53 protein-coding genes and 2 riboswitches (1 of these 55 running past the window's edge) are annotated in these 57,275 nt (G+C 71.8%); of the genes, 17 read left to right on the plus strand and 36 right to left on the minus strand.

Going from position 1 to position 57,275, the window contains the following annotated elements; genetic code table 11:
• The 5 genes from ffh to BJ981_RS00025 all read right to left on the minus strand — a co-directional run.
• On the minus strand, window positions 1–1,505 hold a 1,505-nt coding region (ffh, locus tag BJ981_RS00005), incomplete at its 3' end, for a signal recognition particle protein (protein ID WP_184607694.1).
• 119 nt (window positions 1,506–1,624) lie between these two features.
• A complete protein-coding gene (locus BJ981_RS00010) occupies window positions 1,625–2,218 on the minus strand; it encodes a GTP-binding protein (protein ID WP_184887332.1) in 594 nt (197 codons plus the stop codon).
• Window positions 2,199–2,582, minus strand: a complete 384-nt coding sequence (locus BJ981_RS00015; protein WP_184607696.1) for a DUF742 domain-containing protein — start codon at window positions 2,580–2,582, stop codon at window positions 2,199–2,201. Before BJ981_RS00015 ends, BJ981_RS00010 begins: the two co-directional genes overlap by 20 nt.
• Before the next feature lie 5 nt (window positions 2,583–2,587).
• A complete protein-coding gene (locus BJ981_RS00020) occupies window positions 2,588–3,010 on the minus strand; it encodes a roadblock/LC7 domain-containing protein (RefSeq protein WP_114028908.1) in 423 nt (140 codons plus the stop codon).
• Window positions 3,007–6,108: a nitrate- and nitrite sensing domain-containing protein gene (locus BJ981_RS00025; protein ID WP_184607697.1), complete on the minus strand. Its 3,102-nt coding sequence runs from the start codon at window positions 6,106–6,108 to the stop codon at window positions 3,007–3,009. The genes BJ981_RS00020 and BJ981_RS00025 overlap by 4 nt, the downstream gene beginning before the upstream one ends.
• A gap of 544 nt (window positions 6,109–6,652) precedes the next feature.
• Between BJ981_RS00025 and BJ981_RS00030 the strand changes: the two genes are divergently transcribed.
• From BJ981_RS00030 to BJ981_RS00050, 5 genes are read left to right on the plus strand one after another with little or no spacing between them, the layout of a single operon-like run.
• Entirely contained in the window at window positions 6,653–7,528 is an 876-nt protein-coding gene (locus tag BJ981_RS00030) for an ABC transporter substrate-binding protein (RefSeq protein ID WP_184615387.1), read from the plus strand.
• Complete coding sequence (locus BJ981_RS00035) at window positions 7,525–8,298, plus strand: ABC transporter permease (protein WP_184607698.1); 774 nt, start codon at window positions 7,525–7,527, stop codon at window positions 8,296–8,298. The genes BJ981_RS00030 and BJ981_RS00035 overlap by 4 nt, the downstream gene beginning before the upstream one ends.
• The gene (locus BJ981_RS00040; RefSeq protein ID WP_184607699.1) at window positions 8,295–9,119 is read left to right on the plus strand and encodes an ABC transporter permease; all 825 of its coding nucleotides are present in this window, start codon (window positions 8,295–8,297) and stop codon (window positions 9,117–9,119) included. Before BJ981_RS00035 ends, BJ981_RS00040 begins: the two co-directional genes overlap by 4 nt.
• Before the next feature lie 9 nt (window positions 9,120–9,128).
• Window positions 9,129–9,911: an ABC transporter ATP-binding protein gene (locus BJ981_RS00045; protein ID WP_184607700.1), complete on the plus strand. Its 783-nt coding sequence runs from the start codon at window positions 9,129–9,131 to the stop codon at window positions 9,909–9,911.
• Between the two features lie 52 nt (window positions 9,912–9,963).
• Window positions 9,964–10,971 (plus strand): methyltransferase, encoded by a 1,008-nt coding sequence (locus BJ981_RS00050; RefSeq protein WP_184607701.1) that lies wholly within the window; start codon window positions 9,964–9,966, stop codon window positions 10,969–10,971.
• Between the two features lie 34 nt (window positions 10,972–11,005).
• Here the strand turns inward: BJ981_RS00050 and BJ981_RS00055 are convergent, their stop codons facing one another.
• The 6 genes from BJ981_RS00055 to BJ981_RS00080 all read right to left on the minus strand — a co-directional run bounded on the left by BJ981_RS00055 (window position 11,006) and on the right by BJ981_RS00080 (window position 18,615).
• Window positions 11,006–11,572: a GTP-binding protein gene (locus BJ981_RS00055; RefSeq protein WP_184607702.1), complete on the minus strand. Its 567-nt coding sequence runs from the start codon at window positions 11,570–11,572 to the stop codon at window positions 11,006–11,008.
• A gap of 10 nt (window positions 11,573–11,582) precedes the next feature.
• A complete protein-coding gene (locus BJ981_RS00060; protein WP_184607703.1) occupies window positions 11,583–12,050 on the minus strand; it encodes a DUF742 domain-containing protein in 468 nt (155 codons plus the stop codon).
• Window positions 12,051–12,073: 23 nt separating this feature from the next.
• On the minus strand, window positions 12,074–12,496 hold the full coding sequence (locus BJ981_RS00065) for a roadblock/LC7 domain-containing protein (RefSeq protein WP_184607704.1): 423 nt from the start codon (window positions 12,494–12,496) through the stop codon (window positions 12,074–12,076).
• A complete protein-coding gene (locus BJ981_RS00070; RefSeq protein ID WP_184607705.1) occupies window positions 12,493–15,600 on the minus strand; it encodes a sensor histidine kinase in 3,108 nt (1,035 codons plus the stop codon). Before BJ981_RS00070 ends, BJ981_RS00065 begins: the two co-directional genes overlap by 4 nt.
• Window positions 15,601–15,928: 328 nt before the next feature.
• Window positions 15,929–17,341, minus strand: coding sequence for an aminobutyraldehyde dehydrogenase (locus BJ981_RS00075; protein ID WP_184607706.1), 1,413 nt, complete (start codon window positions 17,339–17,341; stop codon window positions 15,929–15,931).
• Window positions 17,338–18,615, minus strand: coding sequence for a glycosyltransferase (locus BJ981_RS00080; protein ID WP_184607707.1), 1,278 nt, complete (start codon window positions 18,613–18,615; stop codon window positions 17,338–17,340). Before BJ981_RS00080 ends, BJ981_RS00075 begins: the two co-directional genes overlap by 4 nt.
• A gap of 132 nt (window positions 18,616–18,747) precedes the next feature.
• Here BJ981_RS00080 and BJ981_RS00085 point away from each other — a divergent pair, with 132 nt between their 5' ends.
• Window positions 18,748–19,359 (plus strand): TetR/AcrR family transcriptional regulator, encoded by a 612-nt coding sequence (locus BJ981_RS00085; protein ID WP_184607708.1) that lies wholly within the window; start codon window positions 18,748–18,750, stop codon window positions 19,357–19,359.
• A 32-nt stretch (window positions 19,360–19,391) separates the two neighbouring features.
• On the opposite strand, the gene BJ981_RS00090 is transcribed toward BJ981_RS00085, so the two are convergent.
• The 4 genes from BJ981_RS00090 to BJ981_RS00105 are packed head-to-tail and all read right to left on the minus strand — an operon-like array spanning window position 19,392 to window position 23,330.
• Window positions 19,392–20,465, minus strand: coding sequence for an ABC transporter ATP-binding protein (locus tag BJ981_RS00090; protein WP_184607709.1), 1,074 nt, complete (start codon window positions 20,463–20,465; stop codon window positions 19,392–19,394).
• Window positions 20,462–21,235, minus strand: coding sequence for an ABC transporter permease (locus BJ981_RS00095; protein WP_184607710.1), 774 nt, complete (start codon window positions 21,233–21,235; stop codon window positions 20,462–20,464). The genes BJ981_RS00090 and BJ981_RS00095 overlap by 4 nt, the downstream gene beginning before the upstream one ends.
• On the minus strand, window positions 21,228–22,160 hold the full coding sequence (locus BJ981_RS00100; RefSeq protein ID WP_239139183.1) for an ABC transporter permease: 933 nt from the start codon (window positions 22,158–22,160) through the stop codon (window positions 21,228–21,230). Before BJ981_RS00100 ends, BJ981_RS00095 begins: the two co-directional genes overlap by 8 nt.
• 30 nt (window positions 22,161–22,190) lie before the next feature.
• On the minus strand, window positions 22,191–23,330 hold the full coding sequence (locus tag BJ981_RS00105; RefSeq protein ID WP_184607711.1) for a polyamine ABC transporter substrate-binding protein: 1,140 nt from the start codon (window positions 23,328–23,330) through the stop codon (window positions 22,191–22,193).
• Window positions 23,331–23,671: 341 nt separating this feature from the next.
• Between BJ981_RS00105 and BJ981_RS00110 the strand changes: the two genes are divergently transcribed.
• Window positions 23,672–24,613, plus strand: coding sequence for an aminoglycoside phosphotransferase (locus tag BJ981_RS00110; RefSeq protein ID WP_184607712.1), 942 nt, complete (start codon window positions 23,672–23,674; stop codon window positions 24,611–24,613).
• Window positions 24,610–25,566, plus strand: a complete 957-nt coding sequence (locus BJ981_RS00115; RefSeq protein ID WP_184607713.1) for an SIS domain-containing protein — start codon at window positions 24,610–24,612, stop codon at window positions 25,564–25,566. The genes BJ981_RS00110 and BJ981_RS00115 overlap by 4 nt, the downstream gene beginning before the upstream one ends.
• 44 nt (window positions 25,567–25,610) lie before the next feature.
• On the opposite strand, the gene BJ981_RS00120 is transcribed toward BJ981_RS00115, so the two are convergent.
• The 11 genes from BJ981_RS00120 to BJ981_RS00170 all read right to left on the minus strand — a co-directional run bounded on the left by BJ981_RS00120 (window position 25,611) and on the right by BJ981_RS00170 (window position 39,173).
• A complete protein-coding gene (locus BJ981_RS00120) occupies window positions 25,611–26,201 on the minus strand; it encodes a GTP-binding protein (RefSeq protein WP_184607714.1) in 591 nt (196 codons plus the stop codon).
• On the minus strand, window positions 26,182–26,541 hold the full coding sequence (locus tag BJ981_RS00125) for a DUF742 domain-containing protein (RefSeq protein ID WP_184607715.1): 360 nt from the start codon (window positions 26,539–26,541) through the stop codon (window positions 26,182–26,184). Before BJ981_RS00125 ends, BJ981_RS00120 begins: the two co-directional genes overlap by 20 nt.
• Complete coding sequence (locus BJ981_RS00130) at window positions 26,541–26,963, minus strand: roadblock/LC7 domain-containing protein (RefSeq protein ID WP_184607716.1); 423 nt, start codon at window positions 26,961–26,963, stop codon at window positions 26,541–26,543. The genes BJ981_RS00125 and BJ981_RS00130 overlap by 1 nt, the downstream gene beginning before the upstream one ends.
• Window positions 26,960–30,349 (minus strand): sensor histidine kinase, encoded by a 3,390-nt coding sequence (locus BJ981_RS38930; RefSeq protein WP_184607717.1) that lies wholly within the window; start codon window positions 30,347–30,349, stop codon window positions 26,960–26,962. The genes BJ981_RS00130 and BJ981_RS38930 overlap by 4 nt, the downstream gene beginning before the upstream one ends.
• 173 nt (window positions 30,350–30,522) lie before the next feature.
• Window positions 30,523–32,859, minus strand: coding sequence for a [protein-PII] uridylyltransferase (locus BJ981_RS00140; RefSeq protein ID WP_184607718.1), 2,337 nt, complete (start codon window positions 32,857–32,859; stop codon window positions 30,523–30,525).
• Window positions 32,860–32,866: 7 nt separating this feature from the next.
• Window positions 32,867–33,205 carry a P-II family nitrogen regulator gene (locus BJ981_RS00145; protein WP_184607719.1) on the minus strand — a complete coding sequence of 113 codons (339 nt, stop codon included), beginning with the start codon at window positions 33,203–33,205 and terminating at the stop codon, window positions 32,867–32,869.
• Window positions 33,202–34,527, minus strand: coding sequence for an ammonium transporter (locus tag BJ981_RS00150; RefSeq protein ID WP_184607720.1), 1,326 nt, complete (start codon window positions 34,525–34,527; stop codon window positions 33,202–33,204). Before BJ981_RS00150 ends, BJ981_RS00145 begins: the two co-directional genes overlap by 4 nt.
• A 340-nt stretch (window positions 34,528–34,867) precedes the next feature.
• Window positions 34,868–35,803, minus strand: coding sequence for a sigma-70 family RNA polymerase sigma factor (locus BJ981_RS00155; RefSeq protein ID WP_239139182.1), 936 nt, complete (start codon window positions 35,801–35,803; stop codon window positions 34,868–34,870).
• Between the two features lie 259 nt (window positions 35,804–36,062).
• Window positions 36,063–37,412 (minus strand): formimidoylglutamate deiminase, encoded by a 1,350-nt coding sequence (locus tag BJ981_RS00160; protein WP_184607722.1) that lies wholly within the window; start codon window positions 37,410–37,412, stop codon window positions 36,063–36,065.
• A 62-nt stretch (window positions 37,413–37,474) separates the two neighbouring features.
• Window positions 37,475–38,170 (minus strand): SDR family oxidoreductase, encoded by a 696-nt coding sequence (locus tag BJ981_RS00165; protein ID WP_184607723.1) that lies wholly within the window; start codon window positions 38,168–38,170, stop codon window positions 37,475–37,477.
• A gap of 121 nt (window positions 38,171–38,291) precedes the next feature.
• A complete protein-coding gene (locus tag BJ981_RS00170) occupies window positions 38,292–39,173 on the minus strand; it encodes a MurR/RpiR family transcriptional regulator (protein ID WP_275422295.1) in 882 nt (293 codons plus the stop codon).
• Between the two features lie 345 nt (window positions 39,174–39,518).
• Here BJ981_RS00170 and BJ981_RS00175 point away from each other — a divergent pair, with 345 nt between their 5' ends.
• Window positions 39,519–40,175 (plus strand): alpha/beta hydrolase, encoded by a 657-nt coding sequence (locus BJ981_RS00175; protein ID WP_184607724.1) that lies wholly within the window; start codon window positions 39,519–39,521, stop codon window positions 40,173–40,175.
• A 99-nt stretch (window positions 40,176–40,274) separates the two neighbouring features.
• On the opposite strand, the gene BJ981_RS00180 is transcribed toward BJ981_RS00175, so the two are convergent.
• Genes BJ981_RS00180 through BJ981_RS00190 form a run of 3 tightly spaced genes read right to left on the minus strand, consistent with a single transcriptional unit; the run spans window position 40,275 to window position 42,105 of the window.
• The gene (locus BJ981_RS00180) at window positions 40,275–40,466 is read right to left on the minus strand and encodes a CsbD family protein (protein ID WP_184607725.1); all 192 of its coding nucleotides are present in this window, start codon (window positions 40,464–40,466) and stop codon (window positions 40,275–40,277) included.
• Between the two features lie 16 nt (window positions 40,467–40,482).
• Window positions 40,483–41,355: a hypothetical protein gene (locus tag BJ981_RS00185; protein ID WP_260324594.1), complete on the minus strand. Its 873-nt coding sequence runs from the start codon at window positions 41,353–41,355 to the stop codon at window positions 40,483–40,485.
• A gap of 27 nt (window positions 41,356–41,382) precedes the next feature.
• The gene (locus BJ981_RS00190; RefSeq protein WP_184607726.1) at window positions 41,383–42,105 is read right to left on the minus strand and encodes a FadR/GntR family transcriptional regulator; all 723 of its coding nucleotides are present in this window, start codon (window positions 42,103–42,105) and stop codon (window positions 41,383–41,385) included.
• Window positions 42,106–42,250: 145 nt separating this feature from the next.
• Between BJ981_RS00190 and BJ981_RS00195 the strand changes: the two genes are divergently transcribed.
• From BJ981_RS00195 to BJ981_RS00225, 7 genes are all read left to right on the plus strand, one after another.
• Complete coding sequence (locus BJ981_RS00195; protein WP_184615393.1) at window positions 42,251–43,594, plus strand: glutamine synthetase family protein; 1,344 nt, start codon at window positions 42,251–42,253, stop codon at window positions 43,592–43,594.
• 2 nt (window positions 43,595–43,596) lie between these two features.
• Window positions 43,597–44,940 carry an aldehyde dehydrogenase family protein gene (locus BJ981_RS00200; protein ID WP_184607727.1) on the plus strand — a complete coding sequence of 448 codons (1,344 nt, stop codon included), beginning with the start codon at window positions 43,597–43,599 and terminating at the stop codon, window positions 44,938–44,940.
• Window positions 44,941–44,984: 44 nt separating this feature from the next.
• Entirely contained in the window at window positions 44,985–45,749 is a 765-nt protein-coding gene (locus tag BJ981_RS00205) for a 3-oxoacyl-ACP reductase (protein ID WP_184607728.1), read from the plus strand.
• Window positions 45,750–45,758: 9 nt separating this feature from the next.
• Window positions 45,759–46,454, plus strand: a complete 696-nt coding sequence (locus BJ981_RS00210) for a gamma-glutamyl-gamma-aminobutyrate hydrolase family protein (RefSeq protein ID WP_184607729.1) — start codon at window positions 45,759–45,761, stop codon at window positions 46,452–46,454.
• A gap of 74 nt (window positions 46,455–46,528) precedes the next feature.
• Window positions 46,529–46,626, plus strand: a riboswitch (glycine riboswitch).
• A riboswitch (glycine riboswitch) is annotated at window positions 46,627–46,727 on the plus strand.
• Between the two features lie 33 nt (window positions 46,728–46,760).
• Entirely contained in the window at window positions 46,761–47,852 is a 1,092-nt protein-coding gene (gcvT, locus tag BJ981_RS00215; RefSeq protein ID WP_184607730.1) for a glycine cleavage system aminomethyltransferase GcvT, read from the plus strand.
• On the plus strand, window positions 47,849–48,238 hold the full coding sequence (gene gcvH / locus BJ981_RS00220) for a glycine cleavage system protein GcvH (protein WP_184607731.1): 390 nt from the start codon (window positions 47,849–47,851) through the stop codon (window positions 48,236–48,238). Before gcvT ends, gcvH begins: the two co-directional genes overlap by 4 nt.
• A gap of 112 nt (window positions 48,239–48,350) precedes the next feature.
• Complete coding sequence (locus BJ981_RS00225) at window positions 48,351–49,727, plus strand: L-serine ammonia-lyase (protein ID WP_184607732.1); 1,377 nt, start codon at window positions 48,351–48,353, stop codon at window positions 49,725–49,727.
• Between the two features lie 38 nt (window positions 49,728–49,765).
• Here the strand turns inward: BJ981_RS00225 and BJ981_RS00230 are convergent, their stop codons facing one another.
• Window positions 49,766–51,124, minus strand: a complete 1,359-nt coding sequence (locus tag BJ981_RS00230) for an MFS transporter (RefSeq protein ID WP_184607733.1) — start codon at window positions 51,122–51,124, stop codon at window positions 49,766–49,768.
• Between the two features lie 215 nt (window positions 51,125–51,339).
• Here BJ981_RS00230 and BJ981_RS00235 point away from each other — a divergent pair, with 215 nt between their 5' ends.
• Window positions 51,340–52,203 carry a LysR family transcriptional regulator gene (locus tag BJ981_RS00235; RefSeq protein ID WP_260324595.1) on the plus strand — a complete coding sequence of 288 codons (864 nt, stop codon included), beginning with the start codon at window positions 51,340–51,342 and terminating at the stop codon, window positions 52,201–52,203.
• Between the two features lie 53 nt (window positions 52,204–52,256).
• On the opposite strand, the gene BJ981_RS00240 is transcribed toward BJ981_RS00235, so the two are convergent.
• From BJ981_RS00240 to BJ981_RS00265, 6 genes are all read right to left on the minus strand, one after another.
• Complete coding sequence (locus BJ981_RS00240; RefSeq protein WP_184607735.1) at window positions 52,257–52,460, minus strand: DUF397 domain-containing protein; 204 nt, start codon at window positions 52,458–52,460, stop codon at window positions 52,257–52,259.
• Between the two features lie 39 nt (window positions 52,461–52,499).
• Window positions 52,500–52,703, minus strand: coding sequence for a DUF397 domain-containing protein (locus BJ981_RS00245; protein ID WP_184607736.1), 204 nt, complete (start codon window positions 52,701–52,703; stop codon window positions 52,500–52,502).
• Window positions 52,693–53,517 carry a helix-turn-helix domain-containing protein gene (locus BJ981_RS00250; protein ID WP_184607737.1) on the minus strand — a complete coding sequence of 275 codons (825 nt, stop codon included), beginning with the start codon at window positions 53,515–53,517 and terminating at the stop codon, window positions 52,693–52,695. The genes BJ981_RS00245 and BJ981_RS00250 overlap by 11 nt, the downstream gene beginning before the upstream one ends.
• A gap of 947 nt (window positions 53,518–54,464) precedes the next feature.
• Window positions 54,465–55,979 (minus strand): alpha/beta hydrolase, encoded by a 1,515-nt coding sequence (locus BJ981_RS00255; protein ID WP_184607738.1) that lies wholly within the window; start codon window positions 55,977–55,979, stop codon window positions 54,465–54,467.
• A gap of 25 nt (window positions 55,980–56,004) precedes the next feature.
• Entirely contained in the window at window positions 56,005–56,724 is a 720-nt protein-coding gene (locus BJ981_RS00260) for an SRPBCC domain-containing protein (RefSeq protein ID WP_184607739.1), read from the minus strand.
• A gap of 13 nt (window positions 56,725–56,737) precedes the next feature.
• Window positions 56,738–57,275, minus strand: partial view of an MFS transporter gene (locus BJ981_RS00265; protein WP_184607740.1) — the 3' end only. The gene runs 758 nt beyond the window's last position; the window shows 538 of its 1,296 coding nt (coding positions 759–1,296); its start codon lies beyond the right edge, outside the window; the stop codon is at window positions 56,738–56,740.

Genomic DNA, 57,275 nt, shown 5'->3' on the forward strand with positions numbered 1-57,275 from the left:
CCGGGAGGCAGTTTGCCGCCGCCCAGACCGCCCAGGCCGCCGAGGCCGGGCGGAAGCTGGGGAGGCGCGTCGGAGCCGCCGTTCGCGGCGCCCGCCTTGCCGAGCGCGGCCTTGCGCGGGTCGCCGCTGACGCGACGCCCCTTCTTGGCCTTCTTCTGCGCGGCCTTGCCCTTGCGTCCGCCGGGCATGCCCGGGATGCCCATGCCGCCGGCGACCTGCTTCATCATCTTCTGGGCGTCGAAGAAGCGGGTGACCAGGCTGGCGACCTCGGTGACGGTGACGCCGGAGCCGCGCGCGATGCGGGCCCGGCGGGAGCCGTTGATGATCTTGGGGTCCTGGCGCTCGCCGGGGGTCATCGAGCGGATGATGGCGGCGACGCGGTCGAGGTCGCGCTCGTCGACCTGGTTGAGCTGGTCGCGCATCTGCCCCATGCCGGGCATCATGCCGAGCAGGTTCTTGAGCGGGCCCATCTTGCGGACCATCATCATCTGCTCGAGGAAGTCGTCGAGCGTGAAGCCGTCGCCGGAGACGAGCTTGCCGGCCATCTTGGCGGCTTCCTGCTCGTCGAAGGTGCGCTGCGCCTGCTCGATCAGGGTGAGGATGTCACCCATGTCGAGGATGCGGCTCGCCATGCGGTCGGGGTGGAAGGCGTCGAAGTCTTCCAGCTTCTCGCCCGTGGAGGCGAACATGATCGGGCGGCCGGTGATGTGCCGCACCGACAGCGCGGCGCCGCCGCGGGCGTCGCCGTCGAGCTTGGTGAGCACGACGCCGTCGAAGCCGACGCCGTCCATGAACGCCTGGGCCGTGGTGACGGCGTCCTGGCCGATCATGGCGTCGACGACGAACAGCACCTCGTCGGGGCTGACGGCGTCGCGGATGTCCGCGGCCTGCTTCATCAGCTCCTGGTCGATGCCGAGGCGGCCGGCGGTGTCGATGATGACGACGTCGTGCTGGCGGCGCCGGGCCTGGTCGATGGAGTCGCGCGCCACGGCGACCGGGTCGCCGACGCCGTTGCCGGGCTCGGGGGCGTAGACGGCCACCTGGGCGCGCTCGCCGACGACCTGGAGCTGCTGGACGGCGTTGGGCCGCTGGAGGTCGGCGGCGACGAGCATCGGGGCGTGGCCCTGCTCGCGCAGCCAGCGGGCGAGCTTGCCGGCCAGGGTGGTCTTACCGGCGCCCTGGAGGCCGGCGAGCATGATGACGGTCGGCGGGGTCTTGGCGTACCGCAGGCGGCGGGTCTCGCCGCCGAGGATCTGCACCAGCTCGTCGTTGACGATCTTGACGACCTGCTGGGCGGGGTTGAGCGCCTGGGAGACCTCGGCCCCGCGGGCCCGCTCCTTGACATGGGACACGAAGTCCCTGACGACCGGCAGCGCGACGTCGGCTTCGAGAAGCGCGATGCGGATCTCTCGGCAGGTCGCGTCGATGTCGGCGTCGGACAGCCTGCCCTTCGACCTGAGGGAGGAGAAGACCGATGTCAGGCGGTCGGAAAGCGTCTCGAACACGTGAAGCCAGCCTCTTGTGTCACGGGTCGTCCGGGGTGAGTGACTCGAACTCCCAGCCTATCCGCTCCTGAGGCCGGTCACGCGAACCCGGCGCCAGGGGCGGTCGTGGCCGTGCCGGGTCAGCCCCTCCACCCGGGGACCGAGACCCGCATCGTCAGGGCGTGTTCCACCAGGGCGATCAGCGTGCCCTTGACCGACTCGCGCAGGCGCGCGTCGGTCTTGACGATGGGGATGTGCGGGGAGAGCGTGAGCGCGTCGCGCACCTCCTCCTCGGCGTAGGGGTGCTCGCCGTCCCAGCCGTTGAGGCCGATGACGAAGGGGAGCTTCGCCTCTTCGAAGTAGTCGATGGCGGGGAAGCTGTCGGCCAGGCGCCGGGTGTCGACCAGGACGACGGCGCCGATCGCGCCGCGCACCAGGTCGTCCCACATGAACCAGAACCGGTGCTGGCCGGGGGTGCCGAAGAGATAGAGGATGAGCTCGGTGTCCAGCGACACGCGGCCGAAGTCCATCGCCACGGTGGTGGTGGCCTTCTGCGGAATGAGGCCCAGGTCGTCGATGCCGGCGCTGGCGTCGGTCATGACCGCCTCGGTGGTGAGCGGGACGATCTCGGAGACCGCCCCGACGAAGGTGGTCTTCCCCACGCCGAAGCCGCCCGCGACGACGATCTTCGTCGACGTGAGCGTCCCGCCGCGGCTAGAGCCTGCGAAGTCCACTGAGAACCCTTTCGAGCAGGTTGAAGTCCGGCTGTCCGGCATCCAGCTGCGGGTGGTGCAACTGGACGAATCCCTCGGCGGCCATGTCCGAGACGAGAACCCGCGCCACGCCGAGGGGGACCCTCAGCAGGGCCGAGATCTCGGCGACCGAACGCACTTGGCGGCACAGCGTGATGATCGCCTGGTACTCCGGAATCAAGCCGGAAATATCTTGATAAGGAGGAAGAGTGGAGTGCACCAGCGTCTCCATCGCGAGGTGCGACCGCGGCGCGGAGCGCCCGCCCGTGACCGTGAAGGGCCGGACCGGCGAGGAGGGCTCCTGTTGGTAGGGCCGTAAGCCGTCCTCCCAGCCCGGACCGCCCATGGACGTCACCGCGGAGACGACGCCTGAAGCTCGGCGCGCACGGCCGGGGTCAGCACCTGACCGGCACGCTCGACCATCAGCGTCATCTGGTAGGCGACGAGACCCATGTCACAGTCCGGCGCGGCGAGCACGGCGAGGCAGGAGCCGTCGCTGACCGACATGATCAGCAGCAGCCCGCGCTGCATCTCCACCACGGTCTGCGTCACCGCCCCGCCCTCGAAGACCCGGGAGGCGCCCTGCGTCAGGCTGATCAGGCCCGCGGCGACCGCGGCGAGCTGGTCCGCCCTGTCCTTGGGGAAGCCCTCCGAGTAGGCCAGTGGCAGCCCGTCGGAGGACACCACCACCGTGTGCGCCACCCCCGGCACCGACCGGACGAAGTCGGTGATCAGCCAGTTGACTCCGCGGGCCGCCTGACTCAGCTCTCTCACTTGTCCTCCTTATCGCCCTGGGCGCGGCGGGGATCGCCGTACGCCACCTCGTCCTCGCTGATCTCGCCGCGTGCGACCGCCCGGCCCTGGCGGATGCCCTGCTGGAAGCTGGACAGCCGGCTTCGCGCCCGGTCGGGCGAGAGGGCGGGCATGGCGGGAACGGGCGAGGTTGCGGCCTCGGCCGCCGAGGCGGACCCGGGCACCAGATTGGCCTTGGGAACCCGCTTGGGCAGACCGGCGGTGGTGGTCCCGTCCCGTACGGGCTCCTGGACCACGGCCGCGGCCTGCCAACCGGCGTCGGCGGGGTTCTGCCGCCAGACGCCGGTGTCCTCCTTGTCCTCGACCGGGTCCGCGCGGCGGAACCAGGCGGACTCGACGGAAGCGAAGATGGGCAGGAACTCCTCCTCCTGTTCCATCGGGGACGGCCGCACGGCCGGCAAGGGGCCGGTGACGGCGTCGAGGTCAGAGGCGTCGAAGCGGCGGGACCTCGGACGGGGCGCGGGGTCGGAACCCGCGCCGGGCCCTGGGGGAAGACCGCCGTAGGCGCCCGTGGACCGGCCGCCGAACAGGCTCGGCCCGGTGGCGGGGCCGCCCCCGGAAAGCGGGCCGCCGAAGGCGTCGAGGCTCGCCGCCTGCTCCCCCGCGGTCGCCGCCGGGGGCGCGCCGAACGCGGACGACCCGCGTCCGGGGGCGTCGAACGCCCCCGTGCCCGGGAGGCCGCCCGGGTCGCCGAAGGCGCCGGTGTCGCCGAACGTCCCGGTGTCACCGAACGCGCCGGTATCGCCGAAGGCGCCCGTGTCACCGAAGGCGCCGGTATCGCCGAAGCTCCCCGACGAAGGCCCGGAGAAGCCGCCGCCGGTGGTCGGCCCGAGCGGGCCGGTGCCGGCCGCGCCGTTGGACGCGCCGAAGGGGCCGGTGGGAGAGCCGAACAGGGACGCGGCCTGCGCGTCGAACGCGGCGCCGCCCTGGGACGCCGAGGCGAACAGGTTCCCGCCGGTCTGTCCACCGGTCCACGCCGACGCGCCCGCCCCGGCGAACGCCTGCCCGGAGGCGCCGCCCTGCGCCGGGCCCGCGGCGGGGGCGCCCATGAGCGCCTCCGGCAGCAGCACCATCGCGGTCAGGCCGCCGGAGTCGTGCCGCCTGAGCTGCACCCGGATGCCGTTGCGCAGCGCGAGGCGGCCGACCACGAACAGGCCCATGCGGCGCGACACCGACACGTCCACGACGGGCGGGTTGGCCAGCCGCCAGTTCGTCTGGGTCAGCTCCTCCGGGGTCATGCCGATGCCGGCGTCGGTGATCGAGATCATGACGCCGCCGCCGTCGATGCGGTTGGCCGTGAGGGTGACCCTGGTCTCGCGCGGGGAGAACGAGATGGCGTTCTCGACGAGCTCGGCGAGCAGGTGGATGAGGTCGTTGACGGCCTGGCCGACGATGGAGACGCCGGTGGGGACGTTCATGGCCACGCGCTCGTAGTTCTCGACCTCCGAGAGGGAGGCGCGGGCGACGTCGAGCAGCGGGACGGGCTGGCTCCAGCGCCGCGCGGGTTCCTGGCCGGCGAGGACCAGCAGGTTCTCGCTGTTGCGGCGCATGCGGGTGGCGAGGTGGTCGAGCCGGAACAGGTCGCCGAGGCGCCGGTCGTCCTGCTCGCCCTGCTCCAGGCCGTCGATCAGGGTGATCTGCCGCTCGACCAGGGTCTGGGTCCTGCGGGAGAGGTTGACGAACATGGCGCTGACGTTGCTGCGCAGCTGGGCCTCGTCGCTCGCCAGCCTGACCGCCTCGCGGTGGACCTCGTCGAAGGCCCGGGCGACCTCGCCGACCTCGTCGTTGGACATGACGCCGATGGGGGCGACCTCGGGCGGGCCCGCGGTGCCGTCCGACTCGCGGAGCTTCTGGACCAGCTCGGGGAGCCTGCGCCCGGCGATGTCGAGCGCGCCGCCGCGCAGGCGGCGCAGCGGGATGACCAGCGAGCGGGCCATGACGGCGGTGATGGCGAGGACCAGGAGCAGGAGCAGGACGACGGCGGCGATGTTGATCACGGCCTGGCGCTGGTCGTCGCGGGCCAGCTCGGCGGCCTTGTCGACGATCGCGCGGCCGAGCGTGCGCTGCACGTCGTGCATGCGGTCGAGCCGCTCGCTGGAGGCGTCGAACCAGGCGGTCACGTCGTCGCCGCCGTTCCCGAGCCCGGCGAGCGGCTGGTTCTGGCGGGTCAGCTCGAGCGCGCGGTCGATCTGGGCGGCGGCGACGTCGATCTTCGGGCCGGTGACGGTGTCCTGGTAGGTCTGGCCCTCGGTGAGGGTGGCGCGGAAGAAGAACGCCTGCAGCTCGCTGTCCTGCCGGGCCCGCGCGGCGTTGAAGGCGTCCAGCTCCGCGGGGCTGAAGTGCCCGCCGATCAGGCCGATGCTCAGCAGGCCGCGCTGGCGTGACGCCTGCTCGGCGGCGCGGGTGAGCGAGGCGAGGGCGGAGGCGCTGGCCTCCAGGCCCGAGTCCGTGCCTCCCCGGGCGGTCTCGTCGAACATGGCGAGCAGGTCGTCGATGGCCGTGGAGTACTTCTGCAGCGTCGGCAGCGCGGGAAGCTGGGAGTTGGTCACGGCCTGGCGCAGGGACTGCAGCTGGGCCAGCCGGTCGAGCAGGCGCGCGAAGGGCTGGCGGCTGCTGTCGCGCAGGGCGGCTTCGACGGCGCTTCTGTGGCCGAGCACGAGCTGGATCTGGCCGTCGACGGCGGTCTGCTGGTCGCGCAGGAGCTGCCTGGTCTGGTTGCCGTGGCGGCCGTTCGCGACGAACCTCACGGAGACGTCGCGTTCGAGGTCGAGCTGGTGGGCGAGATCGCCCAGGGTGGTCACGAACTGTGCCACCGTGCGGACGCGCTCGTACTCGGTCGCGCTCTGGATCGAGCTCACCACCCGGAGGCCACCGAGCAGGGCGGCCATCATGGTGGGAACCAGGATGAGCGCGAGGAGCCGGGTCCGTACCCGCCAGTTGCGCAGCGCGAGCCGGCTTCCCGCCGTACGGCGCGGGGCCGCGGCCGTGTCCTTGGTGGAAGGCGTTCGGTCTGCGTCCGGCTCGGTACGGCGACCGCTCTCGATTGTTGCTGTCCTCACTGGTCGCAACCTCTCGCCGGCTGGTCTGCGTAGGGGTGGACGCACTCAACACTTGTGACGCGTGTCAAGTGGATGGGCAATCGGTGCATAAGCCTACGAGTACCGCCAATACCCGTGAGTGTTTGGACCGTTCCAAGAAATTATTCCCTTTTTGGAATGAGATTCGGTCATCCACCACAAGGTCACGTAGCCAGTCAGCGGACGTTACGGTCACATCACCGGCAAAGAAGCATTTATACCGTTCCAGTACACCATACACAGACATTGACTCGCACCAACGCCCAAAGTGGACTTTTTTACGAGTTTCATGACATAGGCCGCATATGTATGTTAGCGCCGATCTTCCTCCGCTAAGCTTCACGCTCGCCGTGCCGGAAACCGCTCCGCGAGCACGTGGCTCGGCCTTCTTCCCCCCCACAACTAAAAGGACACCTCAATGACACGCTTTAGGGGTCGTACCTTCATCGTCGGCGTGGCCGCGGTCCTGGCGCTAACAGCGTGCGGCGGCGGATCGGACACCAGTTCGAGTTCATCCAACGGAGGGCTGGAGAAAACCACGGTCACCCTCGGCGCCATGCCCATCGCCGACGTGGCGGGACTGTACATCGCCATCGAAAAGGGCTTCTTCAAGGAAGAAGGCCTGACGGTGAAGACCAAGATCATCGCCAATGGGGCCGAAGCGCTCCCGCAGCTTCACAGCGGAGCCCTCGACGTCATCATCGGAAACTATTTCACGTTCCTGTCGGCGACGGAGAGAAGTAACGACAAGTTCCGCTTCATCGCCGACATCTACCAGTCCAAGCCCGACGTCTTCCAGATCGTCGTGCCGAAGGACTCCACCGTACAGACCGTCAAGGACCTCAAGGGGAAGAGGATCGCCATCGCCTCGCGTAACAGCATCGGCGAGCTGGCGGTCGCCAACGCCCTGCGCACCGCCGGACTCGATCCGCGCAACGACGTGCAATGGGTCCCGATGGCCTTCCCCCAGATGCCCGCTGCGCTGAAGAACGGCTCCCTGGACGCTCTCTGGCTCACCGAGCCCTTCCTCACCGGCGTCCAGCAGGAGCAGGGCGCGCGCAAGGTCACCGACACGATGACCGGGGCGATGGCCGACTTCCCGATCGCCGGCTGGGTCACCCTGGACGAGTGGACCCGCAAGTACCCCAAGACGATGGCCGCGCTCCAGCGGGGCCTGCTCAAGGGGCAGCAGGTCGCCGCCTCCGACCGTAAGGCCGTCGAGAAGGTCCTCCCGAACTACACGCAGATCAAACCCGAGGTCGCGTCGGTCATCACCTTGGGAGCGTTCCCGACGACGCTCACCGCGACCCGCATCCAGCGCGTCGCCGACCTGATGCAGGAGTTCGGGTACCTGACCAAGAAGCTCGACGTCAAGCCGCTTCTGGCTCCGCTCCCGCAGTGATCCGACGCAAAGTGGCCCGCGGCGCCGCCGGCGTCGCGGTCCTGCTCATCGCCGCCGAGCTGGCCGGTCGCACCGGCCTGGTGGACCGTTCGCTGATCCCCCTGGTCTCGGAGATCTTCGCCCGCGCCGCGGGTCTGGTGGTGGACCCCCTCTTCCTGGCCGACCTCCAGGGCACTCTGATCGTCTGGGCGACCGGGCTGCTGGCCGCCGTGGCCATCGCCGTCCCTCTCGGCCTGTTCCTCGGAACCCTCCGTCGCGCCGAGCTGGCCGCGCGCCCGCTGGTGGAGTTCCTGCGGCCCATCCCGTCGGTCGCGCTCCTCCCCCTCATCGCGCTGCTGGTCCCGGACGACGCCGGCATCAAGATCACCGCGGTCGTGTACGCCGCCGCCTGGCCGGTGCTCGTCAACACCATGTACGGCCTGCGCGACGTGGACCCGGTGGCCAAGGAGACCCTGCGCAGCTTCGGCTTCGGCCACCTGTCCGTGCTCCTGCGGGTCTGCCTGCCGAGCGCGGCGCCGTTCGTGCTGACGGGAGTGCGGCTGGCCACGGCGGTCGGGCTGATCGTCGCGATCAGCGCGGAGCTCATCACCGGCGGCACCGCGGGCATCGGCACCTTCATGATCCGCGCGGGATCGGGGATGCGCACCGACCTGGTCCTGGCCGCCACCCTGTGGGCCGGGATCCTCGGGCTGGTGGTCAACGCCCTGCTGCTGAAGGCGCAGCGCCTGGCGTTCCGCTGGCACGCGGTGACCGCGGAGGCCGCCTCATGACCGCTGCCACGACCACGATCTCCCCCGGGCGCGGCCGCCTCACCGAGTTCCTCGCGCGCGTTTGGCTCGTTCCCATCGCGCTCGTCGCGTGGGAGGCCGGCACCCGGATGGCCGCCTCGGACTACTTCCCGCCCCCCTCGAGCATCCTCGTCCGGGCCCGGGAGCTGTGGTTCTCCGGCCCCGCCACGCGCCTGTTCCTCACCGACGAGGCGCTCGGCGACTTCCTGCCGAGCCTCGGCCGCATGTTCGGCGGCTGGGCGGCGGCCTGCGTGCTCGGGATCGGCCTCGGCGTGGCGATCGGCCGCTCGCGGATCCTGGCCGGCTACGTCGACCCGCTGGTGGAGTTCGGCAGGGCGATCCCGCCCCCCGCGCTGGTCCCGGTGTTCATCGTCCTGTTCAAGCTGGGCGCCGAGATGCAGGTCGCCACGATCGTCTACGGCGTCATCTGGCCGGTGCTCGTCAACGCGATCGACGGGGCCCGCTACGTGGACCGGCTGCACGTGGAGACCGCGCACGTCTTCCGGCTCGGCCGCGCCCAGCGGCTGCTCCGGGTCCTCCTGCCCGCCGCCGCGCCGAAGATCTTCGCGGGACTGCGGCTCAGCGTCTCCCTGGCCGTCATCCTGATGGTGCTGTCGGAGCTCGTGGGCAGCACCGACGGCATCGGCCACCAGCTTCTCTACACCCAGCAGAACTTCGACCTCGCCGGCACGTGGAGCGTCATCGTGCTCCTCGGCGTCCTGGGACTCGCGCTGAACGGGGCCTTCCTGGCCGTGGAGCGGCGCGTCCTGTCCTGGCACCTGCGGGCCCGGCAGACAACCTGAGGAATCACCGTGCTCGATGTCGTGAACCTGAGGCACACCTATGGCCAGGGGCCCTCGGCCCACCACGCCCTCGGCGGGATCGACCTGAAGGTCGCCGAAGGGGAGCTGGTGAGCGTGGTCGGGCCCTCCGGCTGCGGAAAGTCCACTCTGCTCCGCTCGATCGCGGGGCTGATCGAGCCCTCCCAAGGGCACATCCGCATCCGTGACAACCACGTCGCGGGCACGCCCGGCGACCTCGCCGTGGTGTTCCAGGACTACAGCCGTTCGCTGTTCCCCTGGATGACGGTCGGCGAGAACGTCGCGCTCCCGCTGCGCCGCCGCGGCATGGACCGCAAGGCGCGCCGCCGCGCCGCCGCCGAGGCGCTGGAGGCCGTGGGCCTCGCCGCCGCGGCGGGCAAGCACCCCTGGGAGCTGTCGGGCGGCATGCAGCAGCGCGTGGCGATCGCCCGCGCGCTGGCCTACCGTCCCGGGCTGCTGCTCATGGACGAGCCGTTCGGCTCGGTGGACGCCCAGACGCGCGAGGACCTGGAGGACCTCGTGCTGCGGGTGCGCGAGCTGCACCGCATGACGATCCTGCTGATCACGCACGACATCGACGAGAGCGTGTACGTGGGGGACCGCGTCGTCGTGCTCACCGGCTCGCCGGCGCGGGTCGCCGGCGAGCTGACCGTCGGCCTGCCGTTCCCCCGCGACCAGATCGCCACCCGGCAGCTTCCCGCGTTCGTGCGCCTGCGCGCCGAGGTGGGGCGCCTGGTGCGCGCGAAGGACCAGCCCTCCCCGTTCCCTGCCTAGGCATGACCCCGCCCGGCTTCCCCCCGGGCCGAACCCCACGTCTGGAGTGCACATGACCGAGCCCACGAGCGTCATCCAGCAGATCATCGCCGGCGGATGGCGCCTGTCGGCGCTGAAGACCTTCGTCGAGCTGGACTGCGCCCGCCACCTGGCCGAGGGGCCGCTGCCCGTGCCGGAGCTGGCCGCGCGCGTCGGCGCGCACGCCCCCTCGCTCGGCCGCGTGCTGCGCACGCTCGGCGGCGTCGGCGTGGTGAAGGCCGTCGCGCCCGACACCTACGCCCTCACCGACGCCGGGACGCTGCTCACCGAGGGCGCCGAGGGGTCGATGCGCACCGCGTTGCTGTCCAACATGGACCCGGTGCTGGCCACGGCCACGGGCGAGCTGCTCACCGAGACGGTGCGCACCGGCCGCTCGGCGTTCAAGGAGCGGCACGGCGTCCTGTACGACTACCTGTCCAAGAACCCGGAGCTGGGCCTGATCTTCAACGACTTCATGACCAACCGGGCGCTGCCGATGGCGCGCGGCGTCACCGAGCGGTACGACTTCTCGGGGATCGGCACGCTCGCCGACATCGGCGGGGGCCGCGGGCACTTCCTGGCGGCCGTCCTGCGGGCCAACCCGGCCCTGCGCGGTGTGCTGCTGGAGCTGCCGCACGTCCTGCCCGACGCGCGGGAGGCGTTCGAGGAGTGGGGGCTGGGCGACCGCTGCGAGTTCGTGGCGGGCGACTTCTTCTCCGCCGTTCCGGCGGGCGCCGACGCCTACCTGCTGGGCAGCGTCGTCCACAACTGGGACGACAGCGACGCGCTGCGGATCCTCACGACGGTCCGCGCGGCGATGCCGGATCACGGCCGCCTGCTGCTGGTGGAGATCGTGGTGCCGGACGACGACACGCCGCACTACGGCAAGGATCTGGACATCCGGATGATGGGGCTGTTCGGCCAGGGCCGTGAGCGCAGCCGGTCCGAGCACGGCGCGCTGCTGGAGAAGGCGGGCATGGCGATCACCGACGTGGTCCCGCTGCCGGTCGACGCGAGCCTGATCGAGGCCCGGCCCGTCTGACGCGTCCCCCGATGGCGGTTCCGGGCCGGGAAGGTCAGCGGCCTCCCCAGCCCGGAACCGCCACCCGCATCGTCAGCGCGTGCTCGACCAACGCGATGAGCGTGGACTTCACCGAGTCACGGGAGCGGGCGTCCGTGCGGACGAGGGGGATGTGCGGGGCGAGCGTGAGCGCCTCGCGGACCTCCTCGTCGCTGTGCGAGTATCTGCCGTCCCAGCCGTTGATGCCGACGACGAACGGCAGCTGGGCCTCCTCGAAGTAGTCGATCGCCGGGAAGCAGTCGGCCAGGCGCCGGGTGTCGACCAGCACGACGGCGCCGATCGCGCCGCGCACCAGGTCGTCCCACATGAACCAGAACCGGTGCTGACCCGGGGTTCCGAACAGGTAGAGGATCAGGTCCTTGTCCAGCGACACGCGGCCGAAGTCCATGGCCACGGTCGTGGTGGTCTTGTTCGGGGTCAGCCCGAGGTCGTCGATGCCGGCGCTGGCGTCGGTCATGACCGCCTCGGTGGTGAGGGGGACGATCTCCGACACCGCGCCCACGAACGTGGTCTTGCCGACGCCGAAGCCGCCCGCGACGACGATCTTCGTCGACGTGAGCATCCCGGCGGGGCTAGAGCCTGCGAAGTCCACTGAGAACCCTTTCCAGCAGGTTGAGATCAGGCTTGCCCGTTTCCAGCTGCGGGTGGTGCACCTGGACCAGGCCCTCCGCCGCCATGTCGGCGATCACGATGCGGGCCACGCCGAGCGGCATCCGCAGCATCGCGGCGATCTCGGCGACCGACCGCACCTGACGGCACAGCGTGCTGATCGCCTGCTTCTCCGGAGTGAGGGCCGACAGGTCGGCCTGCGCCGACGTGGCGGAGGAGACGAGCGCCTCCATGGCCAGGGCCGTCCGCGGCGCGACGCGGCCTCCGGTCATGGCGTAGGGCCGGACCAGGGAGCCGCGCTCCGTCGGTTCCGGCGCCGTGTAGGGTCCGGCGGCCGCACCGCCGGCGAACCGGCGGGGGTCCTCCATCTGTGAGTACGACGACCCGCCGCTCAGCGGGTCGCCTTCATCCGTCCAGCCGCGACGTGCCATGGCGTCCTCCTGTCATCGGCGTGTCACCGGGGTTGTGACGCCTGGAGCTCGGCGCGCACGGCCGGGGTCAGCACCTGACCGGCGCGCTCCACCAACAGCGTCATCTGGTACGCCACCAGGCCCATGTCACAGTCGGCCGCGGCGAGCACGGCGAGGCAGGACCCGTCGCTGACCGACATGATCATGAGCAGTCCTCGCTGCATCTCGACCACGGTCTGGGTCACCGCCCCGCCCTCGAAGACGCGGGAGGCGCCCTGGGTGAGGCTGATCAGCCCGGCGGCCACCGCCGCGAGCTGGTCCGCCCTGTCCTTGGGGAATCCTTCCGAGAAGGCCAGGGGCAACCCGTCAGCCGACACCACGACCGTGTGAGCGACGCCAGGGACGTTGTTCACGAAGTCGGTGATCAGCCAGTTGACGCCACGGGCCGCCTGGCTCAGCTCCCTCACGTGTCCTCCTTGTTCCGTTCACCGGTTCCATTGGCGGAATGGTCGTCGTTGTTCTCGCCCCTGGCGACGGCCCGGCCCCGGCGCACGCCCTGCTGGAAGCTGGACAGGCGACTGCGCACGCGGTCGGGCGAGAGGGACGGCTGGGGCGAGGTGAAGACGGACGGTCCCGGCTCGGCCGAGCCGGGCACCAGGTTCGCCTTCGGCACCCGCTTGGGCAGGCCGGATGAGGTGATGCCGCCGAGCGAGGGGTCGCTCGCCGCCTGCGCCGCGCGCCAGCCCGCGTCCCCCGGAGAGGCCCAGCCGCCGCGCGGTTCCGCGCCCGGCCGCGCGAGCGCCGCCGGAGGCTCCTCGGGGGCGCCGTACCCGTCGTCCTGAGGCACGGACATCGCCGTCTCCTTCTGGGCCGGCCCGGCCGGATCCGGGTCCGTGCGCCGGAACCAGTCCGACTCCACCGCCGCGAAGATCGGCAGGAACTCCTCCGCCGACTCGTCCAGCGGGGAGGTGTGGACGGCCGGCAGCGGGCCGGTGTGGTCCATGTCCGGCACGGCCCCGAAGGTGCGGGCCCTTCTCTCCAGCGGGCCGGTCGCCGGGCCGCCTCCGGTGACGGGCCCGGTGAACCCGCCGCCGAAGCCGCCGGTGGGAGGCCCGCCGAAGCCGCCGGGGGGCGGGCCGGCCGGGCCTCCGGTCACGGGGCCGGTGTGCCCGCCGGACACGCCGCCCTGGACGGGGCCGGTGTGCCCGGTGGACGGGATGGCCGGCCAGGACGCGGTGTCCTGATCGGCGAGGTCGGGCCAGGAGTCCTTGGTGCCCCCGGGCGGGGGGACCTCCGCGGGCCACGGGGTGTCGAGCGGCGGGTTGGGGTTGAAGAAGCGCTCGAACGGGTCCTGCTCGCCGGGCTCGTCCTTCTGGAACGGCGCGCCGGGCGCGTTGTCGGGCGCCTGGCCCGGCGCGGTGAACGCGTCGCGCTCCGGCCCGCCGGCGGGCGCCGCGCGCTCGAAGGGATCGCGCTCGAAGGGGCCGCGCTCGAACGGGCCCCGGTTGACCGGGCCGGGGCCGGCGGAGACGCCGGGGTCGTCGGCGCCGAAGACCGGCGCGCGCATGCCGCGCGAGCCGGACGCGTCGAAGGCGGAGGGGGCGCCGCCGAACCCGGGGGCGCCGCCGAACTGCTGCCCGACAGGCTCGGCCGTGGGCATGCCCGCGTACTGCGGCGCGCCGGGCGCCGACAGCAGGGACTCCGGCAGCAGCACCATGGCGTTCAGGCCGCCCGCGTCCTGCTGGCGGAGCTGGACGCGAATGTTGTGGCGCAGCGCGAGGCGGCCGACCACGAACAGGCCCATGCGGCGCGACACCGACACGTCCACGACGGGCGGGTTGGCCAGCCGCCAGTTGGCCTCGGCGACCTCCTCGGCCGACATGCCGATGCCGCTGTCGCTGACCGACACCATCATGCCGCCGCCGTCGATGCGGTTGCTCGACACCACGACCTTGGTCTCGCGCGAGGAGAAGGAGATGGCGTTCTCGACGAGCTCGGCGACCAGGTGGACGATGTCGTTCACTGCCTGGCCGACGATCGCCGTCCCCGAGGGGACCCGCAGGTCGACCCGCTCGTAGTTCTCGACCTCCGACAGCGCGGCGCGGACGATGTCGACGATCGGCACCGGCTGGCTCCACCGGCGCGCGGTCTCCTGGCCGGCGAGGACCAGCAGGTTCTCGCTGTTGCGGCGCATGCGGGTGGCGAGGTGGTCGAGCTTGAACAGGTTGGCGAGACGGTCCTCGTCCTGCTCGCCCTGTTCCAGGCCGTCGATGAGGCTGAGCTGGCGTTCCACCAGGGTCTGGCTGCGGCGGGAGAGGTTGACGAACATCGCGTTGACGTTGCTGCGCAGGCGGGCCTCGTCGCCCGCCATGCGGACCGCCTCGCGGTGGACCTCGTCGAAGGCCCGCGCGACCTCTCCCATCTCGTCGCGCGAGGTGACGCCGATGGGGAGGACCTCGGTGGAGGCGTCGGCGCTGGCGCGCAGCCGCTGGACGGTCTGGGGCAGGCGGACGCCGGCGATCTCCAGCGCCTCGGCGCGCAGCCGGCGCAGCGGCCGGATCAGGGAGGTCGCCACCACGGCGGTGATGAGGAGGACGACGATCAGCAGCACCAGGATGACGGCGCCGGAGATGAGGGCCTGGCGCTGGGCGTCCTCCTGCAGCGTCGTGCTCTGCTGCACGACCGAGCCGATCATGCGCTCCTCCACCGTGCGCATGCGGTCGGCGGCGGCGGAGGTGGAGGTGTACCAGAGAGTGGTGTCGTCCCGGCGGGTCAGGTCGAGGTCGCGGATCTCCTTGAACTGGCGGAGCTGGGCGAGCGCGAGGGCGCGCATCCAGTCGGCCTTGTCGACCTGCTGGCCGCGGACGGTGGAGTTGTAGAGCTTGACGTCCTCCGGCGACGCCTCGGCGAAGAACGTGGCGAGGTGGCTCTCCTGGCGGCTCCACGATCCGGGGAAGTCGACGAAGTCGTCGTAGGTGAACCCGCCGCCCGGGGTGCCACGGGTGGCCAGGCCCACGGTCATGATGCCGCGCTGCCGGGCGACCTCTTCCTTGGCGCCGCTGAGGGCGGCCAGGGCGATGCTGTCACCGAACAGGCGCTGGTCCTGGCCGGAGGCGCCGAGCTCGCTCTGCATGGAGCCGAGCACGGTGACGATCCGGGAGTACATGCCGAGCGCGGCCCGCGGGGGCACCGAGGCGTCCTGGACGATGCGGGACCTGAGACCGGGCAGTCCCTCCAGCCAGCGGCGGATCTCGTCGGCCTCGGCGCGGACGCGGGCGGTGTGGGAGTCGTCGATGGCGGCGACCGCGGTGAGGACCGGCTGCCGGGCCTTGTCGACGACGTCCTGCTGGGCGCGCACCTTCTTGAAGCGCGCCGTGCGGCGGCCCTCGGCGATGTACCACGCCGTCAGGTCGCGTTCCTTGTCGATCTCGTGGATCAGCACGTCGAGCTTCTGCACGAGCGTGGCGACGTCGGTGAGGCGCCGGTACTCCGTGGACGTGCCGACGGCGTCGGCGAGCTGCACGCCGCCGAGCGCGACGCCGACGAGCGTCGGGATGATGATGAGGGCCACGAGACGTGATCGGACGCGCCAGTTCTGGAGCCTGAGCCGGCTGCCGGCCTTGAGTGTCCGCGGCATGGTCGGGCCGGACCGCTCCGTACGGCCCCCTCGACCTGGGTTGTCCCCAGGGTCTTGTGGTCTCACTGGTTTTCGCAACCTCTCACCGGGCCTGGCGTTTCAGGGGGGTACGTCACGCGCGAGGCGCATGAGACGTCCGAGACATCCATCAGGCGAGGGTTAATTGGAGCACACCCTTACCAGATCGGCCAACAGCACATACCGCCACAAAACTCCCCAAACAAGACATCCAAGGGATAAATCGCCCGCGTCGCTTCCGTAACTATGCGGGACGGAATCCGTCACGCGCTTCCGGAGCGGCGTGTTTGATCATCAGATGGCGGGTGACCGAGTACTCCTGAACCGCCTCCTGGCTCATGTCCTTGCCGAACCCGCTGCCCTTGACGCCGCCGTGCGGCGCCTCCGAGGCGATGGGAAGATGATCGTTCACCCAGGTCACGCCCACGTCGAGCCGGTGCGACACCCGCAGCGCCCGCGAGACGTCCCGCGACCAGACCGACGAGGCCAGGCCGTACGGGGTGTCGTTCGCCAGCCGCACGGCCTCGTCCTCGCCGGAAAACGGCAGAATGACGAGAACCGGGCCGAAAACCTCGCCCCGTACTATGTCGCTCTCCTGCGCGGCCCCCGTGACGAGGGTCGGCGGATAGAAGGAGCCCGGCCCCTCCGGAAGCGCGCCGCCGCACAGCACGGACGCCCCCTCCGCCGCCGCGCGCGTCACGAAGCCGTGCACGCGCTCGCGGTGGGCGCGGGAGATCAGCGGCCCGATGTCGGTCCCCGGATCCCACGGGTCGCCGGTCGTGATCCCGGCCAGCGTCGCGCGCAGCGCCTCCACCACCTCGTCATGCACCTCGCGCTCGGCGTAGACGCGGGTCGCCGCCGTGCAGTCCTGCCCCGTGTTGTACGTGGCGCCCATCGCCACGCCCGCGGCCATCGCGGCGAGGTCGGCGTCGGCGAACACCAGGGCGGGGGCCTTGCCGCCGAGCTCCAGGTGCACGCGCTTGGGCCCCGAGCCCGCGGCCCCGCGCATCACGTCCCTGCCGGTCTCGGTCGACCCGGTCACGCTGACCATGTCGACGCCCGGGTCGGTGACCAGCGCCCGGCCGACGTCGCCACCGCCGGTCACCACGCGCAGCACGCCGCCCGGAAGTCCCGCCTCCGCGGCCAGCTCGGCCAGCCGCAGCGTGGTGCCCGGCGTCTGCGGAGCGGGCTTGATGACGACGGCGTTGCCGGCCGCCAGGGCGGGGCCGGCCTTCCACACCGCCATGACCAGCGGGAAGTTCCACGGCGCGATGGAGGCCACGACGCCGACGGGGCGGCGGGTGAGCACCGAGGTGTAACCCGCGCTGAAGACGCCCGCGCCGCTGCCGTCCAGCGAGCGCGCCGCGCCCGCGAAGAAGCGCAGGTTGTCCGCGGCGAAGGGCAGCTCGCCCTCGCGGAAGACGGTCGCGGGCTTGCCGGTCTCGGCGACCTCCAGCCTGGTCAGCTCCTCGGCGTCACCCTCCAGCAGGTCGGCGAGGCGCAGCAGCACGCGCGCCCGCTCCCCCGGCGTGGCCTCCGCCCACGGCCCGCGTGCCGTCCGCGCCGCCTGGACGACGCGCGCGACGTCCGCGGGCGGGGTGTCCGGCACCCGGGCGAGCGGCTCCCCCGTGGCGGGGTTGAGAGGGGTACCGCTCATGAGGGCCCGCCGGCGGCGCGCTCGATCAGGTCGGCGGCGCGGCGCAGGCCGTCGCGGCGGCGGATCTCCTCGCCCGCCTCGGCCAGGCGCGTGCGCAGGGCGGTGTCCCCGAGCAGCCGGTCCAGGGCGCCGAGCAGCTCGGCGTCGGTGAACGTATAGGTGGGGAGGCGGACGCCGAGCCCCAGCTCGTGCACGCGCTGGGCGTTGTCGTACTGGTCCCAGAACAGCGGCAGCACGATCATCGGCTTGCCGAAGTGCAGGCTCTCGGTGGTGGTGTTGTTGCCGCCGTGCGTGATGACCAGGTCCACCAACGGGAGGATCTTGGTCTGCGGCACGGTCTCCGCGCCCCACATGTTGCCCGCCGGCTTGATCTCCTCGTGCAGGGGGCCCAGGGAGACGATGTAGCGGTGCGGCGTCGTGGCCAGGACGTCGATGACGCGTTGCATCAGCGCGACGTCGGCGGAGCCGAGCGAGCCGAGCGAGAAGTAGACGAGCGCGCCGTCGCCGCCGGCGAGCGAGGCGGGGAGTTCGAAGGTCTGGTCGGTCTCGCGCACCGAGGAGTCCAGGCGGTGCCAGGACGGGCCGAGCGGCCGGTCCCCGGCGTAGTCGGCGATCTCCGGGTACACGTACAGGTTCAGGTCGCCCTCGTGGATGAACTCCAGCTCGGGCAGCGGGGGCGCGCCCTGTTCGACGACCCACCGGTTGAACGCGGTCCAGGCGTCGCGGTGGGTGCGGTCGTACTCGGCGCGGAACGCCTCCCACGCGCGGCGGTCGTCCGCGGGCAGGCCGCTGAACGCGGGGGCGACACCCTCGCCCCTCATCTCCAGCGGGTTGCAGGAGACGATGCGCACGAAGGGCCGGCCCGCGGTGAGCAGCGCCGGGAAGGTGATCACGTTGTCCTCGACGACGACGTCCGGGCGCACCCGTTCGATGATCGCCCTGAGCTGGGGCTCGCAGTACTTGGCGCCGTCGATCAGCGCGTCCCAGATCGGCCTGATGACGGTGCCGAGCTGGTCCCGCGTGGACTTGCGGTACTCCGGGGCCTGGTCGCGGATGAAGTCCTTCCAGAACTGGCCGGCGTCCTGCTCCTCCTCGGCGGGCGGGGCGAGGTCGACCAGGTCCTCCTCGAAGCCCATGGCCGTGAGCCTGCCCTTCCAGGACGCCTCGGCCGCGAAGACCACGCGGTGACCCCGGCGCCGGAGGACGTCTCCGATGCCGATGCAGTTGTTCGTCGGCCCGTAGGCGCTCTCGGGCATGAAAAGGATGGTGGCCATCAACACTCCATCGAATTTGAAGAACGATTCAAATACGCGTAGGCGGGGTAGGTCAAGCTCCAGGCTTGTATCGTTTGGGGCCAATCAGTTGCTTCAGAGTCCGACTTCAACGTCGCGGCAGGGGAGGCCGGCATGGCCACGCGAAAAAGCCGGGCGGATCGGCGCGTCGACCTGATCGAGGCGGCGCACCGGGCGATCATCCGGCACGGCACCCAGGGCGTGCACCTCAACCACGTGGCCGAGGAGGCCGGGCTCACCTCCGGCGCGGTCCTCTACCACTACCCCGACCTCGGTGAACTGCTCGTCGAGGCGCACCACGCGGGCATGGAGCGCTTCTACGAGCACCGCGTCAGGCAGGTGGCCGGCCTCAGCGACCCGGTGCGCAAGCTCGTGGTCACGATCAGGTCGGGGCTGCCCGTCGGCCCGGACGACCCCGGGGTGCGGCTGCTGAACGAGCTCGGCGGCGCCGCCGCGCGCAACCGGGTGTACGCCGTGCTGCTGACCACGTTGTACGACCGGCAGGTCGCCATGTACCAGTCGATCCTCGACACCGGCGCGGCGCTCGGGGTGTTCCGGCTGCGCGACGACGCGCTGGTGATCTCGCGCAACCTGGTCGCGCTGGAGGACGCCTACGGCTACCGCATCACGGCGCGTCATCCGCTCATCGGCCCGGAGGAGGCCGCCGAGCTCATCCTGAGCTACGCCAGGACCGCCACCGGCAACGCGCTGGAGGTCCCGGCCTGACCACGGGGGCGGGCCGAGGGGCGCGGCGGCGCTCACGTCGCGATCAGCACCGCGTCCGCGGCGGCCCAGCCCAGCCCCACCTCGGCGCCCGCCGCGATCCGCGTCGGACCCTGCGTCGCGGCCAGCACCGGCCGGTCGTGCCCCTCCACCCGGACGGCGATGTGCGAGACGCCGCCGTAGAAGCTGACGTCGGCCACCACGCCGGACAGCACGCGCGGCTCGCCGGCCTCCCCGAGGCGCACCGACTCCGGCCGCACCCCGAGCAGCGCGGGCGTGCCGGCGGCGAGACCGCTCTCCGCGGGGAGGGTGCCGAGACCCGGCGACGACAGTCCCTCCCCCGCGGCCGTCCCCTCGAAGAGGTTGTTGGCGCCGACGAAGCCGGCCACGAACGGCGTGCGCGGCCGCTGGTACAGGCGCACGGGCGCGTCGACCTGCTCGACCCTGCCCGCCTGGAACACCGCGATGCGGTCGGCCAGCGACATCGCCTCCTCCTGGTCGTGGGTGACGACGACGAAGGTGATGCCGACCTCGTGCTGCAGGCGCTTCAGCTCCAGTTGCATCTCGGCGCGGACCTTCTTGTCCAGCGCCGACAGCGGCTCGTCCAGCAGCAGCAGCCGGGGCCGCTTGACGATCGCCCGGGCGAGCGCGACCCGCTGCCGCTGGCCGCCGGAGAGCTGGTGGGGACGGCGGCGGGCCTGGCCGGCGAGTCCGACGGTCGCGAGCACCTCCTCGACCCGGGCGGCGACCTCCGCCCGGGGCAGCTTCTCGCGCTCCAGCCCGTAGGCGACGTTCTTGGCGACGCTCATGTGCGGGAACAGCGCGTAGGACTGGAACATCAGGTTGACCGGCCGCCGGTGCGCCGGCCGGGCGAGCAGGTCGGCGCCGTCCAGCGTGACGGTCCCCGCGTCGGGGGTCTCGAACCCGGCCAGGACGCGCAGCAGCGTGGTCTTGCCGCAGCCGCTCGGGCCGAGCAGGGCGAAGAACTCGCCCTGGCGGATGTCCAGGGTGACCTCGTCCAGCGCGACGACGTCGCCGAACCGGCGCGACACGCCCTCGATGCCGACCAGCGTCCTGGCCGCGGCGGGCGCCTCGGGAACAGCATTCATGTCAGGGACTCCGTCAGTCGGGTCATCCGCTGCGCGACGATGATCACGGTGAAGCTGACCGCGAGCAGGATCGTCGCCAGCGCGTTGATCTCGGGCGTCACGCCGAACCGGACCATCGAGTAGATCACGATGGGCAGCGTCGGCTCGGTGGGGGCCGCGGTGAAGAAGGCGATCACGAACTCGTCGAGGGACAGCGTGAACGCCAGCAGCGCGCCGGCCGCGATGCCGGGGGCCAGGCCGGGCAGCGTGACGCGCGCGAAGGTCACGAGCGGCGTCGCGCCGAGGTCGCGGGACGCCTCCTCCAGCGAGGTGTCGGCGTGGACGAGCCGGGTGCGCACGACCGCCGCGACGAACGCCATGCCGAACACCGTGTGGGCGAGGATGATCGAGTGCAACCCGAGCGTCATCTGGATCGCCCGGTAGAAGACGAGCAGTCCGATGCCGAGCACGATGTCGGGCAGCACCGCGGGCAGCAGGCCGAGCGCGTCCAGCAGCCGCGAGCGGGCGTACCGGGCCATGCCGACGGCGAGAAGCGTGCCGAGCACGGTGGACAGCACGGTCGAGCCCGCGGCCACGATCAGCGTGTTGACCAGGCCCTGCCGGATCGTCTCGTCCCCGGCGAGCTCGCCGTACCACTTCAGGCTCACGCCCTCGAAGACGTACGGGGACTTCCCCGCGTTGAACGACATCACGACGAGCACGGCGATCGGCGCGTACAGGAAGACGTAGACGGCCCAGAAGGGCAGGTAGATCAACCGGCGGCTAGCCACGCCGTCCCTCCCCGTAGACGCGCGAGGCCCACGCCTGCACGAACAGCAGCACGATCAGCACCGCGATCACGGCGAGCGCGAGCGTGGCGCCGAACGGGTAGTCGCGGGCCTTGAGGAACTGGTCCCTGATGAGGTTGCCCACCATGATCGAGCGTCCGCCGCCCAGGATCTCCGGGATGACGAAGTTGCCGAGGCAGGGCACGAAGACGAACACGCAGCCGGTGAGGATGCCCGGCACGGTCAGCGGCAGCGTGACCGACGCGAACGTGCGCGCGGGCCGGGCGCCGAGGTTGGCCGACGCCTCGGCGAGCTGCGGGTCCAGCCGTTCGATCGCCGCGTACAGCGGGAGCACCATCAGCGGCAGGTAGGAGTAGAGCAGTCCGGTGACGATCGCGCCCTGGTTGTAGAGCAGGCCGAGCGGCGCGTCGGTGATCCCGGTCCCGGTCAGCGCCTTGTTCAGCAGGCCGGGGCCGCTCAGCAGGATGACCCACGCGTAGACGCGGATCAGGAAGTTGGTCCAGAAGGGGATGACGATGGCGACCAGCGCGATCGTCTTCCACCTGCGGGGCAGCCGGGCGATGACGTACGCGGTGGGGTAGCCGACCAGCAGGGCGATCAGCGTCGTCAGCGCCGCCAGCTTGACGGAGGTGAGGACGACGTCGAAGTACAGCGGGTCGAACAGGCGGGTGAAGTTCTCGGTCGTGGTCTCGTAGACCACCCCGCCGAACCGTCCCCTGCGGAAGAGGGTGTAGCCGAGGACGAGGGCGAGGGGCACCAGCAGGAGGACCAGCAGGTAGCCGAGTCCCGGGCCGAGGAAGATCAGGCGCGCGGCGGCGGTCCCGCGCGCCCGCGCCCGGCGCGGCGGCCGGCCGTCGGAGGGGCCGGGCGGCGCGCCGGGCGGCGCGAGGTCGTGCGTGGCGGACAAGGCGGCAGCCGTCTCGGTGAAGGGGCCGCGCTACTGGCTGGCCGCGATCTCGGTGGCCAGGCGGGTGTACTTGGTCGAGGCCTCGCCGACGTCGACGATCGACTCGCCCTGCAGCAGCACGGCCGGGTCCATCTGGAGGGGGGTGTTCTTCGCCAGCAGGTCGGGGTTGTTCTTGGCGACGGCCTCCATGGCGGCCCGGTTGGGCACCTTGTAGAGGATGTTCTCGGCCACCCAGCCGTGGATCGTCGGGTCCAGGATGAAGTTGATGAAGGCGTGCGCCGCCTCCTTCTTCCTGGACGACTTCATGATCACCATGGTGTCGGACCAGAGGTCGCTGCCTTCCTTGGGCACCACGAACTTGACCTTCGGGTTCGTGGTGGGGCACCAGCCGTCCCACGCCTCCACCAGCGCGACCTCGCCTTTCTCCAGCCGCGCGCCGAAGGTGGTGTCGTCGTAGGCCAGCAGCGACTTCTTGGTCTTGAGCAGTTGCTCCTTGGCCTGCGCGAGCTGCTTGTCGTCGGTGGTGTTGATGGAGTGGCCGTTCGCCTTGAGGGCGGGCAGGGCCAGCCACCGCTCGGTGGTCATCATCGTCACCTTGCCGCGTAGCTCGGGCGCGGGGTTCAGCAGGTCGTTCCAGCTCGTGGGCGGGGTCTTCACCATGTCCGTGCGGTAGCACAGGCCCGTGGTGCCCCAGGTGTAGGGCACCGAGAACTTGTTGCCCTTGTCGAAGGAGAGCTGCGACGCCTCGGGGTAGAGGTTGGACAGGTTCGGGATCAGCTCGGAGTGCAGCGGCTCCACCAGTCCCTGCTCGTTCAGCGCCTGCGCGTACTGGCCGGAGACGAACGCCACGTCGATGCCGCTGTCGCCGGACGCCGTGAGCTTGGCCATGGCCATCTCGTTGGTGTCGTGGATGGCCACCTTGACGTCGAAGCCGAGCTTCTGCTTCACGCGTTGCGGCAGGTCCTTCGGGCTGTAGCCGTCCCAGATCGTGATGTTCAGGGGTGACTGCCTCGCCAGGTCGGCGTTGGGGTCGAGCCGGTCGGCCGCCGCACCCGGCGCCGCTCCGTCCGCGCTCGTCGAGCCGCCGCCTCCGCATGCCGCGAGGGCGAGGGCGAGACCGGCGGCCACCGCCGCGGCCGGAAGACGACGGGTGTACCGGATTCGGGACACGGCCGAAACTCCTTAGTTCTGGTCGTTCTTTGGTACAGGGAAGACCGCACGGCGAAACCTTCGCACGGCAGACCAAACCAGGAGTGTTGCAGTCCAGATCAACATGAGCAAGACTTTTACCGACATTTGTAGCTGCGAGGTTGGATATGGAGTTGAATCCGAGTTCAACAGATGGCGACGGCATTCGGTACGCGCGGTGGCCGCCCGAGGCGGGCGACGGCACGAGCGCACGGCTGCTCAGCGCCCTTACGGACGGGCGGCAAGCGCCTTACGGACACGCGTTCCGGGTTTTCGGCCCAATGCCGTCCATCAATATCACGGCACCCGAACGCGGCCTCCCGGTGGATCAGACCAACCGCTCCGTGGTCGTGGACGAACGGGTCGTCGTCAAGTGGCTCACCCCTCCGCAGCCGCTCCCCCACCCCGCCCCGGACGTCCACGCCCACCTCGCCGCCGTCGGCTTCACCCGCACCGCGCTCCCGTACGCCGCCCTCGTGCGGCACGGCGACCCCGGCGAGCTCGTCGCCCTGGTCACCGCGTACCTGCCGGACGCCAGGGACGGCTGGGAGTGGTGCGTGGCGGAGGCCGCGGCCGGGCGCGCGGCGTTCGCCGCCGACCTCGGAGAACTGGCCGCCGACCTGCACGCGGCCATGGCCACCCCGTCACCGGTGTTCCCCGCCCCGGTGCGGCGCGCGGACCTGGGCGGCGCGTGGGCCGAGCGCGCCCGCGCCGCCCTGCGCGAGGCGCTGGAGCTGACCGGCGGCGCGGACGGGGCCTGGCTGGCCGCGCGGGCGGACACGCTGCGCGCGCTGATCGAACCGCTCGCCCGCGCGGGCGAGACCCCGCTGATCCGCGTGCACGGCGACCTGCACGTGGGCCAGACGCTGCGCTGGCGCGACGGCTACGCGGTGATCGACTTCGACGGCAACCCGACGCTGCCCGGGGCCGACCCCTACCAGCCCGCCGTCCGCGACCTGGCGCAGCTCGCCACGAGCCTCGACCACGTCGCGCAGGTGGCGATCCGGCGGGCGGGCGCCGTCCCGGCCGAGGCGCTGCGCTGGGCGTCCGCCGCCCGTGAGAGGCTGACGTCCGCCTACCGGGACCGCCTGGCCGCGCACGGCCTGTCATGGCTGCTGCCCGAGCTGACGCCGGAGCCGTTCGAGATCGAGCAGGAGTGCCGCGAGCTGATCTACGCTGCCCGCCACCTGCCCCGATGGCGTTACGCGCCGATGGGCGTGCTGCGGGCGCGCCTCGCCCCCCGCGAATCCGAGGAGACCACGTGAAACCCGAGCCGTACCTCGCCGACCTGGAGGCCAAGCCGGCGGCGCTGGAGGCGCTCGCCCGGGCGCTCGACGAGCGGGACCCGTTCGCCGGCCTGCCCCGGGACGTGCGCAGGGTGGTGTTCCTCGGCATGGGAAGCTCCCGCTACGCGGCGGGCGTCGCGGCGCTGCGGCTGCGCGCGGCCGGCGTCGACGCCGTGGCCGAGTACGCCTCGGCCGCGCTCGGGTACCCGCCGTCCCGGGACACGCTGGTCGTGGCCGTCTCCGCGACGGGCGGGAGCCGCGAGACGCTGGACGCGCTGGCGCGCCACCGGGGCCGTTCGCCGACGCTGGCGCTGACCAACGTCCCCGGCTCGCCGATCACCGAGGGCGCGGACCTGGTCGTGGAGATGCTGGCGGGCGAGGAGCGCGGCGGAGTCGCCTGCCGTACCTTCCAGCACACGCTGGCGCTGCTGCTCGCCCTCCATGACGCGCTCACCGGCGGCGCGGCCGGCGTCCCCGGCCTGCTGCGCCGGGCCGCCGCGGCCACCGCCGACCTGCTGGACCGCAGGGAGTCCTGGCTGCCGGACGCGCTCGCGCTGCTGGACGGGCCGCACGGCGTCTACGCGATCGCCCCCGCCGAGCGGCTGTCGTCAGCCGAGCAGTCGGCGCTGATGGTGCGCGAGGGCCCGCGCAGGCCCGCGGACGCCTGCGAGACCGGCGACTGGGCGCACGTGGACGTGTACCTGACCAAGACCCTCGACTACCGGGCGATCCTGTTCCCCGGCTCGCGCTACGACGAGCAGGCCATGGACTGGGCGCGGCGGCGCGGCTCGGCGGTCCTCGCGGTGGGCCGGGGAGCGCCGGAGGGGGCGCGCGCGATCAGGTACGCCGGGGACGAGGATCCGGACGTGGCGCTGCTCACCGAGACCCTCGTCGCCGAGCTGGTGGCCGCGTCCTGGTGGCGGGCGGCCTGAGGAGCGCGCGCTCCGGCACGGCGGGCGCCGTGCCGGAGCCGCCCTCAGCTCGTGCGGCCGTAGACCGACCTGAGGGTGAGCACGTACTCGACCAGCGTGATCAGCGTGGACTTCACCGCGTCCCTGGACCGGGCGTCGGTGCGCACGATCGGGATGTGCGGCGAGAGCGTGAGCGCCTCGCGGACCTCCTGCTCGGCGTGCGGGTAGTGCCCGTCCCAGCCGTTGATGCCGACCACGAAGGGAAGCTGGGCCTCCTCGAAGTAGTCGATCGCCGGGAAGCAGTCGGCCAGGCGCCGGGTGTCCACCAGGACGACCGCGCCGATGGCGCCCCGCACCAGGTCGTCCCACATGAACCAGAACCGGTGCTGGCCGGGCGTGCCGAACAGGTACAGGATCAGGTCCTGGTCCAGCGAGAGCCGGCCGAAGTCCATCGCGACCGTGGTGGTGGTCTTGTTCGGGGTCAGCCCCAGGTCGTCGATGCCGGCGCTGGCGTCGGTCATGACCGCTTCCGTGGTCAGCGGGAGGATCTCCGACACCGCCCCGACGAACGTGGTCTTCCCCACGCCGAAGCCGCCCGCGACGACGATCTTCGTCGACGTGAGCGACCCGCCGCGGCTAGAGCCTGCGAAGTCCACTGAGAACCCTTTCGAGCAGGTTGTGGTCTGGTTGTCCCTGGTTAAGCCGCGGCAGATGCAGGCGAACCAGACCTTCGTCGGCCATGTCGGCGATCAGCACGCGGGCCACGCCGAGCGGCACCCGCAGCAACGCGGAGATCTCCGCGACCGAACGAACGGAGTGGCACAACATGATGATCGCCTCCTGCTCTGGGGTGAGCAGGGACAAATCATCATTCATTATCGGGGCCGACGAGACGAGTGTTTCCATCGCGAGGTGGTAACTGGGCTCGGCGCGGCCCCCGGTGACGGCGTAGGGACGGAAAAGAGGTTCGTCCTCGCTTCCGTCACCCCCCAGCATCACCGGATCCTGGAGGTCTGAAGCTCGGCGCGCAGAGCCGGGGTGAGCACCTGACCAGCGCGCTCCACCAGCAAGGTCATCTGGTACGCCACCAGACCCATGTCGCACTCCGGCGACGCCAGAACCGCGAGGCACGAGCCGTCGCTGATCGCCATCACCAGCAGGATGCCGTACTGCATCTCGACGACGGTCTGCGTCACCCCGCCCCCCTCGAACACGCGAGAGGCCCCCGCCGTGAGGCTCAGCAGACCGGCCGCGACCGCGGCGAGCTGATCGGCCCTGTCGGCCGGGAACCCCGCCGAGTTGGCCAGCCTGAGTCCGTCGGCCGATACGACGACCGCGTGCGCCACGCCGGGTGTCCCGCTGACGAACTCCGTGATCAGCCAGTCGAACCTGCGTGCCTCGTGACTCAGCTCAATCACGAACCCTCCTCCTCAGCCCGGTCGCCGTCGGCGCCGGGTCGTTCGCTGTCACGCGCGGCGGCCTGCGAGAGGTCCGCCCGGCCGCGCCGGATGCCCTGCTGGAAGCGGGACATCCGCGCCCGCACCTGGTCGGCGGAGACGTCCGCGCGGGGTGCGGGCGTCGCGGGCTTGGGCTGCGGCGCCGTGCCTCCCACCGACCCGGGCACGAGATTGGCCTTCGGCGTGCGCTTCGGCAGACCTGCCGCCGTGATACCCCCCATGGCGGGATCCTTCGCCGCGTCGGCGGCCCGCCATCCGGTGTCCGCCTCCGAGCCCCATGCCTGAGGCGCGGCCTCCTGTCGTGGCGCGCGGGGCGCGCTCGCGGGGGCGGACTCCCGTGGTTCCTCCCGTGGCCGCTCGCGCGAGGCGGCGATCTCACCGGCGTCGGGACGGCGGAACCACGCGGACTCGACGGCGGCGAAGATCGGCAGGTACTCGTCCCCCTGCTCCAGCGGCGGCTCGCCGGAGGCCGTGCTTTCCGTTCTCCCCGTGCTCCCCGTGCTCCCCCTGTTTCCAGAGGTCCCCGTGTTTCCAGAGGTCCCCGTGTTTCCAGAGGTCCCCGTGGTCCCCCTGCTCCCCGTCCCCGTGATCCCCGTACCCGGGTTGCCCGCGCCGGGCATCCCCGTACCTGCTCTGGTCCCGGCGATCCCCGCGCCTCCCGGGACACCGGTGCTCCCCGGACCACTCACGGTCTCCGGACCGCTCGGGCTCCCCGGACCGGGTCTTCCCCGGTCGGCCAGCCCCGGCCTCGGACCCGCTGCGGGCACCGGCCTGATCGGCAGGGGCGGCAGCGGCGCGGCGGGGGGCGTCGTGTCGGGCCCGGCGGAGGTGGACGGGTCGGTCGAGGGTCCCACGGGCCCGAAGACCGGGCCGGTGTTCGACGGCGCCTCGAACGGCGACCGCTGCCGGGCGGGTCCCGTGCCGGGTCCCACCGGCCCGGTCCCCGGGCCGACCGGGCCTGTACCAGGACCGACCGGGCCCGTACCGGGACCCAGCGGACCCGTGCCAGGACCGAGCGGGCCTGTACCGGAGCCGACCGGACCCGTGCCCGAGCCGAGGGGCCCGCTCCCGAGCGGCCCGGTACCGGGACCGAGGGGTCCGGCGCCGGAGCGGACCGGGCCGGTGCCGGTCCCGGGGCCCGCGGCGCCGGAGAAGCCGCCGGACAGCGGTCCGGTGGGCGTGGGCTCGCCGAAGGGGCCGAGCCTGCCGCCGAACGTGGACGGCGCCCCGGGGCCGCCGACGGACGGCGCGGACGCCCCGTCGTTGTAGCCGCGGGCCCCGCCGAGCGCCGGGCCGGTGTCTCCCGCGCCGGGCACCGGGGCGCGTCCGGGCACCACCGAGATGAGCTGGGGCGGGAACAGGACCATCGCGATCAGCCCGGAGGCGTCGCCCCTGCGGAGCTGAATGCGGATGCCGTGCCGCAGGGCGAGGCGGCCGACCACGAACAGGCCCATGCGGCGCGACACCGACACGTCCACGACCGGCGGGTCGGCGAGCCTGCGGTTGATGTCGGCGATCTCCTCCGGCGTCATGCCGATGCCGGCGTCGCTGACCGCCAGCAGCGCGCCGCCGCCCTCGATCATGCTGCTGGACACCACGACGCGCGTGTTGCCCGGGGAGAACGCGAGGGCGTTCTCGACCAGCTCGGCGACCAGGTGGACCACGTCGTTGGCGGCGTGCCCGGCGACGGCGGCGCTGCGGTGCACCTTGACGTTGACCCGCTCGTAGTCCTCGACCTCCGACAGGGAGGCGCGCACGACGTCGACGAGCTTGGCGGGCTGGCTGCGCTTGCGCGTCGCCTCGTGCCCGGCGAGGACCAGCAGGTTCTCACTGTTGCGGCGCATGCGGGTGGCGAGGTGGTCGAGCTTGAACAGGTCGGCGAGCCGCCCGCCGTCCTGCTCGCCGCGCTCCAGGCCGTCGATGAGGGAGATCTGCCGCTCGACCAGGGTCTGGATGCGCCGGGAGAGGTTGACGAACATGGCGTTGACGTTGCCGCGGAGCTGGGACTCCTCGGCGGCCAGGCGCAGGGCCTGGCGGTGCACCTCGTCGAACGCGGTGGCGACCTCGCCGATCTCGTCGTGGCTGCCGATGAGGATCGGCTGCACGTCGGGGGCCTCGGTGGCGTCGCCGGACTCGCGCATGCGGCGCACCACCGCGGGCAGGCGGAACCCGGCGATCTCCAGCGCCTCGGAGCGCAGCCGGCGCAGCGGTCTGACCAGCGAGCGGGCGATCAGCACGGTGGTGGTGAGGACGAGTACGACGAGGGCGAGGATGAGCACCGCGGCGATGATGGCGTTGCGCCGTTCGCCCGACTCCAGCACCGAGGCGCGCGCGGCCAGCGACTCCGAGACCCGTCCCTCGACCTGGCGCAGCAGGTCGATCGTCTTGGTGACGTCGTCGAACCACTGCCTGACCGACAGGCCGTGTCCCCTGGCGTCCTGGATCGGCAGGTTGCGGCTGGCCAGCGCGATGGCCCACGACTTGGTCAGCTCGGCGCGCACGACCTGGGAGCCGCGCAGGGTCTGGGCGAGGTAGCGGCCGTTGTCGACGCCGGCCTCGGCGTTGAAGGTCGTCATCGCGGCCCGCTGCCGCGACCGCGCGGCGATGAACTCCTCAAGGGTGTCGGAGGTGAACCGCTGCTGGCGCAGCAGGGTGCCGATCAGCGTGGCGCGCTGCTGGGACGCCTCCTCCTTGGCGTGGGCCAGGGCGCTGAGGCCGCGGGCGTCGCCGACCAGCTCGGGGTCCTCGCCCATCTGGCTGATCTCGTCGTGCAGCCGCAGGATCGACGCGATGAGGTCGGTGTACTTGGGCGGCTGGTTGCCGGCGCGGATGACGGGGAGCTGGTCCAGGCGGTGTCCGACCTGGAGGGCCGCCTCGGCGGCGCGCACCCCGTAGCCGGCGTCGATCTCGGCGAGATCCTGCCGCACGGTCGCGATCCCGGCGTCCACGGCGCGGCGCTGTTCCTCCAGGGCCGCCACCTGCTGGCGGGTCACGCGACTCCACACGCCCATGTCGCGTTCCAACCCCAGCTGCATGCCGAGGTCGCGCAGATGGCCCGCCATCACGGCCTCCGCGGCGTTGCGCTGGTAGGCGGCGACGCTGTCGATCGCCGTGACGACACGCAGGCTCGCGAGCAGCACACCGACGATCGTGGGCACCAGGATGAGGGCCGTCAGGCGCGTCGGCACGCGCCAGTTCCGCAGCGAGAGACGGGAGGAACCGCTCCGGCCGTGCTGGCCTCCGCCCGAACCCCCCTGGCCGCTCGAACGCTTGTGCCGCTTGGTCCTCAGGCCGTCCCCCGCCCCGGCCAGGAGTGTGGACTTGATCTCGGTTTCCGTTGTGCTCACCGTGCCACCCCCCACGATCTTCCATGCATGGATGACGGCATGGCTGATAATTACGTAAGCGGGGACAATTCGACCACAAGGTCACCAATGCCGTAGCCGGAACTCATCACACTGCACGCAATTGTTATGAATCCCGAAGCGACCTCGTACCCCCCCGACCTGCGCACACGCCGTCAACGCAGTGCCGCGAGCACCTGCCCGCGAACCTGCGCGCGCTGCGCGGCGTCGGTCAGCGGCCGCCCCGACCGGTCGACCACGTAGAAGACGTCAACAGCCTCCGCGCCGAGAGTCTCTACGCGCGCGGCGCGCACGTCAAGGTTGCATTCACCGAAAGCACGCCCGATTCGCCACAAAAGCCCCGGGCGATCATGAGCGCGGACCTCCACGACAGTCGCAGTTAGGGACGCGTCATCCACCAGGTTGACGCGCGGCGGCGCGACCGGAACGCGAGTCGGCCTCATTGACCTGCTACGTCGCGCCAGACGCTGTTCGATGTCCAGCCGCCCGGCGAGCACCAGACGCAGATCGGCCTCCAGCGTCGCCGGGTCCGGCGGCGCGCCGTACTCCGGCGACACCGAAAATTCGATGACGGCCGTGGCGGCCGCCGAGGCCGCGGAAGCGGCCCGCACGACCATGCGATGCGCCGCCAGCACCCCCGCCGCGCGCCACAGCAGCCCCGGCCGGTCCGGCGCCACGACGGTCACCGCGCCGCCGTGGACCCGCACCGCCCCGCCGCCGTGCCGGGCCAGGGACGCCTGGCGCGGCGACAGGACCGGAGCGGGCGCGGGCGGGCTGCCCGCCAGCACCGAGCGCACCCTGCGGACCAGGTCGGATACCAGCGACGCCTTCCAGGCGTTCCACGCGGCGGGCCCGGTGGCGTTGCCGTCCGCCACGGCGAGCGCGGACAGCAGCTCCAGGACCTCGCGCGTGCCGACCGCCTCGGCCACCCGCGAGATCGTGACGGGATCGTCCAGGTCACGGCGGGTGGCCGTCTCCGGCAGCAGCAGGTGGTGGCGCACGACGGTGGCCAGCACCCCGACGTCGGCGGGCGGCAGGCCCATGCGCGCGCCGATGTCCCTGGCGACGACCTCGCCCGTCGTGGAATGGTCGCCGGGCCATCCCTTGCCGATGTCGTGCAGCAGGGCGGCGATGAGCAGCAGGTCAGGGCGGGAAACCTCGCGGGTGAAGGACGCCGCGCCCGCCGCCGTCTCGATGAGGTGACGGTCGACGGTGAAGCGGTGGACCGGGTTGCGCTGCGGGCGGTGCCGCACCCGCTCCCAGTCGGGGATGAGCCGCACGATGACGCCGGCCTGGTCCAGTTCCTCCCACACCGGGACGGCCGCGCGCCCGGCGCCCAGCAGCGCCACCAGCGCGTCGCGGGCCTCGGCCGGCCAGGGCACGGGCATCGGGGGCGACTGGGCGGCCAGCAGCGCGACCGTCGCGGGGGCCATGGGGAGGCCGGACCCGGCGGCGGCGGCCGCGACCCTGAGCACGAGGACCGGGTCGGTTCTCGGGGTCACGCCGCGGGCGAGCACGACCTCGCCGCCGTGCTCCACCACGCCGTCGGCCAGCGGACGGCGTCCGCGGGGCGCGGGGCCGGTCAGCAGCCGGTCCACGGTGCGCCAGGTGGAGTCGAGGGCGTGCGCGACCGTCCGGCCGGCCTCGGCCAGGCGGCGCATCAGCGCCTCGGCGTCCAGCAGCCCGAGCGCCGCGGCGACGGCGTCCTGTTCCTGGAGCACCAGCCGGTCGGCGCCGCGCGCGGTGACGAGGTGGAGGGCGTGCCGGACGTCCAGCAGCAGTTCGTGGGCCTCACGGACCCGGGGGCCCGGCGCGGAGGCGACCCAGGCGGCGGCCACGGCCTGCATCGCCTGGACGTCGCGCAGGCCGCCCCGGGAGTCCCTGAGGTCGGGTTCCAGCAGGAAGGCCAGCTCGCCGGAGGACTCGGCGCGCTTGCCCGCGGCCTCGCGCAGCTCGGCGAGCCGCCGCCGGGCGTCGGAGCGCCAGTCGGCGAGCACGGCCTCGCGGGCCGCCCTGGTCAGCTCCGGGTCCCCGGCGACGTGCCGGGCCTGGATCAGGCCGAGCACCGCCTTGAGGTCCTCGCGGGCGACCGTGACGGCCTCCTCGACGGTGCGGACGGAGTGGTCGAGGCCGAGCCCGGAGTCCCAGATCGGGTACCAGAGGCGGTCGGCGACACCGGCGACCTCGTCCTGTCCGTCGTGCAGCAGCACCAGGTCCAGGTCGCTGCCGGGGGCGAGGTCGCCGCGCCCCAGGCTGCCGACCGCGACCAGCGCCAGCCCCGCGCCCGCGTAGGGCGGGCGGCCGCCCGGCGCGCCGGTGAAGGAGTGCCCGCTCCTGGCTCCCCCGGTCCCGCCTCCGCCGTCCCCGCCGTTCTTGCCGTCCCTGTCGCGCGGCGCAGGGGACGCCGTGCGGAACAGGCCGGTCAGCCAGCGGTCGACGTCCGCGGCCCGCTCCTTGCGGGCCGCGGCGTATGAGCGAGCGTCGCCTCTCATCATCCGGTCAGAGGGCCTCCGGCCCGCGCTCCCCGGTGCGGACCCGTACGACGGTGTCCACGGGGACCGACCAGACCTTGCCGTCGCCGATCTTGCCGGTCTGGGCCGCCTTGACGATGACGTCGATCACGTCGTCGGCGTCCTCCTCCTCGGCCAGCACCTCCAGGCGCACCTTGGGCACCAGGTCGACCTGGTACTCGGCGCCGCGGTACACCTCCGTGTGGCCGCGCTGGCGGCCGTACCCGCTGGCCTCGCTGACCGTCATGCCCTTGACGCCGAACTGCTCCAGCGCCGCCTTGACGTCGTCGAGCTTGAACGGCTTGATCACCGCCGTGATGAGCCTCATGCCTGCACCTTCTTCGCCGCCGCGTGGACAGGGCCGTTCACGGTGGCGGCGACGCCCGAGGCGTGAACGGAGCCGAGGTCGTAGCCGGTCTCGGCGTGCGTGGTGATGTCGACGCCGGCGACCTCGTCCTCCTGGGGGATCCGGAAGCCCATGGTCTTGTCGATGACCTTCCCGATGATCCAGGCGAGGACGAAAGAGTAGACGCCGACGACGACGGGCCCGGCGATCTGGCGCAGGAGCTGCGTGAGGTCGCCGCCGTAGAACAGGCCCTTGGCCTGCGGCTCGATGAACGGGTAGGCGGCGAAGAAGCCGAGCGAGATCGCGCCGATCGCGCCGCCGACCAGGTGGACGCCGACCACGTCGAGGGAGTCGTCGAAGCCGAGCCGGTACTTCAGGCCGACGGCGTAGGCGCAGACGGCTCCGGCGATGGCGCCGATGACCATGGCGGCCCAGGGGTCCACGAAGCCGCAGGCCGGGGTGATGGCGACGAGGCCGGCGACCGCGCCGGAGGCGACGCCGAGCGTGGTGGAGTGCCCGTCGCGCAGCTTCTCGACGATGATCCAGGCCCCGGCCGCGACGGCGGTCGCCACCTGGGTGTTCATGAAGGCCAGGCCGGTGGTCTGGTCGACGGCGAGCTCGGAGCCGGCGTTGAAGCCGAACCAGCCGAACCACAGCAGGCCGACGCCGAGCAGCACCAGCGTGAGGTTGTGCGGGCGCATCGGGTCCTTGCGCCAGCCGCTCCGCTTGCCGAGCACGAGCGCGAGGGCCAGGCCCGCCGCGCCGGCGTTGACGTGCACGACCGTGCCGCCCGCGAAGTCCTCGATGCCGAGTTGCCCGAGCCAGCCGCCGCCCCACACCCAGTGGGCGACGGGGAAGTAGACGACCGTCGCCCAGACGACCGAGAACACGACCCAGGCGCCGAACTTGGCCCGGTCGGCGATGGCGCCGCTGATCAGGGCGACGGTGATGATGGCGAAGGTGAGCTGGAAGGCCGAGAACACCAGGCTCGGCATGTTGTCGGTGGGCTCCTTGAGCAGGCCCTCGTACACCGAGCCGAACACGCCCTTCAGGCCGATCGCGTCGAGGCCGCCGACGAACTTGTTCAGGATGCCGTCCCCACTGGAGGTGAAGGCGAGCGAGTAGCCGTACAGGACCCAGGCGATGGTCACCGTGACGATGCTGGCGAAGGACATCATCATCATGTTCAGGACGCTCTTGGCCCTGGTCATACCGCCGTAGAAGAACGCGAGGCCCGGCGTCATGAGCAGCACCAGAGCGGTGGCCGCGATCATCCAGGCTGTGGTGCCGCTATCGATCTCCATTCGACGCGACCCTCCTTACAAATGGCGTGAGGCCGATTTCTCCGGCAGTGGGCGCTTCAGGGCTCCATTGACCGGCTGCGCACTGACGTAGGCGAAAGCGTGTTCTTCCGCCGTTTCAGGTCTCGACCAGGCGTGTTTCACGTACGTGAAACTCGCGGACACGGTGTTTCGGCCATGTTTCGGATGGAGTGTCACCCATATTGAGCAGGACCGAAATCGGATGCCGCCGGGCACGCCGAACCCGCAGGGCGGCCTTCTCAGGGCAATGACCTGCGGGCACGCGGCGACCAGCCGCGAAGGCGGTCGCCAAGAGGGGATATGGGGTTGAGCCTGGGCGCGGCTACGCCGCCGTGGCGGCCAGCTTCCTCAGGCGGGCCAGCGCGTCACGCTCGATGCGGCGGGCGCGGTCGCGGCCGATTCCGTACTTCTCGCCGACCTCGGTGAGCGTGTGCTCGCGCCCGTCCACCAGGCCGTAGCGCCAGCGCAGCATCTCGCGGGTCTGGCCCTCCAGCCCGAGCAGCCAGTCCTCCAGGCGCTCGCGCTCCAGCGTGTCCAGGGCCTGCTGCTCGGGGTCGGCCCAGGTCTCGTCGGCGATCATGTCGCCGAGCTCGGTCTCGTCCTCGTCGCCCACGCCGAGCTGGAGCGACACCGGGTCGGAGGCCCAGCGGCGCAGCTCGCGGACCCGCTCGATGGGCAGGTCGAGGATGGTGGCGAGGTCGGAGTCGGTGGGCTCGGCGTCCAGCTCGGCCATCAGGTCGCGCCGCACGCGCATCAGCCGGGTCATCTGCTCACCCGCGTGGGTCGGCAGGCGCACGGGCCTCGCCTGCTCGTGGATGGCGCGGCCCACGGACTGGCGGATCCACCATGTGGCGTAGGTGGAGAACTTGTAGCCCCTGCGGTAGTCGAACTTCTCCACGGCCCTGACCAGGCCCAGGTTCCCCTCCTGGACCAGGTCGATGAGCGGCATGCCGCGCCCGGAGTACTTGCGGGCGACGGCGACGACCAGCCGCAGGTTGGCCTGGATGAACTCGTCCTTGGCCCGCTGCCCCGACACCGCGAGCCGCTCCAGCTCCTCGTCTGTGGCGTCGGACGCCTTCGGCTCGGGCAGCCCGCTGTCCAGGAGCTGCTCGGCGAACAGGCCCGCCTCGATGCGCTTGGCGAGCTCGACCTCCTGCTCCGCGCTGAGAAGCGGCACTCGCCCGATCTCGGCCAGGTAGGTGCCGAGCAGATCCCTCTCGGCGCCCTGCTGCTCCTGCGTCCGATTCCCCGTCGGCATCGCCATTACGATGGCCACCTCGTCTCGCCATGCCCGCTGTATATGCGGATGGAGTCCGCCGCCCCCGGCAGATGGCCGCGCGGCGTCCTCTCCCCCTTGTCTTGCTCAATCAACGACCAGTCCACGGCAAAGATTCCCTAATGGGATACGCCCGGAGAATGGTTTCCAACGTCCTCCTCAGGGAGGAGTCACCCCATCAATCGGGCTACTATCCCCCGCTGAACAGGGACGAAAGCGCTGATTCAGCCGCGCCGAATGCTCAGGCGCGGACGGCGGCGATGGCGTCGGCGAGCAGCGTGCCGACGTCCCCGAGCACGTGCCCGCCCTCGACGACCACGCGCCTGCCCCCGGACACGACGGAGTGGACGTCGGAGGCCGTCGCGCCGAAGACGACGCGGTCCACGGCCGAGGCGACGCCGTCCCCCGCGGTGCGCACCGAGTCCAGCCGCACCGACACCAGGTCCGCACGGGCGCCCGGCACGATGAAGCCCGCGTCGGGACGCCCGAGCGAGGCCTGCCCGGTCATCGTGGCCGCTTCGAGCAGCTCGTCGGCCGTCCAGGCGCCGCGCCTGCCGGTGACCAGGCGCTCGTCCAGCTCGACGGCCCTGGCCTCCTCCAGCAGGTCGATGACGGCGTTGCTGTCGGTGCCGACCGTGACCGGCGAGCCCGCGTCGCGCAGCCTGCGCCCGGGGCCGACGCCGTCGGCGAGGTCGCGCTCGGTGGTCGGGCACAGGCACACGTGGGTGGCCGACCCGCCGAGCAGGGCCACGTCCACGTCGCTGAGGTGGGTGGCGTGCACGGCCGTCGTCCTCGGGCCGAGCACACCGTGCTCGTACAGGACCTGCACGGGCGTCGCGCAGTAGGTGCTCACGCAGTGCTCGTTCTCGGTGCGCCGCTCGGAGACCTGGGTGTGCAGCGGCGCGGCCCTGCGGCGGCCGAAGTCGGCGACGACGGGCATCTGCTCGGGCGGGCAGGCGCGCACCGAATGGACGGCGGCGCCGATCACGACGTCGTCGGCCCCGGAGTACTCCCCCGCCAGGTCGTCGACGCGCCCCGCCCAGCGGTGCGCGTCGCCGTCGCCGAAGCGGAGCTGGGCGCCGTCCAGCGGCGCGCCGATGCCGCCGGTGAGGTAGCAGGCGTCGAGCAGCGTGATGCGGATGCCCGCGTCCCTGGCGCCCTCGATCAGCGCGTGCCCCATCGCGTTCGGGTCGGCGTACGGCCGGCCGCCCTCACCGTGGTGCAGGTAGTGGAACTCCCCGACGCCGGTGATGCCCGCGAGCGCCATCTCGGCGAAGGTCGCGCGGGCGAGGGCCAGGTAGGAGTCGGGGTCGAGGCGGGCGGCGACGGCGTACATGCGCGCGCGCCAGCCCGCGAAGCTCACCGCGCCGGACTGCGCCCGGCCGCGCAGGGCCCGGTGGAAGACGTGGGAGTGGGCGTTCGCCAGGCCGGGCAGCGTCAGCCCCGCCAACCGGATGGCCCCCTTCGGAGGCACGGCCACGCCGGGCGTCACGTCGGCGAACCTGCCGCCCTCGACCCGGACGGCCACGCCCTCGACGGCCTCACCGGGGTGCAGCCAGGCCAGCTCGCACCAATAGGTGACGTCGGACACCCCCTCAATGTCCCAGGGGATAAGTCAAGGCATGTCCATATATGGACTGATTTTTCCTCACATCACCGGGCCGGGCCGGTCGCCGGGCGGATCACCACCTCGGTGACGTGCGCGTCGGCGGGCGCGGTCACCGCCGCGAGCACCTGGCCGGCCACCGACGCGGGCGTCAGGTAGCGCTCGGGCTCGTACGCGCCGCCCTCGTGGTCGCGCACACCGCGCTGCATGTCGGTGGCGATGCGCCCGGGGAAGACGGTGGTGACGCGCAGGCCGTTCTCCTCTTCTTCCAGGCGGAGCGCGTCGGCGAAGGCGCGCAGCGCGAACTTGGAGGCGGCGTAGGCCCCCCAGTCCGCGTTGGCCCGCAGGCCGGCCCCGGAGTTGATCAGCACGACCTGGCCGCGCGCGGCGCGCAGCGCGGGCAGCAGCACCCGGGTCAGCCCGGCCACGGCCGTGACGTTGACGTCGAACGACTCCCGCCACTGCCACGGGGGCGTGTCGGCGATCCGCCCGAGCCTCGCCACACCCGCGCTGTGCACCAGCACGTCCAGCCGGTCGATCCCCTCCACGGCCTCGGCCACCGCCCGATCATCGGTCAGCTCCACCGCCCAGGGACGCGCCCCCAACTCGTCGCACACCGCGCGCAGCGCCGTGCTCTCCCGCCCTCCGAGGATCAGCGCGTGCGTCGGAGCCAGCGCGCGAGCGATCGCGGCCCCGAGCCCGCGCGAACCTCCGGTGACCAGTGCGATGGGTCGTTCGTCCATGCGCGCCAGCCTAGAGGCCGCACCGCGCGCGGCACGCCGGTCGACACGTTCGCCGGGAACGGCGGGAGGGATCGCGCCCGCGCGGGCGTCGAAGAGGCCATCGCCCGCGGGCCGCCGCGGGTCAGGGCCCGAGGAAGGCGTTCGTCTCGTCGGTCATGCGGGTGTACTCGTCGAGGCGGGCGCGGGTGCGGAGTGGTGCCGCCTCGGCCATCGCCTCCAGGAGGAGCATGGCGACGGCCAGGGGCGCGGCGTGCGAGTCGCACACCACGCGCTCGCGCACCGGGGCGGGCAGGACGACGTCGGCGGGGAAGGGGACGTCGGGGCGGTCGGCGATCACGGCGGTGCGGAAGCCCAGCTTGGCGGCGTACTGGAGGGCGTGGACGGCCTCGGACGGGTAGCGGGGCAGCATCACGGCGAGCAGCCACTCCGAGCCCGCGCGGCGGGCGGCGTGCAGGCCGTCGGTGAGCTCGGAGCCGCCGTGCACCAGCGGCCGGACGTCGGGGTGGATGCGCCGGGCGTAGTAGGCGAACGTCGTCACGAGGCCGGAGGACACGCGCAGGCCGAGCACCGGCAGCGGCTCGCACGCGGCGAAGGAGGCGCCGAGCTCCTCGATCCGGTACGCCAGGCCGTCGGCGGCCGTGCCGTGGCCCGCGGCCAGGCGGTCGCGGACCGCGGTCAGGTCGCGGATCTCGCCGTCGATGACCTCGCGCAGGAGACGGGCCGCGCCCGCGTCGGCCTCCCGGGGCGCCTGGCCGTTCTCCGGGGGGCCGTCGCCGGCCACGACGAGGGGACGCAGCGCGTGGCGGAACTCGGGGTATCCGGCGAAGCCCAGGGCCATGGCGAACCGGGTCACCGAGGGCTGGCTCACTCCCGCGCGTTCGGCGAGCTCGACGCTCGACAGGAAGACGGCGTCCGGCAGGTGCTCGCTCAGATAGTGCGCGATGCGCCGTTGGACCGGGGACAGCCGCCTTCCCCGCAGCAGCCGTTCGAGCCCATCCGCCACGTGCCCTCCAGCCCCCGGGGCAGCAACCCCGTGATCGACTCCTCGAACGACGTCCGCGGCGCCCTCCGCGATCGGCGTCCGGGTTCCTCAACGCCGCCGAGGCCGTTCGTCATCCCCGTTCTCTCCCCGTGACCCCCCGATCACCGGCCGGCGTGAATGGTGGCATTCATGCCGAACATCCGAAGCGTACCCGGGCACCTCGAGTACGGCGCACGACCTTCTCCGCGGTGTCCTGTTCAGGGCGGCGACCGCCTGAATATCCAGCGGCGGGCGCCGTTTCGGGCGCACGGACGCCGGACGGCCAGGCGGGCCGAGGGCGCGGGAAAGGGCTCTAAGATCGTCGGTATGGGGGCGACCTTGGTGTGGGTGCACGGGGGTGCGTGGGCGGAGCGGCACGCGAGCGAGCGGTCGCGTGAGATCCTCTCCGCCCATGGGCTGCACGTGGTGACGGCCACGCATCGGCTGAGCGGCGAGGCCACCTGGCCCGCGCAACTGGACGACGTGCGGGAGGCCGCGCGCAAGGCGCGGGCTGAGCGGCCCGGCGCGCCGGTGCTGATCGGCGGCCGGTCATCCGGCGGCCACCTGGCGCTCCAGCTCGGCCTGCGGGGCATCGACGCCGCCGACGACGTGGCGGGCGTGATCGCGATCTCGCCGCCCGTCGACCCGCTCGCCGCCGACTGGCCCGAGGCGCGCGCCTCGGGCAGCCCGTGGACGCGGCTCCTCGGTCACGTCCCCACTCCCTTGGACGACGTCACCGCCGACGCGACTCCCGCCAACCACGTCGGCAACGGCGTCCCTGTCCTGATCGTCCACGGGACCGGCGACACGGTGGTGCCCCCGGCGCAGGCGCTGGACCTGAGCAACGCCCTGCTGGCCTCCGGCCACCCCGTGACGACCTACCTCACCGCCGGCGACCATGACGTCGACCTGACCCGCGACGACGTCAGGACGGTCATCGCGTCGTTCCTCACCACGCTCGCCGCCCCCGCCCTCCCGGTCTGAGCACGGACCTTCCGCTCACCCTCGCCGTCCAGGTCCGCACGCCGCCTTCCTCCCCCTCCACGCACGCCGTCGGGCGGGAGACGAGGCCAGGAGACGGGGTCAGGAGCGGGCGTACTTCTCGCGGATCTCGGCGGCGGTCTCTTTGATGCGGGTCTCGGTCTGCAGAAGCCGGGCCTCGGCCTCCTCGGTGCGGCCCTCGGCGGCCAGGGTGCGGTTCCCGGTGGTCGCGCCGAGCCGCCGCTTGGCCTTGGCCTTCAGCTCGCGCATCTTCCACTTCTCCAGCAGGCCCATCGGCTGTTCGCCTCCGTCACTTCGGTGGTCTGTGCCCCCGCCCACTCCCCTCGGAATCGGAAATGATGCGCGCGGCCACGTCGCCCCAGGTCGTGACGGGTGCCGTGCGGCCGCGGTCGGCGCGCGGCCACGCGGAGGGCAGGTCGTGGCGGCCGGAGACGAACTCCTGGACGGCGATCTTCACCCGGATCACGGGCCGGCGCCAGCGGGTCTCGCGGTGCTCGGCCCTCGCCATCTTGACGGGGTGCGGCCGGCGCGCGCCGGGCGCGAAGAACCAGCGCGCCCAGGGTGACCCGGGGCGTGCGAGCCGAAGGGCCCCCACGACGAGCAGGACCGGCACGAACAGGCCGGCCAGCCCCGTCCAGATCTTGCCCTTGAGCAGCGTCACCACGGCGAGGAACAGGTCGGCGGTCAGCAGCAGCACGGCGGGCCACCGCCCGACCTGGGAGGTGTCGGGCCAGGCGAACGGGCGCATGCCGAGCAGCAGGAGCACGGTCACGGCGACGGCGACGAACACCGCGTCCACCGACGCGCGTCCCTCCTCGGTCCAGTAGACGTCGCGCAGGTGCAGGATCAGGGCGAACTCGTCCAGCACGAGGGCGGCGCCGACGCCGAAGACGCCGGCCGTCAGCGCGTACCAGCCCGAGGAGAGGCCGGCGGCGGCGAGCCCGGCGACCCCGCCGAGAAGCATGAGCACGACGCCGAAGACGACGTGGTGGACATGCACGTCGCCGACGCTGACATTACGGAACCAGCCGATCTTGGCGCGGATGAGCCGGACGTTGACACGCGTGAACACGAACGTGACGATCAGCGCTATCAGGAAGCAGAACATCGGCAGACGGCCTGTGTCGACGATCCGCTGCTGGAACCAGACTCCCACGAGCATCCCCCATCCCCGATGCTACGGTCCCCCTCAGGCGAGGAACGCGCGCAGCAGCGCGGCGGTTCCCTCCAGATGTTCGGCGACGGCCTTTCCGGCGGCGTCGGCGTCGCCGGCGAGGATGGCGTCCACGATGGCGGCGTGCTGGGCGGCGGCGTGGTCGATGTTGGGGCCGAGCACCGGGATGGCGTTGAGCAGATCGGTCACGCGCAGGCGCGCGTCGGCGCAGGTCGCGGCGAGCAGGGGCGAGCCGGTCAGCTCGGCGATCGACAGGTGGAAGGCGGTGTCGAGGCGCCGGTAGTCGGCGGGCGCGGCGTCGTTGACCTCGGCGAGCCGCCGGGTCAGCGTGGCGCGCTGCTCGCCGGTGAGCGTGGCGGAGGCCAGCACCTGCGCGGCGCCGCGCTCGACGGCCATGCGGAAGGTGAGCGCGTCGGCCAGCTCGGCGGGGCCCATGGCGGCGACGGCGCGGCGCAGGTCGCCGTGCCCGGGCAGGGGCGGCTCGTAGAGGACGAACGCCCCGCCGTAGCGTCCGCGCCGCACGTCGAGGTACCCGGCGTCCTGGAGCGCCCTGATGGCCTCGCGCAGCGTGACGCGGCTGATGCCGAGCCGCCCGGCCAGCTCGCGTTCGGGGGGCAGTTTCTGTCCGGTGGGCACGACGCCGAGCTTGATGGCCTGGAGCAGGCGCTCGACGGTCTCTTCGAAGGCGTTGCCCGCCCGCACGGGCCGAAGAACCGCGACGAGCTGCGGCTCCGCCATCACGCCCTCCCCTTCCCCGGTCAATGGTTTGATATTAGTCCATTTGTCGGGACGGCTCGGCGAAACCGTTGACGTGAGGGCGCGGCGGGTGCTTGCATGCGTCCAATGGTCTGATTCCATACTTTTGAAGGAAGGGAGCGCCGTGCTGACCGTCGACGAGCTGCGTGACGACGTCTCCGCCGGCCGCGTGGACACCGTGCTCCTCGCCATCGCCGACATGCAGGGACGACTCCAGGGCAAACGGCTGTCCGCCCGGTACTTCCTGGAGCAGGTCCTGGAGCACGCCGCCGAGGGGTGCGATTACCTTCTCGCCGTGGACGTGGACATGAACACGGTCGACGGGTACGCCATGTCGTCCTGGGAGCGCGGCTACGGCGACTTCGTGATGCGGCCCGACCTGTCCACGCTGCGCCGGGTGCCCTGGCAGGACGGCACGGTGCTGCTGATGGCCGACGTCGTCTGGGAGGACGGCGGCGACGTCGCCGCCTCGCCGCGCCAGATCCTGCGCGCGCAGATCGGACGGCTCGCCGAGCGCGGCTGGAAGGCGTACGTCGGCACCGAGCTGGAGTTCGTCGTCTACCGGGACGGCTACGAGGAGGCCTGGGCGAAGGCGTACCGCGACCTGACCCCGGCGAACCTCTACAACGTCGACTACTCGCTGCTCGGCGGCGCCCGGGTCGAGCCGCTGCTGCGCCGCATCCGGCTCGGCATGGAGGGCGCGGGCATGTACGTCGAGTCCGCCAAGGGCGAGTGCAACCTCGGCCAGCACGAGATCGCCTTCCGGTTCGACGAGGCGCTCGTCACCTGCGACAACCACGGCATCTACAAGAACGGCGCCAAGGAGATCGCCGCCCAGGACGGCATGTCGGTCACCTTCATGGCCAAGCCGAACCACCGCGAGGGCAACTCCTGCCACATCCACATCTCGCTGCGCACCGCCGAGGGCGACCCGGTGATGGCGGGCGACGGCCCGCACGGCCTGTCCAAGGTCGGCGAGCACTTCATCGCGGGCCAGCTCGCCGCGCTGCGCGAGTTCACGCTGCTGTACGCGCCCAACATCAACTCCTACAAGAGGTACGTCCCGGGCAGCTTCGCGCCGACGGCGGTCAAGTGGGGCGTGGACAACCGCACGTGCGCGCTGCGCCTGGTCGGCCACGGCCCCTCGCTGCGCGTGGAGAACCGCGTGCCCGGCGGCGACGTGAACCCCTACCTGGCGGTGTCCGGCATGATCGCGGCCGGGTTGCACGGCATCGAGCACGAGCTGCCGCTGGAGGAGCCCTTCAGTGGGAACGCCTACGCGGCGGGCGCGGAGACCGTGCCGGCGACGCTGCGGGACGCGCTGGCGCTGTGGCGGTCCTCGGAGATCGCCAAGGCCGCGCTCGGCGAGGAGGTCGTCGAGCACTACGCGAACAACGCCCGCGTCGAGCTGGCCGCCTTCGACGCGGCGGTGACCGACTGGGAGATGTTCCGGGGATTCGAGCGGATGTGACCATGAAGATCATCAACCCGGCCACCGAGGACGTCCTGGCGGACGTCGAGCTCGCCGATGTGGCCGAGACCGACCGCGCGGTGGCGCGGGCCAAGGCGGCCTACCCGGCGTGGCGGGAGGTCGCGCCCGGCGACCGGGCGCGCCTGCTGCGCCGCTTCGCCGAACTCGTCGACTCCCACGGCGAGGAACTGGCCCGCCTGGAGGTCGCCAACGCGGGCCACCCGCTCGGCAACGCCCGCTGGGAGGCGGGCAACGTCCGCGACGTGCTGCACTTCTACGCCGGAGCGCCGGAGCGCAACCACGGCAAGCAGATCCCGGTCCCGGGCGGGGTGGACATCACGTTCGCCGAGCCGCTCGGCGTCGTCGGGATCATCGTGCCGTGGAACTTCCCCATGGTGATCATGACGTGGGGCGTCGCCCCGGCGCTCGCCGCGGGCAACACCGTGATCGTGAAGCCGGCCGAGTGGACCCCGCTCACCGCCGCGCGGCTGGCCGAGCTGGCCCTGGAGGCCGGCATCCCCGAGGGGGTGCTCCAGGTCCTGCCCGGCGCGGGCGAGGTCGCGGGGGCCCGCCTCGTCGAGCACCCGGACGTGCGCAAGATCGTGTTCACCGGCTCCACCGAGGTCGGCAGGCGGATCGCCGCGAGCGCGGCGCGGACCGTCAAACGTCTCACGCTGGAGCTCGGCGGCAAGAGCGCCAACGTGGTGTTCGCCGACGCCGACCTGGAGCGGGCCGCCGCGACCGCGCCCTCCGCGGTGTTCGACAACAGCGGGCAGGACTGCTGCGCCCGCTCGCGCGTCCTCGTGCAGCGCCCCGTCCTGGAGGAGTTCCTCGACCGCCTCGGCGCCGCCGTCGCGTCCCTCACCGTGGGCGACCCGCTGGACCCCGGCACCGACCTCGGCCCGCTCATCAGCGCCGAGCACCGCGCGCGGGTGGCCTCGTTCGTCACCGGCACGCCGCGCTTCCAGGGCGCCTGCCCGTCCGGCAAGGGCTTCTGGTTCCCGCCGACCGTGCTCACCCACGAGTCGCTGGACGAGCGCGCGTTCACCGAGGAGATCTTCGGGCCGGTGGTCAGCGTGGTGCCGTTCGACGACGAGGCGGACGCCGTGCGCATCGCCAACGACACCGTGTACGGCCTGTCCGGCTCGATCTGGACGCGGGACGTGGGCCGCGCGCTGCGGACGGCCCGGGCGATCGAGGCGGGCAACCTGTCGGTGAACTCCCACTCCTCGGTGCGGTACTGGACGCCGTTCGGCGGTTTCAAGCAGTCCGGCCTGGGCCGGGAGCTCGGCCCCGACGCGCTGGCCGCGTTCACCGAGACCAAGAACGTCTTCATCGCGCACTGACACGAGGACGATCCAGCGAACGACCCGTCAAGGAGATCTTCACCATGCAGCGACTGCGTGACCGCGTGGCCGTGATCACGGGCGCCGCGGGCGGCATCGGGCTCGCCACGGCCCGCCGCTTCGCCGAGGAGGGCGCCAAGGTGGTCTGCGCCGACGTGGACGAGGCGGCGGGCGCCAAGGCGGCCGAGGAGGTGGGCGGCCTGTTCGTCCGCGCCGACGTCACCAGCGAGGAGGACGTCGCCCGCATGTTCGAGACGGCCTTCGAGACCTACGGCGGCGTGGACATCGCGTTCAACAACGCGGGCATCTCGCCGCCCGACGACGACTCGATCCTGACCACCGGCATCGAGGCGTGGAAGCGGGTCCAGGACGTCAACCTGACCAGCGTCTACCTGTGCTGCAAGCACGTCATCCCGTACATGCGGCGGCAGGGCAAGGGCTCGATCATCAACACCGCGTCGTTCGTGGCGGTCATGGGCTCGGCGACCTCGCAGATCTCCTACACCGCCTCCAAGGGCGGCGTGCTCGCGATGTCCCGCGAGCTCGGCGTGCAGTTCGCCCGCGAGGGCATCCGGGTGAACGCGCTGTGCCCGGGGCCGGTCAACACGCCGCTGCTCCAGGAGCTGTTCGCCAAGGACCCCGAGCGCGCCCAGCGCCGCCTGGTGCACGTCCCGCTCGGGCGGTTCGCCGAGGCGTCCGAGATCGCCGCCGCGGTGGCGTTCCTGGCCTCCGACGACGCGAGCTTCATCACGGGGGCGGAGTTCCTGGTGGACGGCGGCATCTCCGGCGCGTACGTGACCCCGCTGTAGGAGGGCGCCATGACACGGCCGGTCATCGGGATCACCTGCTACGTCGAGCGGGCGTCGTTCACCGTGTGGGACACGCCCGCGGCGCTGCTGCCCTACGACTACGTCGACCGGGTCGCGCGGGCCGGGGGCCAGCCGGTGCTGCTGCCTCCGGCGGGCGACCCGGCGCCGCTGGTGGAGCGGCTGGACGGGATCGTCGTCGCGGGCGGCGGTGACGTGGACCCGTCCCGGTACGGCGAGGAGCCGCACGGCCGCACGAGTCACGTCAGGGAGTTCCGCGACGCGGCGGAGTTCGCGCTGGTCGCCGCGGCGCTGAAGGCGGGCCTGCCGTTCCTCGGCGTCTGCCGCGGCATGCAGGTGCTGAACGTGCACCTCGGCGGCACCCTCCACCAGCACCTCCCCGACCTAGTCGGCCACGACGGCCACGCCCCCGCCCCCGGGCGGTACGGCCACCTGCCCGTGCGCCCGGAGGCGGGCAGCGGGCTGGCGGGCGTCCTCGGCGCCGACCCCGTCCAGACCGCCCACTACCACCACCAGGCGGTCGCCCGACTCGGCGCGGGCCTGGTGGTCGCCGCCACGTCCGAGGACGGCGCCGTCGAGGCGGTGGAGCTGCCGGACCGGCCCTTCGCCCTCGCCGTGCAGTGGCATCCGGAGACCGGCGAGGACATCCGCCTGTTCCGGGCGCTGGTGTCGGCCGCCGCCGTCTGACGTGCCACCCCTGCCGCCACCCCGGCGGGCATGGACAGGCGGGCGTGCGTTGGTAGGGTGGGCGAGAACACCGATGATCCCGTGCGGGAGAGAGTCCTGACATCCGGTCAGGACCCCTGAAGGAGCAAGTCCTCCCCACGAACCTCACAAGGCAAAGGACCGCGCGGGAAAGGTGATCTCTGGAAAGCAGGTCCCCTCCGGGGGCCTCGCCGAAGGTGAAAGTCCGGCAAAACCCGGGCGAAACTCTCAGGCACCGATGACAGAGGGGGAGGATGCTCTCATCCAACCCTGTCTGAGGTGCGCATCATGTCCAGACCCACACCGCTCCGCGAGGTGCACGAGAGCCTCGGCGCGACGCTCACCGACTTCGCCGGCTGGCTGATGCCGTTGCGCTACGGCAGCGAGTCCGCCGAACACAACGCGGTGCGCACGGCCGCCGGGCTGTTCGACCTCTCCCACATGGGCGAGATCTTCGTCACCGGGCCGCAGGCCGCAGACGCCCTCGACCACGCGCTCGTCGGCCACCTGTCCGTCCTTGAGCCGGGCCGCGCCCGCTACACCATGATCTGCGCCGCCGACGGCGGCGTCCTCGACGACCTGATCGTCTACCGGCTGGCCGCGGAGGAGTTCCTCGTCGTCGCCAACGCCTCCAACTACCCCAAGGTCGCCGCCGAGCTGACCGAGCGGACGGCGGGCTTCGAGGCCGCGGTGGAGGACCGCTCCGACCGGTACGGGCTGATCGCCGTACAGGGTCCCCGCTCGCAGGAGATCCTCGCCACGCTCACCGACGCCGACCTGCCCTCGCTGAAGTACTACGCCGGCCTGCCCGCCACGGTCGCCGGGGTGGAGGCCCTCATCGCCCGCACCGGCTACACCGGCGAGGACGGCTTCGAGCTGTTCGTCGCGGCCGGCGACGCCGTCACCCTCTGGCAGGAGGTCACCAAGGCGGGCGACGCGTACGGGCTGCGCCCCGCCGGCCTGTCCGCCCGCGACACGCTCCGGCTCGAAGCCGGCATGCCCCTGTACGGCAACGAGCTGAACGCCGGGCTCACTCCCTTCGACGCGGGCCTCGGCCGCGTCGTACGGTTCGACAAGCCCGGCGACTTCGTCGGCCGCGCGGCCCTCGCGCCGCTGAAGGACATCCCGCCGCGCCGCCGCCTCACCGGGCTCGTCGCGCGGGGCCGCCGAGTGCCACGCCACGGATACCCCGTGGTACGGCTGACTGACGGCACCGTCGTTGGAGAGGTCACCAGCGGCGCACCCTCGCAGTCCCTCGGCAAGCCGATCGCGATGGCCTACGTGGACACGGACGTGTCCGAGGGGCTCGCGGTCGACATCCGTGGAAGCCATGAACCGGTCGACGTGGTTGACCTGCCTTTTTACCGGAGGAGCAAGTGAGCAGCATTCCCGAGGAGCTCAGCTACACCAAGGAGCACGAGTGGATCGCCGGCCTGGAGGACGGCATCACCGTGACCGTGGGCATCACGGCGTACGCCGCCGAGTCGCTGGGTGACGTCGTCTTCGTCCAGCTTCCCGAGGCGGGCGCGACCGTCGAGGCGGGCGACGCCGTGGGCGAGGTCGAGTCCACCAAGTCCGTCAGCGACATCTACGCGCCGGTCAGCGGCGAGGTCGTGGAGGTCAACCAGGTCGTCGTGGACGACCCGTCGCTGGTCAACTCCGACCCCTACGGCGACGGCTGGCTGTTCCGCGTGCGCGTCCAGGACACCCCGGAGGACCTGCTCTCCGCCGAGGAGTACGCCACCGTCACCACCGCGGACTCCTGACCTTCGTTCGTCCTCCCCTGGCGGCTCCGGCGGGCCATCGCTCGCCGGAGCGTCCCTTCTCTCGTCACATGTTCCGAAGGTTCGCCACACACGTTCCGAAGGGCACAGATCAATGGCGATCAGCGTCTTCGACCTGTTCAAAATCGGCATAGGCCCGTCCAGCTCCCACACCGGCGGCCCCATGGCCGCCGCCCACAAGTTCGCCAGGGGACTCAAGCAGGACGGGCTCCTGGAGAAGACCGCCCGTGTCGAGGTGATCCTCTACGGTTCCCTGGGCCTGACCGGCAAAGGCCACGGCAGCGACAAAGCGGTCCTGCTCGGCCTGTCCGGCGAGAAGCCCGAGCTCGTCGACGTGGACACCGTGGACGAGCGGCTCGCCGAGATGCGCGCGTCCGGCACGCTCCGGCTGTTCGGCGCCCAGGAGATCCCGTTCGTCGTCGGCGAGCACTGCGTCTTCGAACGCAAGGTCTCGCTGCCGCACCACCCCAACGGCATGCGGTTCACCGCCTTCTCCCCTGAAGGCGACGTCCTGCGCGAGAAGATCTACTACTCGGTCGGCGGCGGGTTCGTCGTGGACGAGAACGCCACCGGCGCCGACCGCATCAAGGCCGACGACACCGAGCTGCCCCACCCGTTCACCACCGCCGCCGAGCTGCTCAAACAGTGCGCCGACACCGGGCTGTCGATCTCCGGGCTGATGCTGGAGAACGAGAAGGCGTTCGGCCGCACCGAGGCCGACATCCGCGCCGGCCTGCTCAACCTGTGGCAGGTCATGTCCGAGTGCGTCCGGCGCGGCACCACCAAGGAGGGCGTGCTGCCGGGCGGCCTGAAGGTCAAACGGCGCGCCAACCAGATGCTGCGGCGGCTGCAGAGCGAGAGCCCGGAGAAGGACCCTCTGCAGACCATGGACTGGGTCACGCTGTTCGCCCTCGCCGTCAACGAGGAGAACGCGGCCGGGGGACGCATCGTCACCGCCCCCACCAACGGCGCCGCCGGCATCATCCCCGCCGTCCTGACGTACTACGACCGTTTCGTCCCCAACGCCGACGAGGACGGCGTCATCCGCTTCCTGCTCACCGCCGGAGCGATCGGCGTCCTGTTCAAGGAGAACGCCTCGATCTCCGGCGCGGAGGTCGGCTGCCAGGGCGAGGTCGGCTCCGCCTGCTCCATGGCCGCCGCCGGCCTCACCGAGGCCCTCGGCGGCACCCCCGAACAGGTCGAGAACGCCGCCGAGATCGGCATCGAGCACAACCTCGGCCTCACCTGCGACCCCATCGGCGGCCTCGTCCAGATCCCCTGCATCGAACGCAACGCGGTCGCCTCCATCAAGGCCATCACCGCCACCCGCATCGCCCTCCGCGGCGACGGCCGCCACTTCGTCAGCCTCGACAAGGCCATCAAGACCATGCGCGACACCGGCCGCGACATGCTCGACAAGTACAAGGAGACCAGCCGCGGCGGCCTCGCCGTCAACGTCATCGAGTGCTGACCGGCGCTCCCCTCGTCCGGTGACCGGGCGGCCTCCGGTCAGGAGGCCGTCCCCCGGGCGAACCATATGGCCGCGGCGGCGCAGACGGCGGCGGCGAGGAGCAAGGAGAACACCGTGCCTCCAGGGAGGGCGGCCAGGGAGCCCATGGTGGCGACACCGAGGCTGGCGCCGGTCTGGCGGACGGCGTTCAGCAGGCCCCCCGCCGCTCCGGCCGTGCCTGACGGGGCGGCGGCGAGGACGGCGGTGACCAGGGCGGGGAGGGCGAAGGAGACGCCGAAGCCGGTGAGGAGGAGTCCGAGGGCCTGCCAGCCGTAGCCCGCGCCGGCCCAGGACGCCCAGCCGAGTGACGCGCCGCCCGCGGTGAGCAGGCCGAGGCCGGCCAGGATGGGCGGGCGGGGGCCGACGCGGGCCACGATGCGGCCGGTGAGCGGCGGGTTGAGCACGAACGGCAAGGTGAGGGGCAGGAAGGCCAGGCCGCTGGTGACGGCGCTCAGGCCGTGCTCGCGCTGGAACAGCAGCGGCAGGACGAACAGGTTGCCGTTGAGGGCGAAGGTGACCGCCGCGCCCGCCGCCAGCGCCGCCCGCACGCCGCGCCCGCGCAGCAGCCCCCGGTGGAGCACCGGAGCCGTGCTCCGCCGTTCCACGACCGCGAAAACGACGCCCGCCAGAACCGTGGCCGTACCCGAGAGCGCCGCGTGGCCCCAGGAACGCGCGCCGGCGGCGATGAGCGTGTCGGTCAGCAGCGCGAGCGCGGCGCAGACGGCGAGCTGGGCGGGCCAGTGGATGCGCCGGTCGCCGCGCGGGGAGTGAATCGCCCGGCCCGCCGTCAGCGCGAGCACCAGCACCGTGAGCGGCACGTTGACCAGGAAGACGGCCCGCCAGCCCGCCAGGTCCACCAGGAGGCCCCCCGCGACGGGTCCTGCGGCCACCGCCGTCCCGCTGATCGCCGCCCAGGCCGCCACGGCCCGGGTGCGCGCGGCCGGGTCCGGGTACAGCCAGGCGATCAGCGCCATCGAGGCGGGCACACAGGCGGCCCCGGCGGCACCGAGAACGGCCCGCAACGCGACCAGGACCGGCAGGGTCGGAGCTGTCGCCGACAGCAGCGATACCAGTCCGAAGACGACGATCCCGGCGCGGAACACCCGGTGCGCGCCGTAACGGTCGGCGACTGCGCCGGCCGACAGCAGCAGGGCACCGAACACCACGGTGTATCCGGTGGTGGCCCACTGCAGGCCGGCGATCGAGGCGTGCAGAGAGGCGGCGAGGTCCGGCTCGGCGACGGACAACACGGTCATGTCCAGCAACACCATGAAATATCCGAGCGAGATCCCCACCAGGACGATCGGGCGGCGTACCCGCCGTGCCGCCGCGTCCGCGCGGGAGATGACAGTGGTCATGCCGTCCAACTCTGCGGACCTGGGCCAGTCCCCTCCACCGGCCCGGCCGCAGGCGGCGTGCGGAAATTCCGAATGCTTTGCGCGGGATCGTCGTCACCGGTCATGCCGTAACTGTGCGGACCGGGCCGCAGCCCCTTCACCGGCCCGACCGCAGGACCGCATGTGGAAATTCCGAATGGTCTGCGCGGGTTTGTCTTCACATGGAACTACGGCAGTTGCGGACGTTCGAGGCGGTAGCCCGGCACCGGACGGTGACCGACGCCGCCGTCGCCCTGGAACTGTCCCCCTCCAGCGTCTCGGAGCAGATCCGCACCCTGGAGAGGTCGCTGGGGGTGACGCTGTTCGAGCGCACACCCAAGGGCATGCGCCTGACCGAGGCAGGCGAACGGCTGCTGAGCTGGACCGGCCGCCTGCTCGACCAGGCCGAACAAGCACGCAGAGAGGTCACCGGCCACTCCCGCGCACTACGGCTAGGCGCCCTGGAGACGATCGCCGCCACCCACGTACCCGGCGTACTGGCCAGACTCACCGCAAGCCGCCCGGACGCCGACGTTCAGGTGGTCCCGAGTGCGAGCCGCGACGAACTGCTCGCCGCCATGACCGCCGGACGGCTGGACGCCGCGCTGCTGCTCGACACCGGGGACGCCCTGGGGGACCTCGGGTTCGCGGCCCCGCCCGCGCCGCTGACCTTCGTGGACGTCGACATGGTGCCGCTCGCCCTCGTCGCGGCCCCCGGTCACCGCCTGGCAGAAAGCACCCAGGTGGTCCCGGACGACCTCAACGGTGAGCGCCTCCTGGTGAACGTGCCCGCGTGCTCCTTCTGGATGGCCGCCGACAGGATCCTCGGCCCGGGCCCCGAACGCGTGCGGGCGGGCAGCGTCGCGGTGATCCGCGCCTGGGCCGAACAAGGACTCGGCCTCGCGCTCCTGCCGGAGTTCGCGATCTCCGACTCCCTGACGAACGGCACCCTCACCCGGCTTCCTCTAACCACCCCAGATCTGAGTTTGCGCCTCGTCTGGCGCTCCGACCGGGAAACCCTCCCCGGCCTACGCGACCTCCTGTACGCCGCGAGCGCGTGACACGTGCGGATCAGTCCCCTCACCGACCGAGGGGACTGACCACGGCCAGCACTTCACTTAGAGAAAGCGCCGCGCTTGAAACCGATCAAGAAGGCGTACCACTCACCCGGCGTGACCGTTAGGACAGGGTGTTTCGGAAGCTTGCTGTCCCGGATCCCGACGAGGCCCGGGATGTTCGAGGCCACCTCGACGCACTCGCCTGAGTCACTGCTGAAGCTGCTCTTGCGCCATTGTGCGCGGTCAAGATCATGCGCCAATCAGGTTCACCGCCTTCGGGAGGTGATGGGCGGACAGACTCAGATAGAGATGACGTCGTGCTTGAGACCGGTCAGGAAGACCGTCCACTCACCTGGGCTGACCGTTACCACGGGGTTGCTCGGAAGCTTGCTGTCTCGGACACCGATGAGGCCAGGGACGTTTGAAGCCACCTCGACACACTGGCCCGCGTCGCCGCTGAAGCTGCTCTTGCGCCACTGTGCACCCTGAAGGTCATGAGCCAATTCGGTTCACCGCTTCCTCTATGAGTCGGAGTGACTCTTTGAACGGTACGGCCTCCGCCCGGATTGCGTCATACTTCCGGATCAGATCAGTGATCAGAGCACGGTCATCGAAGGTCCGTCCGACCGGTTGAGCATCCGAATATGCCGCGTAAGACGATCCGTTTCTCTCTGCGATGATGAACCCTCCCATGAGACCGCAATGAGGTCGTGCCGCATAGGGGACGACTTGGATCGTCACCTGAGGGTGCTCGGCCATCTCTAGCAAATATCCCAGTTGCTCGCGCATGATCCCGGCACCCCCGATGGGGTGTGTGATCACATCTTCATCGATGAGGAAGTTGAGGTCAGGCGGCTTGTCCTGATACAGACGCGCCTGTCGCTGCATACGGTTCGTCACACGCTCTTCGAGTTCTTCGTCAGTGACGCCAGGCCAAGTGGCCAGGATCTCGCGGGCGTACGCCCTTGTCTGGAGAAGGCCCGGGATGATCAGCGGCTCCCAGTTGCGCAGACCCGTGGCGTACTCTTCCTCCTCTAGCCACGGGCGGAGGTATTCGGGGGCCTTGTGCCAGGTGGTGGCCATGTAGAGGCGGAGCATGGTGCCGTCTAGGGCGAAGGTACGGTCGCAGAGTTCGGCGAACTGTCTCGACGGGGGGCGCTTGGCGCGCTCGACCAAGTTGATCATGGAGTCGGAGTAGCCGAGGCGCTCGGCCAGTTGGCGCTGGCTCATGTGCGCCGCCTCGCGGTGGCGGCGCAACTCGAAGGCGAAGAGGGCTCTCGGGGACTCGTGCGGGTCTATCTCTTTGTCGGGGGACAAATTGCACCTACCCATCCAAGTCAAACGTTTTAAGCTGCTCGCTTCGAATTCCCCACAGAATCGCTGACAGAGTTGGTGGACACGACGTGTGCCCGTTCCAACACACATCGTAGTCGCCGTCGGGCAGCATCGGAGAGGAATTCCAGGAATCACAGGACGGCAATGCCGTCGTTGGGAGGAGTTTCGGCAGCACCGTCAGACGAAAAGGCCGGCAATCGAACCAGCCCTGGGTGTGTACCACCGAGGGCCTAGAATCCTTGCGCCGACCGCCGACCCCATCCCCATCATTTCGCACGGGCAATCCGGCGATATTAGTTCCGCGCGCTTCCGCACTGCCCCGTTCGATGGACGCGCACTTCTGGGGTGGGCTAACGGCGAGCGACCACGACAGACCCGCACGGGTGGGCTCAACACACCTCAACCGGCAAAGCAGCCACCCAATGGATGGTGATGCTCGGGTACGGGGTGTGGAGTGAGCAGCTTCGGGACTGGAAGAGGGGTGGGAGCCCACCCGTGCGGGACCGCCCTGGCGGGCCGCCGTTAGCCCACCCAACAAGTTGGCACCATTAGAACGCCGACGGACCCAAACCGACGGCCCCAAAGGGCCGACATTTTCCGCAGGCTCCGCACAGCTGTTCCGCGCGCTTCCGCACCGCCCCGTCCGATGGACGTTCAGCTCTGGGGTGGGCTAACGGCGAGCAACCACGGCGAACCCGCGCGGGTGGGCTCAACACACCTCAACCAACTCAATAGTCACCAAATACCGATGGGCACCGGTTATGGGTGTGGAGTCCAAGAGGTTGAGATTGGAAGAGGTCCGGGAGCCCACCCGTGCGGGACCGCCCTGGTCGGCCGCCGTTATCCCACCCAGATGTGCGCGCCAATAGAGCCCAGGCACACAACGCACCGCTGGAAACGCCGTCAGGCACAAGACGCTGACGCCGGGCTCATCCGAGGCGGTCCAGCCAGGAGAAGAAGGGAGGGAAGACTCGCCGGGCCGCGTAGTCGGAGAGCATGCCGTGGCCCTCGTTCTCGATGGCGATCCATTGCGAGCCGGACGGGAGGTCGTCCAGGTGGGTGCGGACGGCCTCGGCGGGGATGCGCGGGTCTCGCTCGCCGTGGGCGATGAAGTGTGGGACGGCGGCGAACGGGTCGTGGGCCGCGAAGCGGCCGGCTGCCGTCCGTAGGAAGGCCTTGACCTGTGGATACCCGGACCCGGCGAGATCTGAGGGATGTAGGAAGCCGCCGAGCAGGAACACGCCGCGTACCTCGGCGGCGATCCGGGCGACACGGCTCGCCAGGTAGCCCCCGTAACTCATCCCGCCGACCACGACGGGGCCGATCGCGGTGCGGCGCAGCACGCTGAGCGCGTCGTCCGCGTCGTCCACTCCGTAGCGTTCGGGCAGCGGGGCGCGGACGGCGGGGTCGATGAGCCCGCTGCCGCGCAGGTTCGGCTGGACGACGCGCCAGCCGGCCAGTGCCAGGGACTCGGCGAACGGCGACCACGTCGCCAGGTTCGACCCGTTCGGGCCGCCGTGCAGCAGCAGCACGGTGCCACGCGCCTGGCCGGGAGGGTCGCGCAGCAGGGTGGGCAGGGGGCAGTGCGACCCCTCGAAGACGGTGCTGACGGCGGAGGGCAGGCCGCCGGGACCCGGCGGGACGGGGCTCAGCCGGATCTGTTCCCCGGCGGCCAGCCGCCCCGCCTCGACCAGTTCGAGCCGGCGCGGCTGCCCGGCGGAGGTCCAGCTCAGGCCGACGAGGTCGCCGTCGGCCCGCACGTCGTCCACCACGATCTGGGCGGGCTCCACCAGGCGGCGCAGCGTTCCCGAGCGCACGTCCCAGGCGTGCGGGACGCGGCCCGGCCATGCTTCCAGGACCACGACGACCTCGTGCTCGGACAGCCACGGCCCGGCGGAGGTCACCGGGCCGTCCCAGTGCGTGACGCCGTCGCGGTCCACGCACACGACCCGGCGAGCCCTGCCCTGGCGGAGCAGCAGGGCGATCCGGTCGTGGCCGGGGAGCGCGGGCACGACGCACTCGGCCGTCGCTCCGGGGGGCAGCCGCACCTCCCCGGCGACCGGGTGCGCGACGGCCCGCCCGTCGGCGGTCAGGACCGCGCGCGGCCCGGCGTGCTCCGGTTCCGCGCGGACGCCGGTCAGCGGTATCGGCAGGCTGCTCGCCTGCTCGGCCGCCAGGTCCTGGAACACCTCGGCGACCAGGCGCCCTCCGGTCCACTCCGGGCGGGAGTTCCACCGGGACCCGCTGGTGAGCCTGGTCCAGCGGCCGTCCGCGAGCAGCGCGAGGTGGCGATCGGACCAGGCATCGGTGCTGACGACCGGCCCGGCGGGGGTGAGCGCGAACGCCGGGCGTGCGGCGTCGAGCTGTGCCCGCCGGAACGGGGCGGGCAGCGAGCCGGTGATCTCCGGCGACCGGTCCGGCAGGGGAACGACGTCCGGCGTCATGGTCTTCCTCCCCCGTGCTTCGCGGTCAGGAGGGCGTGTACTGCTTCGCGCGGAGGACCACCGGTACGACGCGGTCGCCGACCAGCAGTTCCACCCGTTCCCCGGGCCGGTGGCTCTCGACCCACGCGTCGAGGTCGTCCAGGCTGCCGAACAGGAAGTCGCCGCAGGAGCGGATGACGTCGCCCGCGCGGACCCCGGCCAGGTCGGCGGGCGCGCCGACGGCCACGTCCTGCACCAGCATGCCCTCGCCGCGGATGGCTCCGACGGGGATCACCCCGAGCTCGGTCTTGTGCATGGTGTGGTAGTTCTTCGGCGTTCCGTCCAGGTAGTCGCCGAGCAGTTCGAGGAAGTGGTCCCAGTGGTGCAGGAAGCCGTCGCGCTCGAACCTGCCGTTGCCGTCCGCGGGGAAGCCGTCCTGCCGGAGCTTCAGGCGGGTGTGCGTCTCGCCCGAATCGGCCGGTACGTCCGCCAGCTCGAACGTCATCCGGATCTCGGCGTCGCAGGCGATGAGGCCGATCACCAGTTCCAGGCGGCGGAACCGGTCCAGGACCTCGATCCGCCCGCTGTAGACGGTCGGCATGCGCGCGCCGGCGTCGTAGACCCAGCACAGCGCCGCCCCTTCGCGCTCGGGCATGACGCTGGCCACCGTGCCCAGCCAGTGCTCGGCCGCCGCCGGGTCGAAGATGGTCTGCCAGACCCTCTCCCGGGGGTGCCGCAGCAGGCGTTCCAGGCTGTTGCTCACCATCGTGTGCTCCTTCTCATGCTGTCTGACTGTCGGCCGGGGGCGGCGTCAGCTCCGCGACCCGGGAACGCGTGATCGTGACACCGGCGAACACGGCGAGCGCGAGCATGATCGCGCCGGCGACCACGAACGACGTGCGCAGCCCGGACAGCGAGGCGAGGACGCCGCCGAGCAGCGCGCCGAACGGCATCGCCCCGTAGGTGACCAGCCGGTGGACGCCGGTGACCCTGCCGAGCAGGTGGTCCGGTGTGCCGGCCTGCCGCAGGGACATCTGGTTGACGTTCCAGATCGCGGCGCCGAGCCCGGCCAGGATCTCGCCGGCCGCCGCGAACCACGGGTTCGGCGCCGAGGCGGTGACCAGGCACGAGACCCCCGACACGACCAGCGCCAGCCGGAGGCTGACCGCCGTGCCGAACCACCTGTTGAGCCGCCCGGCCTGCGCCGCGCCGAACAGGGCGCCGAGAGAGCCCGCCGCGAGCAGCAGGCTGAAGCCCAAGGCGCCGAGGCCGAACAGCTGCTGGGCGAACAGCACGAAGATGGCGTTCTGCGCGAGG

The organism is Sphaerisporangium krabiense, from assembly GCF_014200435.1.
GTDB classification, from domain to species: Bacteria; Actinomycetota; Actinomycetes; order Streptosporangiales; family Streptosporangiaceae; genus Sphaerisporangium; species Sphaerisporangium krabiense.

Excerpts from the sequence above, each read along its gene's own strand:
- BJ981_RS00200 (WP_184607727.1), top strand. The coding sequence starts at position 43,597 with ATGAAGATCATCAACCCGGCCACCGAGGACGTCCTGGCGGACGTCGAG.
- BJ981_RS00210 (WP_184607729.1), top strand. The coding sequence starts at position 45,759 with ATGACACGGCCGGTCATCGGGATCACCTGCTACGTCGAGCGGGCGTCG.
- BJ981_RS00180 (WP_184607725.1), bottom strand. The coding sequence starts at position 40,466 with ATGGGCCTGCTGGAGAAGTGGAAGATGCGCGAGCTGAAGGCCAAGGCC.
- BJ981_RS00015 (WP_184607696.1), bottom strand. The coding sequence starts at position 2,582 with ATGGGCGGTCCGGGCTGGGAGGACGGCTTACGGCCCTACCAACAGGAG.
- BJ981_RS00125 (WP_184607715.1), bottom strand. The coding sequence starts at position 26,541 with ATGCTGGGGGGTGACGGAAGCGAGGACGAACCTCTTTTCCGTCCCTAC.
- BJ981_RS00175 (WP_184607724.1), top strand. The coding sequence starts at position 39,519 with ATGGGGGCGACCTTGGTGTGGGTGCACGGGGGTGCGTGGGCGGAGCGG.
- BJ981_RS00145 (WP_184607719.1), bottom strand. The coding sequence starts at position 33,205 with ATGAGGCTCATCACGGCGGTGATCAAGCCGTTCAAGCTCGACGACGTC.
- BJ981_RS00060 (WP_184607703.1), bottom strand. The coding sequence starts at position 12,050 with ATGGCACGTCGCGGCTGGACGGATGAAGGCGACCCGCTGAGCGGCGGG.
- BJ981_RS00230 (WP_184607733.1), bottom strand. The coding sequence starts at position 51,124 with ATGACCACTGTCATCTCCCGCGCGGACGCGGCGGCACGGCGGGTACGC.
- BJ981_RS00055 (WP_184607702.1), bottom strand. The coding sequence starts at position 11,572 with ATGCTCACGTCGACGAAGATCGTCGTCGCGGGCGGCTTCGGCGTCGGC.
- BJ981_RS00090 (WP_184607709.1), bottom strand. The coding sequence starts at position 20,465 with ATGAATGCTGTTCCCGAGGCGCCCGCCGCGGCCAGGACGCTGGTCGGC.
- BJ981_RS00165 (WP_184607723.1), bottom strand. The coding sequence starts at position 38,170 with ATGGACGAACGACCCATCGCACTGGTCACCGGAGGTTCGCGCGGGCTC.
- gcvT (WP_184607730.1), top strand. The coding sequence starts at position 46,761 with ATGTCCAGACCCACACCGCTCCGCGAGGTGCACGAGAGCCTCGGCGCG.
- BJ981_RS00155 (WP_239139182.1), bottom strand. The coding sequence starts at position 35,803 with ATGCCGACGGGGAATCGGACGCAGGAGCAGCAGGGCGCCGAGAGGGAT.
- BJ981_RS00040 (WP_184607699.1), top strand. The coding sequence starts at position 8,295 with ATGACCGCTGCCACGACCACGATCTCCCCCGGGCGCGGCCGCCTCACC.
- BJ981_RS00225 (WP_184607732.1), top strand. The coding sequence starts at position 48,351 with ATGGCGATCAGCGTCTTCGACCTGTTCAAAATCGGCATAGGCCCGTCC.
- BJ981_RS00150 (WP_184607720.1), bottom strand. The coding sequence starts at position 34,527 with ATGGAGATCGATAGCGGCACCACAGCCTGGATGATCGCGGCCACCGCT.
- BJ981_RS00255 (WP_184607738.1), bottom strand. The coding sequence starts at position 55,979 with ATGACGCCGGACGTCGTTCCCCTGCCGGACCGGTCGCCGGAGATCACC.
- BJ981_RS00050 (WP_184607701.1), top strand. The coding sequence starts at position 9,964 with ATGACCGAGCCCACGAGCGTCATCCAGCAGATCATCGCCGGCGGATGG.
- BJ981_RS00140 (WP_184607718.1), bottom strand. The coding sequence starts at position 32,859 with ATGAGAGGCGACGCTCGCTCATACGCCGCGGCCCGCAAGGAGCGGGCC.
- BJ981_RS00085 (WP_184607708.1), top strand. The coding sequence starts at position 18,748 with ATGGCCACGCGAAAAAGCCGGGCGGATCGGCGCGTCGACCTGATCGAG.
- BJ981_RS00190 (WP_184607726.1), bottom strand. The coding sequence starts at position 42,105 with ATGGCGGAGCCGCAGCTCGTCGCGGTTCTTCGGCCCGTGCGGGCGGGC.
- BJ981_RS00205 (WP_184607728.1), top strand. The coding sequence starts at position 44,985 with ATGCAGCGACTGCGTGACCGCGTGGCCGTGATCACGGGCGCCGCGGGC.
- BJ981_RS00185 (WP_260324594.1), bottom strand. The coding sequence starts at position 41,355 with ATGCTCGTGGGAGTCTGGTTCCAGCAGCGGATCGTCGACACAGGCCGT.
- BJ981_RS00260 (WP_184607739.1), bottom strand. The coding sequence starts at position 56,724 with ATGGTGAGCAACAGCCTGGAACGCCTGCTGCGGCACCCCCGGGAGAGG.
- BJ981_RS00075 (WP_184607706.1), bottom strand. The coding sequence starts at position 17,341 with ATGAGCGGTACCCCTCTCAACCCCGCCACGGGGGAGCCGCTCGCCCGG.
- BJ981_RS00080 (WP_184607707.1), bottom strand. The coding sequence starts at position 18,615 with ATGGCCACCATCCTTTTCATGCCCGAGAGCGCCTACGGGCCGACGAAC.